The following is a 57,358-nucleotide window of genomic DNA, read 5'->3' on the forward strand; positions in this document are numbered from 1 at the left end:
TCGACCGGCGGACGCGAAGGCTACACGGTGATGCAGCGCTTTCCGGACGACTACGACGGCGTGATCGGCAATTCGCCCGCGCTCAATTTTTCCGGCGTCCGTCTGCTCGGCGTGAAACTCGGGCGGGCCGAATACGCCACGCGCGGCGGTTTCATTCCACCGCAGTTGCTCGAGCACGTGTATCAGCGGACGCTGGCGGTGTGCGACCGGCTCGACGGCGCGGTGGACGGTATCGTCAGCGACGTCGCCGCATGCCGCGAGCACGAAGCGGAAATCATCGCCTCATTGCGCTGCGCCGGACACCGGCCGTCGCACGATGAATGCTTCAGCGAGGCGCAGCTGTCCACCTTGCTGGTGATGCGCGACGGTCTGTCGTTGCCATACCGGCTGGCGTGGGACGTCAGCCGCTATCACGGCTACAACGTATTTCAGGGTACCCGTCTGACCAGCATGCTCGGGCTCGGGCGTCGACCCGACCGGCTGCCAGAGCCGACCTTCCTGGCCAACGGCTACCTGTTCGCGCAAGGCGACGGCTACGTCCGCTATTTCGTCGCGCGCGACGCGAGTTTCGATTCGCTCACATTCGACCCGCGGCATCCGGGGAAATATCGCGCTCAACTGTTCGCGCTATCACAGACGATCGGCGCGATGAACACCGACCTGACGCGCTATATCGCACGCGGAGGCAAGCTCATCACGCTGCAAGGCCTCGCCGACGAAGTCATCAGCCCGAATCAGACGATCGCCTACCATGAAGCGCTGATCGATCGCTTCGGCATCGACCAGGTCAATGCGTTCATGCGGCTTTATATGGTGCCGGGTTTTCAGCACGGCAGCGGCGTGTTCATTCCGTCGGTGGATCTGCTCGGCGCGCTCGACAACTGGGTGACGCGTGGCGCGGCGCCTGAAACACTGATCGCGACCGACATTGCCGCGGCGACCAACGGGCGCTCGCGTCCGTTGTGCCGCTATCCGCTGTTCCCACGTTATGTGGGCAAGGGCCATCTGAATCTCGCCAGCAGTTTCGTGTGCGCGCAACCGTGAGGGCGGGGTGAGCAGGGCCCGCGCGTTTTTAAAGTAAAACAACGACGCGCTGCACGTTTTCCCTCTTTCATTTACATTGCGGGTGCGGTCGCGCATTCGCACCGCCTCCTTCCAATCCAATACCGGTGTCTGCCATCGTCGAATCCATGCAGCCAATCGTCTCGGTTACGAATCTTTCAAAAACCTATGCCACGGGTTTTCACGCACTCAAAAACATCAATCTGGCGATTCGCCGCGGAGAAATCTTCGCTTTGCTCGGCCCGAACGGCGCGGGCAAAACCACGCTGATCAGCATCATCTGCGGTATCGTCAAGGCGAGCGAAGGCAGCGTGACGGTGGACGGCCGCGATATCGCGGCCGACTACCGTGGCGCGCGTTCGATGATCGGTCTGGTGCCGCAGGAACTTACCACCGACTCGTTCGAAACCGTCTGGGCGACCGTCTCGTTCAGCCGCGGATTGTTCGGCAAGCCGAAAAATCCCGCTTACGTTGAAAAGGTATTGCGCGATTTGTCGCTGTGGGAAAAGCGCAATAGCAAGATCATTACGTTGTCGGGCGGCATGAAGCGGCGCGTGCTGATTGCGAAGGCGCTCTCGCACGAGCCGCGCGTGCTGTTTCTCGACGAACCCACCGCCGGTGTCGATGTCGAATTGCGGCGCGATATGTGGAAGCTGGTGCGCTCGCTCGCCGCGAGCGGCGTGACGATCATCCTCACCACCCACTATATCGATGAAGCCGAGGAAATGGCCGACCGCATCGGCGTGATCAACGCGGGCGAGATCATGCTGGTCGAAGAGAAAACGGAGCTGATGCGCAAGCTCGGCAAGAAGCAGTTGACGTTGCAGCTGGATAGTCCGTTGGAGCTGGTACCGCCGACACTGAGCGGATATGGCCTGGATGTCGCGAAGGGCGGCAACGAACTGATTTACACGTATGAAGGCGACGGCGGCCGCACCGACATCATCGCGTTGCTCAAAGCGCTCGACGATGCCGGCATCCGTTTCAAGGACCTGCATACCACGCAAAGTTCGCTCGAAGACATCTTTGTCAGTCTGCTCCGAGGTGATCAATGAATCTTTACGCAATTCGCGCGATCTACAAGTTCGAAATGGCGCGCACGTGGCGCACGTTGATGCAAAGCATCATCGCGCCGGTGATTTCTACTTCGCTTTACTTCGTCGTGTTCGGGGCCGCAATCGGTTCGCGTATCAAGGAAGTGGACGGGATCAGTTACGGCGCGTTCATCGTGCCGGGATTGATCATGCTCTCGCTGCTGTCGCAAAGCATTTCGAACGCATCGTTCGGGATTTACTTTCCGCGCTTCACCGGGACGATCTATGAGTTGCTGTCGGCGCCGGTTTCGTATCTGGAGATCGTCGTGAGCTACGTGGGTGCCGCAGCGACAAAGTCGATTCTGCTTGGCCTGATCATTCTCGCGACCGCAGGACTATTCGTGCCGTTGCAAGTGCAGCACCCGTTCTGGATGATCCTGTTTCTCGTGCTGACCGCGGTGACCTTCAGTCTGTTCGGGTTCATCATCGGCATCTGGGCCGATAGCTTCGAGAAGCTGCAACTCGTGCCGCTGCTGATCATCACGCCGCTGACGTTTCTCGGCGGCAGTTTCTATGCAGTTAACATGTTGCCGCCGTTCTGGAAGGTCGTGACGCTGTTCAATCCGATCGTCTATCTGGTCAGCGGCTTTCGCTGGAGCTTCTACGGTATCGCCGATGTGAATGTCGGCGTGAGCCTTGGCATGACCGCGGTATTTCTCGCGGTGTTTCTGGCGATCGTCGCGTGGATCTTCAAGACGGGCTATCGTCTCAAGTCCTGATGGCCTGCCGTGCGCATTGCGTGCTGACCGGCGCCGCCGGTCGGCACTCGATGCGCACTCGGCCATCACGACACATATCCCTGCGCGACATTGATCAACTGCACGCGATTGCGCACGTTGAACAATTGCCGCAGCCGGCGCAGATGGTAGTCGACGTTGTGCGGCGACAGCCCGAGGAAGTAGGCGATTTCCTTGTCGCGCTGTCCTTGCACGACCGCCTTCAGCACCGCATGCTGCAAGTCGCTCAGCGTGACGCGCTGCTGCTGCGCGGGCGCAATGCCGATCACGCTTTTCGCATGCGTCCAGATGAATTCGTGGATCGTGTGCGCGAACATTAGCGTTTCGGCCACGATCGATTCGGTCATCCAGCGCGGGTTGGCGATCGCCGAGTTGAAGCACAGGCTCGCGCTCAGTTCCGGCTCGGGTAGCGGCATCTGCGTGAGAATCCCGCTTTTGCGGCCGGTCGCCTCCAGCAAGTCGATCAGCCCGCACAGCCGCTCGCTGCGCATTTGCGCACGCGGCAGGTCGGCGCGCATGTCGACCGTGTTCCACAAAAAAGGCAGGCCGGTCGGCGACGCGAGCGCGACGCGCGGATCGAGTTCGAAATAACGCTCGCGGAAATAACGCGTGAGCCACGTCTGCGACTCGTAGCTGGTCAGCACGAACATCGTCTTGTGATGCGCGGTGGTGCGCGTGGCCGAATAGCTGAACGAGTCGAAGCCGAGCTGTTTGATGCGCTGCCGGACGAATTCGATGCGGTCCCGCGCACTGCCAAAACGCACCAATGGACTGATGATGGGCATGGCCCGCCGCGCGGCAGGCGAGGGCGTGCCAATTTCCTCCTCGGTGAAGAGCGTGAGAAAGCCGGCCGGCACCATGCCTGACGATGCCGTGCGGGCTGGCGCCCTGGTTGCTTCAGCCGCGTGGGCTGAGTTCTCCGGTCGCCGCGCGTCGGCCGGGTAAGCCGATTGTGCGGTAACCGCTGAGTTGTAAGTTGCCGACGCCTGGCCGGCTTCGCCTTGCGGCGAACCGGTCAGCCAGTGCGGCAGCGTATCGCATTCGTGTTCCATGAAACGGTAGCTCCGGCGTTCGAAACGCGTGATGGACGACAACCAGGATGATTAACTATTTCCAAATATTACGGTAGCCGGTTCCTTGCTATCATTTTTGAGATCTTGCGCTGACAGCTTGTGAACGGCGCAGGACCCGTAGGGTTCTCTTTTGCGTGCGGCATATTCCAGGAGACGCGATGGCAAGAATTCCAAAGCTGACAACGCAGCCTGATCGACAGCGTGGCCGACCAGATGGAATTGGGCGGTTCACGCGAGTTGTCGCTGGGCGACGCCATGCAGCTTCACGATCCGCTGATCGCGGTGATGCTCGATGCATTGCATCGAGCTGCCAGCGAACCGGCCGACTCGCGTCTTTACGTCGACGCGCTGGCCCACGCGCTTGCCGCACATCTGGCGATCAGCGAACTGGCCGCGCATGCCGGACTCAGCAGTTTTCACTTTGCGCGCGTGTTCCGCCGCGAGACTGGCGAAACGCCACATCAATTCGTCACGCGCTTGCGGCTCGAGGAAGCAGCGAGGCTGCTGCGCGCTACCGATCAGACAGTGCTGCACATTGCGATAGCGGTGGGTTTCGAGAATGCCAGTCATTTCTCCGTGCAGTTCAAGCGTGGCTACGGTGTGACGCCGCTTGCTTACCGGTTGCGCGGCTGAGATCTACGGTTTGCGCGGCGGGCAGGGCTGGATGAGAACCCGCGACCGCCAGCCAGCAACACCGCTGCTGCTGACGTGGCCTGGATGCTCCTCGGCGTAAGCATTGTGCGGCGCGGGAAGATGTCGCAAGCCAAGGCGCGGAACGTATCGCCAGGGGCCGAGGGGATCATCGAGTGGAAAGCCCGATGAGCCGCCATGGCGGCAATCACACACTTTTCGAAGTGTGCTGCGCATTGCGTGGCTTGCAAACTACGAACTTTCGGGGAGGACGCGAGGGGAGAGTTGGCACCTGCTGGCCTCGATGCTGCTTACCCGTTCTTTTTTCAACTGGCCTGACCGGATGCGCGGCAAGTGTATCTGTCGAAGGCGCGCACCGGCCGACAGAATATCGCGCCAACGGCTTGGCCCCGCCGGCGTCTGACCGACCACTCCATTCAACCCGTTACACCGGATACCCAGCGATGACCCAACTTCGAATCACTTCATGCGGCCATGTGTTTACCGCCGAAACCCATCCGGACGCGCCGCAAACCGTGGCGGCCTTCCTGAAACTGCTGCCGTACCGCCAGCAGATCATCCACGTGCGCTGGAGCGGTGAGGGTTGCTGGGTGCCGCTCGGCGACTTCAAGCTGGAAAACGACGGCGCGGCGGTCGGCTTCGAGAATCACACGAGCCACCCGTCGGTCGGCGACATCCTGTTCTACCCGGGCGGCTATAGCGAAACGGAGATCATCCTCGCGTATGGCTCGTGCTGCTTTGCGAGCAAGCTGGGGCAGCTCGCGGGCAATCACTTCCTGACCATTGTCGAAGGTAAGGAGAAGCTGCGTGAACTCGGCACCAAGGTGCTGTGGGAAGGCGCGCAGGATGTGCTGTTCGAGAAGATCCAGGCGGTAGCCGCGCCGGGCTCGCGCGGCGATGTTCAAACACTTACCTGAACAGTTTCATCGCTTGCGAGAGGGTATTCACCACGCCCCATGCCAGCGGCATCGTCACATACAGCCAGAAGACGGCGAGTTTGACCTTGTTGGCCGGATGAACGGCTTGAGTGGTCGACATACGAGTCTCCTTAGGCGCCTTTAGCGAGTTGTGCATCGGTCATGTGGTGCTTGTCGGCCACACGCTGGACCAGCAGATTGCAGACGAAACCGATCACCAGCAGCACGACCATGATGTGAATCGTCATCGTGTAGGCATCTGCTTTTGCAACGCCGTGCGCCACTTGATACGCGCGGATGTAATTCACCAGCACCGGACCTGCCACGCCCGCCGCGGCCCATGCGGTCAACAGCCGGCCGTGAATGCCGCCGACAAACGCTGTGCCGAACATGTCCGCGAGATACGCGGGCACCGTCGAGAAGCCGCCGCCGTACATCGACAGGATCACGCAGTAAGCGAGCACGAACAGCGCGATCTGGCCCGAAGCGGCGAAGCCCGGCACGAGGTAGTACAACACTGCGCCGAGCGCGAAGAAGATAAAGTAGGTGTTCTTGCGGCCGATCCAGTCAGAAGCCGACGCCCACACAAAACGGCCGCCCATGTTGAACAACGACAGCAAGCCGACGAAACCGGCTGCCGCGGCTGCCGTCACGGTGTCCTTGAAACTCTCCTGAATCATCACCGACGCCTGGCCGAGAATGCCGATGCCGGCCGTCACGTTCAGGAACAGCACCAGCCAGATCAGATAGAACTGCGGCGTCTTCAGCGCCTGGTCGATATGCACGTGGTTGCGCGAAATCATCTTCTTCTGATTGGTCGCGGGCGGCGTCCAGCCGGCCGGTTTCCAGTCGGCGGGCGGCACGCGGATCGCCAGTGCGCCGATCGACATCGAGATGAAGTACGCGATGCCGAGCACGACGAAGGTCTCGGCTACGCCGCCGCTGGTTTCGCTGCGGAAGTGGTTCATCAGCGCCACGGAGAGCGGCGCGGCGATCATCGCGCCGCCGCCGAAGCCCATGATCGCCATGCCGGTCGCCATGCCGCGGCGGTCCGGGAACCAGCGGATCAGCGTCGACACCGGCGAGACATAGCCGAGGCCGAGTCCGATGCCGCCGATCACGCCGTAGCCGAGATACAGCAACGCGATCTGATGCAGATGCGCGCCGAGCGCGGACACCAGAAAGCCGCCGCCGAAGCAGCATGCAGCGGTGAACATCGTGCGGCGCGGACCGACGTGTTCAAGCCACTTGCCGGCAAACGCCGCCGACAAACCGAGAAACACGATCGCCAGCGAAAAGATCCAGCCAAGCGAAGTCAGCGACCAGTCGTTCGCGGTGGATTGCGTGATGCCGATGACTTTGGTCAGCGGACCGTTGAACACGGAAAAGGCGTACGCCTGGCCGATACAGAGGTGGACGGCGAGCGCCGCGGGCGGAACCATCCAGCGCGAAAACCCCGGTTGCGCGACGGTGGCCTGTTTGGAAAAGAATGGGGCAGAGCCTTGATTGCCGCTTGGCTCAGTGATGCTGCTCATGGTCGGTCTCCGCGGGCGAATACTTTGTTATCGGCGCCTAAAACAAATGCTTGAGGCGTCGTGGTGTAAAAGTTACGTGTGTCGACGCGGCCCAAAATATGTTTATTAATTTCATATGGCGCGTACATATTTGTGGTCGGCGCTTATCCGGACGAACGATAGGGCGCGCAATCCGGCTTTGCAATATGAGATGTAAATGCATAATGAATAACCTGCGTGACATGCAACCGTCATTCGGTTTGAGACAACGCAGCGCTAATTCACGATGGGGCGACTGCCGAACGGCGCGCAAATGGAAGACCGGAACCGGTAAGAAGGAGAGACAGGTAAAAGAAAAGGGCTCGACTACAAGAAATCCGGCGCCGGAAACAAAGCGGGCCGGCAGTGGCAACCTCGCCACGCCGGCCCGCTGCAACAGCCGAGGCCCGGATCAGACGACCGTGCGTCCGGTCTTCATCTTTGCCGCCACCAGTACCGAGACCAGGCAACCGATCGCCAGATAAGCCGCCACCGGATGCCACGAGCCACCGGCAAAGCTGACCAGCGCCACCGCGATAAACGGCGTGAAGCCGCCGCCGACCACGCTTGCCACCTGATAACCGACACCCGCGCCGCTGTAGCGATACTCGGTGCCGAACAGTTCGGTGAACATCGGTTGCTGCACGCTGACCACCATGTCGTGCGCGACATTGGCGAGCATCACGGCGAAGATCACGATCCACACCGTCGAACGCGCGTCCAGCGCGAGGAAGAACGGCACCGCGCTGAACATGCCGATCAGCGCGCCGACGATATACACGCGCCGCCGGCCGAAGCGGTCCGCGAGCCACGCAAAACAGGGAATCGTCACGCAGCTCACCGCGCCGACCAGCAGGCCGATCGACAGAAAGAACTCGCGCGGCATGTGCAGATTCGCCGTCGAGTAGTTCAGGGCGAATGCGGTCACGATATACATCGTAAACAGCTCGGCAAGACGCAGCGCAATGATCAGCAGGAACGCCTTCGGATGCTGCAGCAACGCTTCGACGATCGGCAGCCGCACGCTGCGTTCTCCGTGCGCGCCGACTTTCTCGACGAACTCCTGCGACTCCTCCATGCTCGAGCGGATCCACAGCGCGATCAGCACCAGCACGACGCTGAACAGAAACGGCAGACGCCAGCCCCAGCTCAGGAACAACGCGTTGTCCATCGAACGGCTGATGATCGTGACCAGTCCGGTCGAGAGCACGAGGCCCACGCCGTAGCCGACCTGCACACCGCTGCTGTAGAACGCCTTTTTCTTCTCCGGCGCGCTTTCGACGGCCATCAACGCCGCGCCGCCCCATTCGCCGCCCACTGCGAAGCCCTGGATCGCACGCAACGTCACGAGCAGCACCGGCGCCCACCAGCCGATGCTGGAGAAAGCCGGCAGCAGACCGATCGCCGCGGTGGACAGGCCCATCATCATCACGGTCAGCACCAGCATGCGCTTGCGGCCGAGCCGGTCGCCGTAATGGCCGAACACGAAGCCGCCGAGCGGGCGGAACAGGAAACCGACGCCAAAGGTGGCGAACGCGGCGAGCGTGCCCATCGCCGGACTGACCTTCGGGAAGAACTCAGCATTGAAGACGAGCGCGGCGACAATGCCGTACAGAAGAAAGTCGTACCAGTCGACGACCGCGCCGACAAAGCTGCCGAGCGCCGCTTTGCGGGCCCGGCTGCGCGCCGTGCGATTGTCGACCAATGCGGCTGTCGGGATGGCGGTAATCATGACGGTGTCTCCTTCGGAACGCTTTGGCTGTTTGTCTGGGGCGGCGCGGCTGATGCTGAGCGCCGGATTCTACCGACCCGTTGCAGGATGTCCGAAGGTTAATGACGTGCCGCTGATCCGACAATCCGCATTCGATGCGAATTGCGCGATCAGCGATCGCGTCTGCGCGAATAGCGCGCGTTTTGCGCGTTTACACCAAGCTTCCGCTGATCTGGATATGCAGTGAACCGTGAGCGGCCCGACCGTGCTACCGTGAGTGTGCAATCCTAAAACAACAGCTGCTGATATATTGAATACGAAATATTGATTTGTGCGGCGTTGCAGCATATGATTGGGGTATCTACTTACTCAATCATTCGGAGTTACAAATGGAACTTGTTCCTCTCCTGCTGCTTGCCGTTGCGTTTGTTGGTCTGGGCTCTGCCGCCACCGTTCTGCTGACCCGCTGGATTCCGCAGCCGGTTGCGCAGCTTGCAGCGCAACATGGCCGGTTCGTCGGTCTCGGCGAACAACGTGCGTTTGCATCGGCGGCGCCGTATCGTGCGCATGTTCAACAAGAGGCGATGAATGTCGTCAGAACTTCAAACTGAAGCAGTGGCCACACCGTTGACGTTGTCATTGCAGCCGATCGGCGCAAGCGCGAGCTTGCGCGATCAGGCGTACGCCATGCTCCGCCAGGCGATTGCCGACGCGGACATCTACCAGACACACGAAGAGATTCGCCTCGACGAACGCGTGCTGAGCGAGTCGCTCGGCGTGAGCCGCACGCCGGTACGCGAGGCGATGACGCTGCTCGAACAGGAAGGCTTTTTACGCATGGTGCCGCGCCGCGGTATCTATATCGTGCGCAAGAGCAAGCGCGAAATCGTCGAAATGATCCAGATGTGGGCCGCGCTGGAAAGCATGGCGGCGCGTCTTGCCACGCTGCACGCCACGGACGAGGAAATCGCCCGTCTGCGCCACATGTTCGACAATTTCCGCGACGCCACGCCGGCCGAGCACATCGCCGAATACTCGGACGCCAACATTGCGTTTCACCAGGCGATCGTGGAGTTGTCGAAGTCGCAGATCATTCTCGACACGATCAAGAACATCTTTATCCACGTGCGGGCGATTCGCCGCATGACCATTTCGCAGAGCGACCGCGCGTCGCGCTCGATCGTTGATCACCTGCGCATCATCGAGGCGCTGGAACAGCGCGATACCGAACTGGCTGAGCGGCTCGTGCGCCAGCATTCGCTCGATCTCGCGGCATTCGTCGAAGCGAATTGCGATTTTCTGGATTGACGCCTGCTCAGGTGCTCGATTCGGCGTTGCGGATATAAAAGGCCTGCGGTGATGAAACCACCGCGGGCCTTTCTGTTTTTGCTGGCTCAACCGCCCGGGCCGGAGCCTCCTCGCCAGGCTGGGCGGGTAAACCGTGCTTGACGGCCCGTGAAATATGGTATGTGATATATCAAATTCCACGAGGAGGCAACGACATGGGAAAAGCACTCGACGGTGTGCGCATTCTCGATTTCACGCATGTGCAGTCGGGTCCGACCTGCACACAACTGCTCGCATGGTTCGGAGCGGATGTGATCAAGGTGGAGCGGGCCGGAATGGGCGACATCACGCGCGAGCAACTGCGCGATATCCCTGAAGTGGACAGCTTGTACTTCACGATGCTCAATCACAACAAGCGCTCGGTCACTATCGATACGAAGAACCCGGAAGGCAAACAGGTTCTCGAAGCGCTGATCCAGACATGCGACGTGCTGGTGGAAAACTTCGCGCCGGGCGCGCTGGACCGGATGGGCTTCACGTGGGAGCGGATTCAGGCGTTGAATCCGCGCATGATCGTCGCGTCGGTGAAGGGCTTCGGCCCCGGGCCTTATGAGGACTGCAAGGTCTACGAGAATGTCGCGCAGTGCGTAGGCGGCGCGGCCTCGACCACTGGTTTCGACGACGGCCCACCGGTGGTGAGCGGCGCGCAGATCGGCGACAGCGGCACCGGATTGCATCTGGCGCTCGGCATCGTCACGGCGTTATATCAGCGTACCAGCACCGGACGCGGCCAGCGCGTGCTCGCCGCGATGCAGGACGGCGTGCTCAACCTGTGCCGCGTGAAGCTGCGCGACCAGCAGCGGCTCGAACGCACCGGCACGATGAAGGAGTATCCGCAATATCCGAACGGGACGTTCGGTGAAGCGGTGCCGCGCGCGGGCAACGCGTCGGGCGGTGGTCAGCCGGGCTGGATTCTGAAGTGCAAGGGCTGGGAAACGGACCCGAACGCGTATATCTACTTCATCACGCAGGCGCCGGTGTGGGCAAAAATCTGCAACGTGATCGGCAAGGAAGAGTGGGCCACCGATCCCGACTATGCGACACCCGCCGCGCGCTTGCCGCATCTGAAGGAGATCTTCGCGGAGATCGAGCGCTGGACCATGACCAAGACCAAGTTCGAGGCCATGGAGATTCTAAACAAGTATGACATTCCGTGCGGACCGATTCTGTCGATGAAGGAAATCGCCGACGAGCCGTCGCTGCGTAAAACCGGCACGATTGTCGAAGTGGATCATCCGTTGCGCGGCAAGTATCTGACGGTTGGCAATCCTATCAAAATGTCGGATAGCCCAACCGAAGTCAAGCGTTCGCCGCTGCTCGGCGAACATACTGACGAGGTGATGGCCGAACTCGGCTATTCGCCCGAGCAGATCAGCGCATTGCGCACGGCCGGCGCGATTTAGGCGCACAGAAACATCGTGGCCCGCCGCTAACCCGCAAAGCTTGGCGCGAAGCCGGGCGGCGCCTTTCGAATCCGTATTGGAGGCAGCAGGAGATGGCATACGAAGATTCCCTCCTGCTGAAAGAGCGCGGCATCGCGCATACGCCGGATAGCCACGCGCAGGCCACGCATTTGATTTGATGCATCACGCAAAATGACGGCGTGATTTCCCTCACGGCAATCGAGCGCGAAGAAGATCACGCCAAAGCGCTTAAGGAGCGATGTATGGATACATGGATGCGGTTCATGTCGAACGACGGCGGCGTTGTGTTCGGCCGGGTCGAAGGCGGCTATTTGCATGAGTACGCGAGTCTCGATCAGCCGGTGCCGACCGGTGCGGTGCTGTCGACTCGCGCGCTGACGCCGCTTGCGCCTTGCGCGCCGGGTAAGGTCGTCGCGCTCTGGAATAACTTTCACGCGCTGGCGGCGAAGCTCGACAAGCCGGTGCCGGCGCATCCGCTGTTTTTGCTGAAACCGGCGGGTTCGGTGATCGGCTCGGGCGAACCGATCCTGCGCCCGCTCAGCTATGCGGGCAAGATCGCCTACGAAGGCGAACTTGGAATCGTGATCGGGCGGCGCTGCCGCGATGCGAGCGTCGAACAGGCCGCCGAATCGATCTTCGGCTACACGCTTGTCAACGACGTGACCGCAGCCGAACTGTTGAACGAAAATCCGCACTTCCCGCAATGGTGCCGCGCAAAGGGCTTCGATACGTTTTGTTGTATCGGACCTTCGATCGTCTCGGGTTTCGACTGGCGCAAAGCGCATCTCGTGACGATGCTCGACGGTGTGGAACGGCAGAACTATCCGCTCGCCGATATGGTGTTTTCGCCGGCCGAGCAGGTCAGTCTGATATCGCAAGACCTGACGCTCGAGCCGGGTGATGTGATCGCATGCGGCACCTCGGTCGGTGTGGGCTCGATCAAGGATGGCTCGACGGTGACGATCACGGTCGACGGGATCGGCTCGCTCAGCAATACGCTGACTGCCGCGCGCGAGGTGGCGGTATCGGCTGCATCGGAGGCCGCCGCAACCGCTGTCTGAATTGAACGGAATCTGGTTCGGTCTGGTTCCTTTGCATCGCGACACGGAGGAGCACGTATGCCGCAAGTGTCTGACAGTATCGCGTGGATGGGCGTCGGCTTTCTGCTGGCAGCCGGCCTGGCGGTTGTGCTGACCGCTGTCGGGCAACTGCCGCTTGTGCGGCGCGCGGCGCGCCGGCCGTACTGGCACGCCGGTCTATTGGCTGCCGCGCTTGCCGGGCTGCTTGCGGCGGGCCTCGGCGCGAGCAGCGGCGTGGTGACTGCTGCCGTGGCGGGCGCCGGTTTCGGCGCCTGGCTGGTGCGGCGGCGCGATTGGATGACGCGACGGCCCATTTTTGTTGCACTGCTTGGCAGTTGCGTTGGGCTCGCGGCGATGGCTGGCGGTTTTACGCGCTACCTGCAATCGGCGCTGTCATCTGCAGCGCAGGCCAATGTCGAGCGTATCGAGTTGTATGGCACGGTATTCATCGGCGCGTTGATCTTCGCGACGTCGGCGATCGCCTTTTGCAAACTACGCGGCTTGCTGGACACGAAGGATGCGAGCACGTCGGCGCACCCGGGCCACCGCCTCGTCAATCTGCTGGCGCTGCTGCTGTGTGGATGGCTCGGCTACGGCTTCGTCACCGAACAGGCGCAGCCGTTCGGACTTGCTGCGCTGCTCGCGACGAGTGCGCTCGCTGCTGCGTTAGGCGCGCATCTGATGGTGAGCCGTGAGTATGCCAATGGACATGGCGTCCGCGCTTATGCATTTGCCGGGCGTTGCCACGGACTCGTACCGGCGCGCCCGGACCCGCTCGCGAACATCGAATGGCAAGATGGCGACGAGCAAGCGTGGATGCTGCGCGAGAAGACGCCCGGCATGGTGCGCGCGGCGGCATACCGGCATGGCCGCGGCTGGCGCCGCGGAAGTGACGGTGGTAGTGACAAAGGCGAGCATAAACGCGCCTGCGCCCGCTACCGCTCGACTCATCGCGCGGCGCGTCGTCAAACATGAAACGTTTTTTGGATTTTCATAGCTTACTTCTTATACACGCTCAATTCCTTCACACGCGTGATCTTCTCGATCAGGTTCGCGCCTTCCTCCATCAGGAAGCGTTTGAAGGCAACCGCAACGGGCGGCAGACGCTTGTTCTTCCGATGCACGACATACCAATTGAGCATGACCGGAAAACCCTCGACGTCGAGTACGACGAGATGGCCGACCTGCAGTTCGAGGCTGATGGTATGCGCGGACAGAAAGGCGATGCCCATGCCGGCGATCACGGCCTGCTTGATCGTTTCGGTGCTCTTGATCTCCATTGCGATGTTCAGATTGGTGAGCCGGCCGGCGAAGCCTTCTTCCATCGAATTCCATGTGTCCGAGCCGCGTTCGCGCACGATAAAGGCCTCGTTGGCCAACTGGCTCATCTTGATGTTGCGCTTGTTCGCGAGCGGATGCGTCGGCGCCGCCACGATCACGTAAGGGTGCGGCGCGAACGGTTCGTTGGTCGCGTCGGTTTCGTGCGGCGGGCGCACCATCACTGCGAGATCCGTCTGATTGGTGGCGAGTTGATGCAGCAGTTCCTCGCGATTGTGCACCGAGAGATTCAGCACCACGCCCGAGTAGCGTCGCGTGAATTCGGCCAGCAGGCGCGGAAAGAAGTAGTCGCCGGCGCTGATCACCGCGACGTTCAACTTGCCGCCGGAGACGCCCTTGAGCTGCCCCATCGCTTCGTCGACTTCGTGGAACTGCTGGATGATCGCGCGGCTGTAGTGGAGCATCTCGGTGCCGGCCGGGGTGAGATAGATTTTCTTGCCCAGTTGTTCGAACAGCGGCAGCCCCGCGTGCTCCTCGAGTTGCCGGACCTGAGTGGAGACGGCGGGCTGCGTCAGATGCAATTCTTCCGCCGCGCGCGAGAAGCTCAGGTGGCGCGCCACCGTTTCGAAAACCTTCAGTTGTCGCAGAGTCGCATTGCGCATCGTCATGGCCGATGTATAAGCAAACGTGAATCAACATAATAACAAACTTTAATTATTAGTAATTCAGCATTGACCCTAGCATGGGTCTGTATAAGAAAGCGGAATTGACGGCGTCGAGCCCGGGTTAACGCCTGGTTTTCCGGAACGGCTGGCGAGCCGGCCAGTCGCGGAAATGGTATCGATTCGTCATTGATCTGAATAAAGAACTGGTTGAGAAAAGCATGAGTTGAGTTAGTCAGTTTTTAAAGAATGGAATTAAAGGCGCAAATATTAAATATTCCCGAACTGCAAGGCTCTTCGGGTCGTAACCATAAGATGATCTGCATACAGCGCGGCGTTTTGGCCCGCTGCACTAAATAGATAGCGGAGACAAGGCACATGGACGATTTCACTCAGCAGACCAAGGCCCGCGTATTCTGGGCGAACCGTTGGTGGCAACTCGTCATCGGCATGATGTGCATGGCGTTGGTGGCCAATCTGCAATACGCATGGACGTTATTCGTCACGCCGATGAACGCGCGGCATCACTGGGGCGAAGCATCGATTCAACTCGCCTTCGCTATCTTCATCCTGACCGAAACGTGGCTTGTGCCGGTCGAGGGCTGGCTGGTCGACAGGTTCGGGCCGCGTCCGGTCGTCGCCGGCGGCGCGGTATGTGCCGGCCTTGCATGGGTCGTCAATTCGTATGCGACGACGTTGCCGATGCTGTATGTGTCGGCGGTCATCGCGGGGATCGGTGCGGGCGGTGTGTACGGCACTTGCGTCGGCAATGCATTGAAGTGGTTTCCCGATCGCCGAGGTCTCGCTGCGGGTTTGACCGCCGCCGGCTTCGGCGCCGGCGCGGCAGTGACGGTGATTCCAATCGCCAACATGATTACGCGCTCGGGTTATGAGCACACTTTCTTCTTCTTCGGCATCCTGCAAGGCGTATCCATTCTCCTGCTCGCGCTGTTGTTGAAGAAGCCGAATTTGCGCCAGGCTCCTGCGCCCAGGAAGAAATTCGCGGTGACCAAGGTCGATTACACGCCGGGCCAGATGATCAGGACGCCGGTGTTCTGGGTAATCTACGTGTCGTTCGTCGCAGTGGCGGCGGGCGGCCTGATGGCGACCGCGCAAATCGGACCGATCGCGAAAGACTGGGGGCTTGCGCGCATCCCGATGACGCTCTTCGGCATGACCTTGCCGCTGCTCACGATGACGCTCTCGATCGACAATATCTGCAACGGTTTTACGCGCCCGCTGTGCGGCTTTATCTCCGACAAGCTCGGCCGCGAAAACACCATGTTCGTGATCTTTATCGGCGAGGGCGTCGCGTTGCTCGGCCTGATGCAATACGGCACCAATCCGTATGCGTTCATGACTTTCGCCGCGCTGATCTTCCTGTTCTGGGGCGAAATCTTCTCGATCTTTCCCGCGATCTGCGCCGATACCTTCGGCAGCAAATATGCGGCGGCCAATGCGGGCACTTTGTACACCGCGAAGGGCACGGCTTCGTTACTGGTGCCGATTGCTTCGGTGTTGTCGGCCACCGGCGGCTGGAACCTAGTCTTTATCGTCTCAGCGGTCGTGACGATTGCGGCGGGCATCTCGGCGAAGTTCATTCTTGCGCCCATGCGTTCGCGCTGGATCGAATCGCGTAACGAGCCTCAAGGTGTGCTGGCTGTTGCGGGCAGCGCGAGCTCGCAGCTCGGTCACTGGCCGGAGCAGACGGGTGAATAGAGCGAGCCGCCCACGCGCGGCAGCTACGTTATGAACGTTTCGTTGCAGCAACTCAAGGTGTTTGTCGCCGTCGCGCGCGAACGGAGCTTCACGCGCGCGGCCCGAGAGTTCGATCTGACGCAATCGGCGGTGAGCCGCTGCGTGCGCGAACTCGAAGATGCCGTCGAGTTGAAACTGTTCGACCGCACCACACGCCAGGTAGAACTGACTCATGCGGGCGCCAGCCTCGAGCGGCGCATTGGCCGCTTGCTCGACGAAATCGAACTGACGCTGCGCGAAGAGCGCGCCGCGTACGACGGACACACCGGCGTGGTGGTCCTGGCGAGCAACCCGGTATTGTCGTCGAGCTGGGTGGCGGAAGGGCTCGCGCGTTGTACGGCGGCTTTTCCTGAGTTGATCGTCTTCGTCAGGGATCAACCGCAAGGCGGCGTGCTCGCAAGTGTCGAGCAAGGCGAAGTCGACTTCGGGGTGGTATCGGCGGCCGAACCTTTGGACGGTGATCTGTTGCACGCGCAAGTGGTTTTCACGACGCCGCTGCACGTGGTCATGCCGCATGCGCATCCGCTTGCGCGGCATGCGAGCGTCGCGTGGAGCGCGTTGCAGGAGTGGGGGCTCGTGACGTTGAACGCCGACGCGGGCGTGCGCGCCGCGCTCGACCTGGCCCTCAGCGCGCATGGCCTGAAACGGCGGCCGGTGCAGGAATTCGGCCATGTGGCGGCCGTGCTGCGCATGATCGAACTGGGCCTTGGCATCGGCGTGCTACCCATCGATGCACATTGGCCCGCGCTTCGCGCGCCGCTGGTGAGCCGGCCGCTGCTTCCCGAAATGAATCTGACGACGATGCTCGTACATCGTCGCAACCGCTCCCTCAGACCTAACGCCGCGGCGGCGTGGGCGCAGTTCGCCATCCCCGCCGGCACGGCTTCGAACGCCGCAGGCGCGGCGCCGTCCGCTACGCACGAATTCGCATGGGCGGCCGCGTCGCCTGGCGGCGCGGTACTGCACGAGCCTTAGGTCCCGGCTCTGGCCCCGGCGGGTCCGCTGCCGGTCGGTCCAGGCTACATCTCACGCAAGGAGCGTCATGATGGAAACTGAAACCGGTCTCAGGCGCCACGATCTGCTGATCGACGGCAAGCGCTTGCCGCCCGGCAACGGCGAATATTCCGTCGACATCAACCCGGCCACCGAAGAACCGATCGCACTGGTCGCGCAAGGCAGCGTTGCCGATGTCGATACCGCGGTGCATGCGGCGCGCGCCGCACTGAAAGTGTGGAACGCGCTACGAGCAGCCGAGCGCGGCCGCATTCTCGGCCGTATGGCCGGCCTGATGCGCGCGAATCTGGAAGAGCTCGCCGCGCTCGAAAGCCTCGACGCCGGCAAGCCGATCTCCGCGGTGATGCGCCAGGACATTCCGGCGGCGATCGATACGCTCGAATACTACGCAGGCTGGTGCGACAAGATCAACGGCCAGGTGGTGCCGGTGCGGCCCGATGCGCTGACCTACACGCTGCGCGAACCGGTCGGCGTAGTCGCCGCGATCGTGCCGTGGAATTTCCCGCTGATGATCGGCATGTGGAAGATCGCGCCCGCGCTCGCGTGCGGCTGCACGCTGATCGTCAAACCCGCGGAGATCACGCCGCTCACCGCGCTGCGCATCGGCGAACTCGCACTGGAAGCGGGTGTGCCGCCGGGCGTGCTGAATATCGTTACCGGCAAGGGGCGCGTGGTCGGCGATGCGCTGGTCGCGCATCCGGGCGTCGACAAGGTGACGTTCACCGGCTCGCCTTCGGTGGGACGCGGCATTCTGCAAGGCGCGGCGGGCAACTTCAAGCGCGTCACGCTGGAGCTCGGCGGCAAGTCGGCCAATCTGATCTTTGCGGATGCGAATCTCGACAACGCGGTGCGGGCGGCGGCGTCGGGGATTTTCTTCAACACCGGCCAGGTGTGTTCGGCGGGTTCGCGCATTCTCGCGCATCGCGATGTGTACGACGAGGTCGTCGAGCGCCTGGCGGCGCGAGCGAAGTCGATCAAGGTCGGCGATCCGGCGGCACGCGAGACCTCGATGGGGCCGCTCATTTCGGCCGCGCAGATGAAGACCGTGCTCGGTTATGTCGAAACCGGCCGGGCCGAAGGGGCGTCGCTGGTGACCGGCGGCGCGCGGGTAGGGGAGCGCGGCTTCTTCGTCGAACCGACGGTGTTCGCCGACGTCGAGCACGAAATGCGCATTTCGCAAGAGGAAATCTTCGGGCCGGTGGCGAGCGTGATCCGCTTTAATGACGAAGCCGACGCGGTGCGTATCGCCAACGGCACGCTGTACAGCCTCGCGGCGGGTGTCTGGAGCGCGGATATCGGCCGGGTGCATCGCGTCGCGCGTGACTTGCGGGCGGGGACGGTGTGGATCAACACCTACGGCTATACCGACGTGCGCTTGCCGTGGGGCGGCTCCGGCGACTCGGGTTTCGGTCGCGAGCACGGCGACATCGCCATTGAAAACTTCACCGAGCCGAAGGCTGTGTGGCTCGCGATCGATCAATAGCGACGTTAAAAAAGGATCGAACGCCTTGGCGTTCGATCCTTTCGTCCCGCGTATCCTGCATATCGTCGCAAAGAAGCGGTCAATCAATCTCAAGCGCCCTGCAATGCCATCCGCTCGCGCAGCTTGACCAGAGCGAGCACGACGTCGATGGACGGCGTCGGTTCGGCAACGAGGCGGCCCATTTCCTGCACCACCGTCAGCAACGGATCGATTTCCATCGGACGTTTGTTTTCCAGATCGACCAGCGTCGAGGTTTTATGCGCACCGACCGCGCCCGCACCGTCGATCCGTTTTTCCACATCGACGCGAAAGTGCACGCCGAATTGATCCGCGATGCGTTTGGCTTCCAGCATCATCGTGCGTGATACCGCGCGCGTGCCGGGATCGCTGGTGAGCACGTCGAGCGTGGCGTGCGTCAATGCGCTGATCGGATTGAAGCACAGGTTGCCCCACAGCTTGAGCCAGATTTCATCGCGGATATTGTCGCGAATCGGTGCATCGAAACCCGCCGCCTGCATGATTTCGTGCAACTGCTGAATACGCGGCGTGCGCTCGCCGCTCGGCTCGCCGATCGGGAATTTCTTGCCGTACACGTGTTTGATGACGCCCGGCTCGACGATTTCCGCGGCAGGATAGAGCACACAGCCGATCGCGCGTTCGGGGCCGAGTTTCGTCCATTGGCTGCCGTCCGGATCGATGCTGGCGAGACGCGTGCCGGCGAACTTGCCGCCATGCTGATAGAAGTACCAGTAGGGAATGCCGTTGACGCCCGTGACGATCGCCGTGTGCTTGCCGAGCAGCGGCTGCATGGCGTCGACCACGCCGGGCAGCGAGTGCGCCTTCAGCGTGACGATGACGAAGTCCTGCGCGCCGAGTTCGCGCGGGTCGGACGTGCAGCGCACCGGTGCGCTGAAAGTCTCGCCGTCCATCTGCAAGCGTGCGCCGTGTTCGCGCATCGCCGCGAGATGCGCGCCACGCGCGACGAAACTCACGTCCGCACCCGCGCGTGCCAGTTGCACGCCCATCAAACCACCAATCGCTCCCGCGCCGAAGATACAAATCTTCATGATGTCGCCCCTGTGACTATGAGAAGTCGCTTGCCCGTTGCCGCACATCGCCTGCCGCGGCGGCGGGTCACTGTTCGAGAATAGGGGTGGAGATCGATTGCGGATAGTTAAAGTTTCTCGGGTCGAGCATAAGCTATCGTTTATGCATGCACCGATGTGGCCGAATGACTCTGAATGACCGGACGTATTTCAGGAAGCGGCTGCATTGCATCGCAATGCAAGCCTCGCCGGGGTGTTACCGGACAGATCGTTTGGTAACCTGAATATTTTTCTTTTCGCACGTGCTATGTGCGTCGTACCAGCAGAAAGCTCAGCCCGATCGCTGCCAGAAACGCCCCGCAGCAGCGGTTGAACCAGCGGCGAACTTTCGCGCGAACCAGCCATTTCCCGAGGTGCATGCCAGCCCAGGAGTAAAGCGCGATAGCCACCCATTCGAGCACCAGAAAGCTCGCACCCAGCACCGCGAACTGCGGCAGCATCGGCTTGGCGATATCGACGAACTGCGGCAAAAACGCGGTGAAGACCAGAATTGCCTTTGGATTGCCTGCGGCCACCAGGCACTCCTGCCGGGCGATCCGCCATAGCGACGCATCGTCCTGCAGCGTCGTATCGATGGCGGGGGCGTCGCTGCGCCATAACTGGATCGCCAGCCAGATCAGATAGGCGGCGCCGGCCAGTTTGATTGCGAGAAAAAACCATTCGGATGCGTGCAGCACGACGGCGAGACCGGTTGCGGCCAGCACCAGCATCAGCGCGAACGCGACGAGCCGGCCGGTGCCGCCGACGAATGCCGTCATGAAACCATGCCGCGCGGCGACATTGATCGATAGCAGATTGTTCGGGCCGGGCGCGAGATTGATCGCGAAGCAGGCAGGCAGAAAGAACAGCCAGGCGGTGAGTGACATGACGGCTCGCACGAAAAGGGGACGATCGGACGTGCGAGGCGGCGGGCGCCCGGCGCACGTTTATCCTATTGTAGCGAAATGCCGGGCCGTACCGATTTGGCCTGTCGGTTCAATTCACCGATTTGACGAAACCCGGATCGCCGATCAAGGCATCGACGCTCAGCTTGACCGTATCCTCGATAGCGATGGTATTGCTGGTGAACTTGGGCGACTTTTGCCGGACCGTTTTAGTGGTTGAAAACACAACCTTCCGGGTAGTGGCATCGGTGACGACGTAACGCATTTTCAGTGTCCAGAACGCCGGCGAGCGTGCGTCGTCCACGGTGAAATCCTCGATGCTGCCGCTCAGGACCTTCGTGCCTTCGTTGAGGTGAAAGCCGGCGATCTGCAAACGGCTCACGATACTGTTGCGCACCGCTTCATTGATATCGTTTTTTAGCACGATGCCGGTCATCGCCGTGTTTTCGATCCGATTCGGTGATACGCGCCCGCTGCTCGCCGGCATGTAGGCGAAGTCGCGGGCCGGGGCGACGCTGAGCCAGCCTGTTGGGTGGACCGCCACCGCGCGTGGCGGGCTATTCAGGCCGAACCACGACCATGAACATGCAGACAACATCAACGGCAGTGCGACGGCGCCGCAGCCCTTGAGCACCTTGGCTCTCAGGGGCGGACGAACGGAGTCGAGCGGTTGCAGCAGAGATAGGCTCTGGTGCGGCGACTCAGACGCTGTGCGGGAAAAAGCGGCGGTCGATTTCAGAGGAAGTGCCTTTTAAATTGACGCATATTCGAAAACGGCGGCCGGTCACAGGGTGAGATAACGCACGCGGACCGGGTTCGCGAAGCCTCCTCGGCGCTTTCGTGGACCTATACGGACATGTGTCATCCCAGTACAGGACAGCATGGTAACAGTGAGGCGCTCTCGCGCATTTTCCTGGCGTGGCACAGGTCGAAGATTTTCAACGTGCCTTGCTTTGTTTGGCTGCACGGCCCCGCAGGCGCAACAACCAAAAGCGCCGCACAGGCACAAAATCAAAAAAACCCGGCTTTCCCCTGAGTCATATCCACCAACTCCCGCCGGGCATCGTCAACAGCGTTAACGGGCAACCGTACAGTCATCCGCACTAACATCCCATAGACACTTTCCACCAACCCATAGCCTTGAGCCTCGATCCATCTCCGCACCTTCGCCTCATCGGCATACACAACCTCGACGGTCAGCAATACCTGAGCAATCCGCTCCACCCTCGGTGCGTCTAGCAAAGCCGAAGCGATAGCGTCGGTATAAGCTCGCACTAACCCGCCAGCGCCTAGCTTCACCCCACCGTAATACCTCACGACGGCCGCCAGCACGCCGTCCAGATCATGGTGCCGCAATACCTCGAGAATCGGCCTGCCTGCCGTCCCGGACGGCTCGCCATCGTCGGACATGCCCGACTGGCCGCCCGCCAGCAACGCCCAGCACACATGCGTCGCGGCAGGATGCTCGTCGCGCAGGCGACGCAATTCGGCCATCGCGGCGCCGCGGTCGGCGACCGGTATCGCATGCGCAATAAAACGGCTCTTGCGAATTTCGAGTTCAGCGGTCAGCGCCGCGGGCAATGTATAAGTGGGCAAGGCAAAGACGTCGGTTGATGAAAAAATCCAGGACGCACGCGCTCCCGTGTCCGCAATGGTAACGGATAGGCAATACATCGCCGGCGTATTACCCGTGCAAGGCTGCCTCGCCGCGATTCCGGCTGATTCGGTAACGGTCTCTTGCGAAGTGACGCAGTGACGTAGAACACTGCTCGCAGCATAATCACGGACGTGGCGAATCGAGCTCCCGGCTGGGGCGAAACCAGATTCCTCATCTGGTGGTTCGTCACGCTTTCCCCCGCTTCTTTCACAGTGCGCATACACCGGCGCGCGTGACGGCGCGTGACGCTTTCCTCGCGGTATCTTCACGCGTTTCCACGCATAATCGTCAGAGACGTCCCAACACGTTCGCGTGCCGCGCAAATCCAGACTTCATGTATTCGTCTACAATCGTCGGCTGAACGCGCGTCCAGTTGTCATCCGAAGTCCTCTGAAGACAGCGCGTCACCAAGGAGACGACATGCTTGATCTTTCAACACTAGGGACGTTCGTTGCCGTCGTACTAGGGCTGTTTCTGATTCCCGGTCCAGCAGTACTGCTGGTTTTGACGCGTACCGTGCACGGCGGTCGAAAGGCGGGCATTCTCACCGGCCTTGGCGTTGCGGTTGGCGATTTCATTCATACGCTAGGTGCATCGGTCGGCCTGTCGGCGCTATTGATGACTTCCGCACTCGCCTTCAATGCCGTCAAATTCGTCGGCGCGGCGTACCTCGTCTATCTGGGCATTCGCGCGTTGCGCGAAAAGCAGGTGGGCGCGCATATGCCGGCTGTCGCACCCGTGTCGGCTTCCAAAGCCTTTTTTCAGGCGATTCCTGCCGAAGTGTTGAATCCCAAGACGGCGCTGTTTTTCCTCGCGTTCCTGCCGCAGTTCGTCCATCCCGAGCATGGTTCTTCATTCCTGCAGTTCGCGACGCTCGGACTGATCTTCGTCGGCATGAGCGCGCTTTATACAACACTTATCGTGCTGACCATTCGTCCGTTGGGCAAACTCGTCAAACGCTTGACGTGGCTTAGCCGCTGGCAGAACAAGATCATCGGCGTGCTGTTCATTTCGCTCGGGCTGCGCGTAGCGGCGCAAACGCGCTGACTCTGTCGTTCTGACCCTGCCGCGTGCCAGCCCGTTTTACGCGGCCGGCGAGCGCCGCCTCGCTGCGGCTAGATATTTCGGCGCTGCCGTCTCAAGCGGCCTTCTCGCGCGTACTCCATCTGGCCTTGCGTGCGGACGGCCAGCCGCTCATGCTCGGCACGGCTCATCTGCCGCGTATCGTCGATGTCGCCGACACGCAGCACTTCCTGTGCGATCCGTATGCGTAGCGTCATCAGCGGTTCGCCGCGTTCGACCAATGCGCGATCCGTTGCGCGCGCCTGCTGGACACCTGCGTCGATCAGGCCGCGCAACTCCAGCAGCGTGAGCCGCTGGCGTTGGATCTCGAGAATCAGCCGCTGGACGGCCTGCTGGTCGCGGGTGCGCCACCAGGTGCGCAGTTCGGCGAGCGTCGGCGGATCGAAAGGAGGAAGGCGCATTGGTCAGACGAAAAAATACTGTATATATGTACAGTATATCCCGTCTTTTTACGGAGATGCGTAGGCGGGTGTTCGAGCGCTTGCAATCCCTCAGGAAGAGCAGAGCGCGATGAGGGTTCAGGAAAGCGCGAGCATGATCGTCGTGGAGATGACGATGATGACAAGACACGCGGCAGTCAGGACGTCATACGGATAGCTCATGGCGCAACCATAAATGTGGTGGGCGGACTGGCCATCATAGGTAGAAATATTTCCTACGACTGTTAACCATTGCAAAAAGCGCATTGCGATACTTAATGACGAGCATCCCTAACTACTGAACGCGATATCGCGCTGCGTAGGAATCGTATCGCTGGCGTCCCTTTTTGCTGGGACCGATCTTCCGCGCCCTCGGTTTCGACAACTTGCCGTTCGTGTTGCAGAAGGAGAAGGGTGCCTACGTTTGGAAAGACGCCTTGGACCTGTGCCAGTTTGAAGCGCTTCTCGAAGGTCTGGTCACCGTGTTGAACTGGCGCCGTACGGCGGCATCGACCTGTCGCAATGGCTACAAGCGGGTGATGCAACGGCCGAGCGTCGCTAAAGCAGTGGCGGAGGAGTTCGCGCTGTATCGCGACGAACTGGCCAAACGCGCGAAAAGCTGAGTGGCTGAGTGCGAGGCTACTCGTCGCCTTGCTGGCAAAACCGGCGCCCCGGAATGTGCGAGACGACCGCCTGAGCGATTTCAAGTGGCGTGCTTTCCGCAGGCACCACGCGGCGACTCGATTCGGGAGTGTGCTTCATGGTCCATTCGACGAGCCTGTACGAGCGTCCCCAAGGGTGCTGCAATGGATCCGAGACCTTGCACGAGTGGATCTGACGCACCCAGTCGTTGCCGGGCATGGCGCGCAGATGCTCGAATACCGTGTCTTCTACCATCGTTTGACTCCTTCTTCGCAGGCATGCGATCTTTCGGCGCGTCGGCGACACCCCGGAGAAAAAAATGCCGCCGATGTTTTGGCGGCTCAACAGGGGATGTTGGGTGTCATAGTTACAGGTCAGAATTAAGCCAAACTTAAGATCGCATGTAAAAGCGCGGTGACGCTTCGAATGAAGCGATTGCTGAAACGCGTGGTCCACTGCGAGGACGTCGGCGGCGATCCTACCCTCAAGACCCGGCAAAATCAGCCGTTATTACAGTGGTTGGGGCCGCTGACCCCGCCTCGCCTACGGGCGCATCGTCGAAAACGTGACAAACCTCGCCCAAACGCCGCTTTCCGATCGCCTGCGCGCGCTCGTCGATACCGTTCAGCACAACGAGCGCACGCTGCGCCGCTTCCAGCGCGTCGAATTGCGTTTGATCGGCGCGCAGGATTTCGCGTCGTTTCTCGATACGCTGTTCAGCCATCTGCCGCAGGAATTCTCGCTGGCGAGCGTCACGCTATGGCTCGACGACCGCGCGCCGATGCTGCTCGAACTGCTCGAGCCGGGCGCCTTGGAGGCCCTCGGCCAGACTAGTCTGAAGACGTCGCGCGAGGGGGGACTCGCCGCGCAGCGTCTGTGCGACGCCGGCCGGCCATGGTTGGGTCAGGTGCGCGAGCTGGACGAACCCACGCGCAGCGCATTCTTCGGTGAAGATGACTTGCCGGCGAGCGCGATCGTGCTGCCGCTTGCCGCCGGCGACACGATCAGCGGCTATCTTTGCCTCGGTAGCGACGACCGCGCACGTTTCGGCGAGAGCATGGCCACGGACATTCTCGAACGCTTTGCCAGCATCGTCACGGCAAGTCTCGACAATGTCGCGCATCGCGAGCGTCTCAAGCAACTCGGCATGACCGATGCGCTGACCGGCCTCGCCAACCGCCGTTACTTCGACGAGCGGTTGCGCGAGGAGATCACGCGCGCAGCGCGCTATGCGGTGCCGGTCGCCTGCCTGTTCATCGATATCGATGCCTTCAAACGTATCAACGACACCTACGGCCACCAGACCGGCGACCGCGCGCTGGCGGCAGTGGCCGCTTGCGTGCGGCAGCAGGTGCGTCTTGGCGATACCGTGGCGCGCTACGGCGGCGAGGAGTTCGCGGCGCTGCTGCAAGGCGATCGAGGCGATGCACTGACGGTCGCCGAGCGGGTGCGGCTGGCGGTCGAAAACCTGGATTTGCAGGACGACCACGGCGAGCGGATCGCGTTGACTGTGTCGATTGGCGTGGCGGCGCGCACGATCGGCGGTGCGCCAGCGGATGCGGCCACGCTTGGCCGGGCGATGATGGATGAAGCCGATCGCGCGATGTACCAGGCCAAACGCAATGGTCGCAATCGCGTCGAGGCGATTGAGAACGCGGCCGGCGATAACGGGCAACGGTAATAGCTTCCGGACCGGCGCGGGACGGGTAGCTGGGTCAACGCGCCCCGCGTCTTCAAACGGTTGCGCGCGCAACCGGCAGGGCGCGTTGAAAAGCGCGTCGCTTAAGACTGTGCCGCTTCCGAAGCGGGCGCCGCCTTGGCGAGCGCTTGCTTCACGCCTTCGGCGTAACTCGGGTCGACCTTTTCGAACAGCGCCAATTGCCGCTCGACGATATCTTTCGGCACGCCAGCCATTGCTTCGGCGATGTTCCGGAAGAAGCGCTCGCGCTGGGCGGCATCGAACAACTTGTACAACGCGCGCGGATGGCTGTAGTAGTCGTCGTCCTCGCGATGGTTGTAGCGCTCGATCGCGCCTTCCACTGCCAGCGGCGGCTCGTTGACCGACGGGTCCTGCGGAAAAGCGCCGAAACGATTCGGCTCATAGTTCGGCGTACTGCCGAGATTGCCGTCCGCGCGCATCGCGCCGTCGCGGTGATAGATGTTCAGGTTCGCGGTACGCGGCGCATTCACCGGAATCTGATGGTGGTTTACGCCGAGCCGGTAGCGATGCGTGTCGCCGTACGAGAACAGCCGGCCTTGCAACAGGCGATCCGGCGAGAAGCCGATGCCCGGCACGATGTTGGCCGGCGTGAAAGCCGCTTGCTCGACGTCCGCGAAATAGTTTTCCGGGTTCCTGTTCAGTTCGAGCACGCCGACGTCGATCAGCGGAAACTCCTTGTGCGACCATACCTTCGTGATGTCGAACGGATTTTCCTGGCGCGCGCGGGTCTCGGCTTCCGTCATCACCTGAATGCAGAAGCGCCACTGCGGGAAATTCTTCTTTTCGATCTGTTCGAACAGATCGCGCTGCGCGCTTTCGCGATCGCGGCCAATCAATTCAGTCGCCTCGACATTCGTGTAGGTGGCGATGCCCTGTTTCGACTTGAAGTGGAACTTCACGTAGAAGCGTTCGTTCTGCGCGTTGATGAACGAGTACGTGTGCGAGCCGTAACCGTTCATCTGCCGGTAATTCTGCGGGATGCCGCGATCGCTCATCAGGATCGTGACCTGATGCAGCGATTCCGGATTGCGCGACCAGAAATCCCACACCATGGTGGCGTCGCGCAGATTGGTTTTCGGATTGCGCTTTTGCGTGTGAATGAAATCGGGGAATTTCAGCGGATCGCGAATGAAGAACACGGGTGTATTGTTGCCGACCACGTCCCAGTTGCCGTCTTCGGTATAGAACTTGATGGCGAAACCGCGCACGTCGCGCTCGGCGTCGGCCGCGCCGCGCTCGCCCGCGACGGTCGAAAAGCGCAGGAAAGCAGGCGTGACCTTGCCGACTTCGAAGACCTTGGCCTTGCTGTACCGCGTCATGTCGTGCGTGATGGTGAGCGTGCCGAATGCGCCCGAGCCTTTCGCGTGCACGCGGCGTTCGGGAATGACTTCGCGGTCGAAATGCGCGAGTTTTTCGATCAGCCAGAAGTCCTGCAGCGTGATCGGGCCGCGCGGGCCGACGGTTTCCGAGTTCTGGTTATCGCCGACCGGCGCACCTGCTGCGGTCGTCAAAGTACGATTCGTCATGGCTTGACTGTTCCTTAGCTTGCTTGCGGGGGAATGCATCGATCGCTCTGTTGGCGACCGATGCGCAACGGGGCGCCGGATGCCAGATCGTCCGACGCGAGGGCTAGTCTAGCAAGGCTTGCGCGGCGCTGCAGAATGAAACCGCCTTAAGATAACTTAAGGCGCCGCAGGAGAGCGGGCATGCGGCGTGCATTGCATCCGCGATGTCCGCCTCGACGTCCGCCAATTACGCATCCGGCGGCACCCCCAGCAACTGCAACGCGCCGCCCGTCACCGCGCCGAACACCGGCCCGGCTACGGTTCCGCCGTAGAACGCCTTGCCGGCCGGATCGTCGATCATCACGGCGACGATCAGCCGCGGGTCGCTCATCGGCGCCATGCCGACAAACAATGCACGGTAGCGGTTTTTCGCGTAGCTTGTGCCGACCTGTTTGCGTGCTGTGCCGGTTTTGCCGCCGATCCGGTAGCCTTCCACTGCGGCGGCGCGTCCCGTGCCGCCTGGGCCCGTGGCCATTTCCAGCATCGAGCGGATCGCGCGCGCGGTGGCGGGCGTCGTGACCGCCTGGCTCTTGCGCGTGGCCACCGGCGCATCGGCCGCCGCGCTACCGGCGGTGGCGCTGTTTGCACCGCTCGCCGGATCCCGCAACAAACTCACGTGGTGCATGGTGCCGTCGCCGGCGTATGCCGTGTAGACCTGGGCAATCTGCAGCAGCGACGTCGACAGGCCGTAGCCATACGCCATGGTCGCCTGTTCGATCGGACGCCAGCGTTTGTACGGGCGCACCTTGCCCGACGCGACGCCCGGAAAGGTCAGATCGGGTCTGATTCCGAGCCCGTATTCCTGATACTTGGTCCAGATCGTTTCGGCGGGCAGATTCAGCGCGAGCTTGGCGAGCGCGATATTGCTCGACTTCTGCACTGCTTCGGCGACGGTCATCGCGCCGTGATTCGAGGTGTCGTGAATCACCGCCGGGCCGATCTTGTACCAGCCCGGCGCCGTATCGACGATGCTTTGCGGCCGCACCTTGCCCTGATCGATCGACAGCGCGACCACCACCGGCTTGATCGTCGAGCCGGGCTCGAAGGTGTCGACCACCGCGCGATTGCGCAGTTGCCGCCCGGTCAGCAGGGCGCGGTCGTTCGGATCGAAGCTCGGATAATTGGCCAGCGCCAGGATCTCGCCATTGCGGGCATCGAGCACGACCACGCTGCCGGCTTCGGCGTGGTGTTTGGCGATCGCCGCCTTCAGTTGCGCATACGCGAGTTGCTGAATTCGCCGGTCGATTGTCAGGTGGATGGTTTCGCCGTTCTGCGCGGGCACCAGCGGCCCTGTCTCGGACACGACCCGGCCCAAACGGTCGCGGATCACTTCGCGCTGGCCGGGCACGCCGAGCAACTGCTCGTTGGCGGCGAGTTCGACGCCTTCCTGGCCGTTGTCCTCGATATCCGTGAAACCGACCACGTGGGCCGCCGATTCGCCCTCCGGATAAAAGCGCTTCGAATCGGCGATGTGCGTGATGCCGGCGAGCCCTAGTTTGCCGACGTGATCCGCGGTGTCCGCGTCCACCTGGCGTTTGAGCAGCACGAAGGTCTTGTCGGCCGTGAGCCGCCGGCGCAATTCCGCCAGCGGCACGTCGAGCAGCTTCGAGAGCGGTGGGAAGGCGGCTTCGTCGAGCAGCTTCGGCGTGGCCCAGATTTCGTAGGTCGCGAGGCTCACGGCAAGCATCGAGCCGTTGCGATCGACGATCCGCCCGCGTGTCGCGTCGAGTTCGATGGTGCGCTGATAGCGCTTTTGCCCCTGATCGACGTAGAAGTCCTGGTTCACCACCTGCACCCAGAACGCGCGGACCGCCAGTGACGCGAAGGCGCCGAACACCAGCAGGACGATGAGTTTCGAGCGCCACATCGGCAGGCGCGCGCTCAGCAAATGGTTCTTCGCGACGGGCACGTACGGATCGTGCGACTGCGATTTCTTCTTCTGGATCATGGGTGCGGATGCGAACAGCGGTGCGCCGCGAGGCAAACCGGCGAAGCCGGCGGCCCGTTACGCGTGACTGTCGAGCGTGCTCCTTGAGCGAAAGCCGCACGCGTGCGGCGTGCAGCGGGATTAGCCGGTACCGCCCGAATCGGCGGTAGTGGATACCTTGAGTTGCGCCCAATTGTAATAAAAACGTAATCTTGATGCGAGACCCATGCAAGCGGATAGTGGCCGAGCAATACATCGCGCACCGTGCCGCCGCCAGGCGCGGTGACGGTGCCCACCGAGCGTCGGCTGAAAAGCGGGCGCCTCATTGGGGCGCGAAAAACAAAAAAAAGCCGCGCGATTAAAAAATCCGCGCGGCTGGTTCGTTCGATTCATGCGTCGATTCCGACGCGGCGTGTTAAGAGGCGCTCGCTGCCTGTTGAGCGCCTTCTTTTTCGTGTGCTGCGCCCGCGCTCCGGAGATGAAGCCTCAGGCAGGCAGAGCGAAACTCGAAATCGCCTCGCGCAGCACGCCCACCTGATCCTTCAGCGAATGGGCCGCGGCGGCGGCTTGCTCGACGAGCGCCGCATTCTGCTGCGTGACCTGATCCATTTCGCCGACCGCGCGATTGACCTGCTCGATGCCCGCGCTTTGTTCGCGCGATGCGTTGCTGATCTCTTCGAGGATTTGATTGACGCGGCGCACCGATTGCACGATCTCGCTCATTGTCGAACCGGCGTTGGCGACCAGCGACGCGCCCGCTTCGACGGTGCCGGTGGACGTTTCGATCAACGCCTTGATTTCCTTGGCGGCCGTGGCCGAGCGTTGCGCGAGGCTGCGCACTTCAGCGGCGACGACGGCGAAGCCGCGCCCCTGTTCGCCCGCGCGGGCCGCTTCGACGGCGGCGTTAAGCGCGAGGATGTTGGTCTGGAACGCGATGCCGTCGATCACGCCGATGATGTCGCCGATCTGCCGCGAACTGGTGGTGATTTCGCCCATCGTGCGGACCACGTCGTCGACCACCCGGCTGCCGCGCGTGGCCACATCCGCGGCTTGACCGGCGAGTTGCGCTGCTTGTTGCGCGCTGTCCGCGTTCTGCTTCACGTTGACCGTCATCTGATCCATGCTCGATGCGGTTTCGACGAGCGCCACTGCCTGCTCCTCGGTGCGCTGCGACAGATCCGTGTTGCCGGCGGCGATTTCGGTCGCGCCGATATTGATGTTTTCGGTGCCCTGACGCACGCGCGAAACCGTATCGACGAGACCGGCCTGCATGGTGTGGAGTGCGTGCAGCAGACTGCCGGCGTCTTCCTGTCGAACCGGCACGCGTGTGGCGAGGTTGCCGCGCGCCATGAGTTGGGCTGCCTCGACCGCCACTTCCAGGTCGCCGCCGAGCGTGCGGCGGATGCTGCGCAGAACCAGCAGCATGACGATTGTGGCGATTGCGCCGAGCACCGCGGTGATGACTAGCCAGCGCAGCAGGCTGGCGTAGAACGCGCGCTGCACGTCGTCCATGTACATGCCGGTGACGAGATACCAGTCCCACGGCGCGAAGTGAAGTGAGTAGCTGGTCTTCGCGACGGGCTGGTCGCTGCCGGGCTTCGCCCATAGATAGTCGACGAAACCGCCGCCGTCGCGATTGCCTGCGTTGACGATGTCGACGAACAGATGGTTGCCAGCCGGGTCGGCGAACTGCGCCATGTTTTTGCCGACCAGTTCCTTCTTGATCGGATGCATCAGCATGACGGGCTGCGAGTCGTTGACGGAGATGTAGCCGTCTTTGCCGTAGCGCATGGCGGCCAGCGTTTCCAGCGCCTGTTTTTTGGCTTCTTCTTCGGTGATCGTGTGTTGCTGCGCGAACGTGTAATAGCGGTTGACGATGTGGTTCGCCTGGTCGATCAGCGAGGTGAGTTGATCGCGGCGATCGGCAATCATGGAAGCGCGGTTTTGCCATGCGCCGAAGCCGCCGATCAGGATCAGGCCGATCCAGAGGACGGCGATCATTGAGGTTAGTTTTTTGTTCAGAGTCATGGGCGGGGGCTCTTCCATGGGGTGGTCGGTCAGGTTTTTTCGCTTGCAGCGAGTGGCTTGTTGCTGACTGTGTTTACGGCTTGATGGTGGATGCTCTGTAGGAGGGGAAACCCGTCTTTTATTTGTCTGCTGAATTGGTTTTTGCCTTGTGTGGCGCTATTGGTTGTTCGCTTGCGGCGGTGGTTTTTTCCTTTCTTATTGTTTTATTGGCATTCCCTCAGCGCGGGGAATGCCAATAAGCCAATATCAAATCAAGGAAAGGCCAACGCCGCAGGCACACAGCAAAAAAAACGCCGGGCAGGCAAAACCTCGGGCGGCTGGCACGCGGCGTCATGCGCGTTACGCGACGCTCGCCGGGCAGGCGCACGCGGGTCTGTCGGCCGAACTGTTCCGCATTTCGACGATGGGCAACCTCCACGCCGCCGATATCGACCGCTTGTTGCAAGGTTTCACCGAACTCACTCGCTGATTTTCGCGTCGCCGCTCATGACGGTGGTCATGAACGCCCGGTCTCACACCGGATCCTTGTCCGGCGGCCCCTCTGGCCGCTGCGGCTCTTCGTTGTGATGGCCGGGCGACGGCGGCACGAGCGGATCGCCTTCCGGGTCGCGGGTCGGATCGGCGTGCGGATCGGGAATCGGACTGGTATGCATGTCGTAGCTCATTGCATCACCTTGTTGCGAAGAAGTGGACCGGTACGGCCGGCGGCGGCTGAGCACACCTGCCATTCCCTTCAAGCGTAGGCGATTCGACACGCTCCAGGCGCTTACTTTTTCGCGCGACGGCCCACGCTGAGTTGCCAGTAACGTTCGGGGGCGAAAACGTCGTCGTAATCTCCCGCGCCGAAAGCGCGCAGCCGGCTTTCGTACGCGTTGACGGCTTCGCGTTTGAGCAGCGCCTGGCGCGCCAGATCGATCGTGTGATGCGCGCTCGGGTGGGCCGGCGTCGCAACGATGCCGCGCCGCGCCAGATCGGCGAAGCGCGCCTGCACGACGCCGGGCGTGCGCCGGTGGATCGCTTCCTCGTAACCGAACCACGTGAGATGCGACAGGCGCGGCAGGATTTCGCAGCAGGCTTCGAACGCCCGTTCGTGGTCGGCGTGATCCAGGCCGAGCGGCATCAGCAGCGTGTTGGCGGTCGAGCGGTAAATGGTTTCTTCGAGCGCTGCCGCCAACGTGGCGATCGACGGCGAGTCGAGGTACTGGCCGTCGCGAAACGGCATGCGCAGCGGAATCGCGTCGAGCACCTCTAGCGCGCGGTTGTCTTCGAGCGTGCGTGTGTGGACTGCCTGACGAGCGTCCTTGAACCCCGACTGTTCATCTCGCTCCGTGTGCATCTGATGCTCGGGCGGTGCGGCGAATACCGTGCAGACCGCGGCATCGGGATGCGCGGCGAGCAGCGCGCCGCAACTGAACACGGCGTCGTCGAAATGGGGGGACACGATGAACAGGCGCGGGCTGGTTTCGCTCATGGATAGTATGGTGGTGTGGGATACGCGCAGGCCGCATTCGACGCTCGTTCGCCGCTCGTTTGCCGCTCGTTCGCCGGTCATTTTCCGTTTCACGCGTTGCGCCCGGAATCGCGGCATCACATCAGCTTAGGCGGAATCGGCGCGGCTTGCGTGACAGTCTTGGCACGCGCAAGCGGCGTACCCGGCTGCGGCGATCCGGCACGTGCCTGGCACCTGGCTTAGTACTGGCCTCCCGCAGATGCTCACCGTTGCGGTTTTGGCGTTTCCCGTACTTCCTCACCTTCAAACAGCATGTTGCGTTCGGCAAATTGTTGCCCGGGGCGCAATGCTGATGGGTCCGCTTTTGGTCGTTAGTGCGGTTTAACGCAGCTTTTACACTGCTCGCAAGGTTGGCCCGGCGCGGGCATGCGGCGCGTATGCTGGCGCGGGTCGGCGCTGCTCAGCCCGCCACCAGCTTCGCTGCGCGGCTGAACGCCGTCGCGATTGTCGCCTCGATACCGTTGCGTAAGCGGGCGTCGGCGGTTCGCAGCGCATACGACGGATGGTAGGTCGGCACGATCAGGCGCCCGTCGTGGGCGATCGTCTGACCGAGGTATTCGGACAGATTGACGTGCGGGCCGGTCAGCGCTTTCAGCGCGGTCGGGCCGAGCGTGACGACGACGCGCGGTGCGATCCGCGTGAGTTCTTCTTCGAGCCAGTACTGGCAAGCTTCGACCTCGCGCTGCGCGGGCGTGCGGTGGACGCGCTGCTGGTCGAGCCATTCCCATTTGTAATGCTTGACCGCATAGGTCAGGTACAGCGCCGCGCGCTCGACGCCCGCGCGCGCGAGCACGGCATCCAGCAGCTGGCCGGCCGGTCCGGTGAATGGCTCGCCTTGCCGGTCTTCCTGCTCTCCGGGCTGTTCGCCGACCACCATGATCGCCGCATGTGCCGGCCCGGCGCCCGCGACCGCGTGCGTCGCGTTGCGCCATAACGCGCACCGTCTGCAGGTGGCAAGCGGCCCGGTAGGTTCGCGAAACGGCGGTGTCAGCGCCGAATACTCGACCGGTGGCGCATCCGGCACGGTGACGGGGGCGCTTTGTGCGCCAAGCCGGGTGCGCGCGAGCGCGAGCTGCGCAGGCAATGGCGGACCGGCAGGCGGCGTTCTCCAGTAGCGCAGCGGCACGGATGACTGCGCCGCATTGAAGGCGCTGGCGTAATACGCGAGCCAGAGCGCTTCAGTGGGCTCGCTGGTGATGGCTTCGCCGGTCATGGCGTTGGCGGCTGACGCCTGAGCGGAATGAGCGGCTTCGTCTGGAAGCGGTTGGCCGATGCGCAGCAGCATCCCGTTCCAGAATGCCGCGCCGTGCGGGGTGGTCAGCATCCACGTGGATTCGCCTGTGCGGGGTGCGAGTCGCGCGGCGGCGCGCGCCAGCAGGTCATGATGCGGTTCGTACCAGCCGACGAATTCAGGCGGGCCCATCGACGGATCGCGCCGCCTGAATAGCGTCAGCGCGAGCAGATCGTCCGTTTCGCGCTCGACGGCCTGAATGCGCTGATCGAGCAACGCGCTGTCGGCGTCGTCGGGATCGAGGACGTTGCGCTCGCCGTGCGTCCAACGCCACAGGACGCGATACAACAGAGCCCAGCGGTCCGGCGCCCGAAAGCAGCCAGCCGTTTTCAGCCGGGTGAGCAGTTCGCGGGGAATCGCAGGGACCGCAAAGGCGGTGGCAGTGGTGGTGGTGTCCGAAGCGTTCGATGCGCCTGAAGTACCGGAAGTGGCCTCAGTGCCGGTCGCCGCCAAAGCGTGCGTATCTTGCCGGGCGGGGTCACTAATGCCGTTTTCTCCGTGAGCCGCCGCATCGTCGGACTCGATCCACTCGATCTGTCCTGGTTCGACACCTTGCCGCAGCAGCGCTCGCGCGGCGCGCCGCCATGCGGCAAAAGACGGTTCGATTGGAATGCGTTGCATGCTGACGCGCCGCGGATGCGCGCGCAGCGTCACGCGTCAATCCATGTGGCCAAAATACTGTATGAATGTACAGTATGCGCCTGAACACGGACCCGGATCAAGCGTGCCGGACTGGAATCGCCCCCGATCGCGCCGGCGCTAGCCGGCGCTAGACATTGCGCAAATCTTCCGGCGTATCCACGTCGCGCAGAATCCCGGCGTCGTCGACATTCAGTTGCATCACAGGCTGCGAAGTCAGCAGCGAGCGCGCGCCGGTGTCGCCGTCGAGCGTCAACAATGCGTCGCGGTGTTCGATGCCGAAGCCGACCGGATGGCCGCGCTGCCCCTGGTAAAACGGCGCGACCAGCGAAGCGCCGCCATCGAGCGCGTGCGCCACGGCTTCGATCGTCGTGACGGCGATACGCGGCATATCGGCGAGCGCGACGATCCAGCCCTCGGCGTCTTCGCTGGCCTCGATGCCGGCGGCGAGGCTCGCGCCCATGCCGCGCACCGCGTCGGCGGTAAACACCACGTCGCAACCGGCGTCGTTCAGCAAGCGCGCGAGTGCGTCCGAACCCGGCCGCACCACGGCCAGCACCCGCGTGACAACCTGCAGCAGCCGATGCGCGGCTTCGTGAGCGACCGGCGTGCCGTCGGGCATACGCGCAAGCAGTTTGTTGTGCAGGCCGTCCGGATCGAAGCGCGACCCGTAGCCGGCGGCGAGCAGCACGCCAGTGGCGAGCGAGGCATAGGCCATGGGCGGGCACCGGTAGAAAGGATGAGGACGATTGTGCGATGCAACGCAGTTGCAGGCAAGCGCCAATGCACGCCACCATGCAACGCCCAGGCACATGTTCAGGCACATGTTCAGGCACACGCCCAGGCACACGCTCAGGCACACGCCCGTGCATACACTCGCCGCCTCACACCCGCACCGTGCTCATCACCTTATCGAGCGTCACCGGCAGGTCGCGCACGCGCACACCGGTCGCGTGATACACCGCATTCGCGATCGCCGCCGGCACGCCCGTGATGCCGATCTCGCCGATCCCGCGTACGCCGAGCGAGTTGATATGCGGATCGGGCCGATCGAGGAAGGTGATATCGAGCGAGCCGATATCGGCATTCACCGGCACGTGATACTCAGCAAGATTCGCGTTGGTGAAGCGCCCATAGCGCACGTCGAGCGAGGTCTCTTCCTGCAGCGCCGCGCCCACGCCCCACACGATGCCGCCCATCAGCTGACTGCGCGCGGTCTTCTGATTCAGCACGCGCCCCACGTCGTACACGGCGACCACGCGCGGCACGCGGATCGTGCCGAGGTCCGCATCGACATGCACTTCGACGAACACCGCACCGAACGAGTGGAGCGAGTACTTCTGCTCCTCGTCGCCTGGTTTGGCCGTCGCGGTCGCTTCGATCGGCTTGCCGCCGGCGCGCGCGATGATCGCCGCGGCCGGATCGCGCCGCGCCGGTTGCGAGCGGCTCACGACCCAGCCGTTTTCTACCGTGATGTCGTCGGGCGCGATGCCGTGCACGGGCGACGCGGTATCGGCGAGCGCCAGCGCGATCAGTTGATTGCGCGCCTGGGTCGCGGCATCGTGTACTGCCGGAGAGACGCTCGCCGCCGATCGCGAGCCGCCCGACCCCGGTGCTCTCGGCAGCGATGAATCGCCGAGCGCGAAGTGGATGTTTTCCGGCGCGAAGCCGAGCGCATCGGCGGCGACCTGGGTCATCACCGTGTAAGTGCCGGTGCCGAGGTCCTGCGTGCCGGAGGCGACCATCGCGGAGCCGTCCGGCAGAATCCGCGCGATGGCCGAGGCTTCGCTGCGATTGGCCGGGTAGGTCGCGCTCGCCATGCCCATGCCGATCAGCGTGCTGCCGTTGCGCATCGAACGCGGTGCGGGCGTACGCCGCGACCAGCCGAATTTCTCGGCGCCGAGCTGATAGCACTCGCGCAAGGCCTTGCTCGACCACGGCTTGTTCTCCTGCGGATCGGCGTCGGCGTAGTTCTTCATGCGCAGCGCGAGCGGGTCCATCTTCAACGCGGCCGCGAGTTCGTCCATTGCCGATTCGAGCGCGAACGAGCCGGTCGTTTCGCCGGGCGCGCGCATGAAGGTCGGCGTGCCGACATTGAGCGGCACGAGCCGGTGCGTGGTCACCTGATTCGGCACCGCGTACAGCATGCGCGTGACCATGCAGCAGGTCTCGGTCCAGTCTTCGATCATCGACGTGTTCGAGATGCTGTCGTGGCGTATCGCGGTCAAGGTGCCGTCGTGGCGCGCACCGAGCACTAGATGCTGCTCGGTACGCGGACGTCCGCCGACCGGGCCGAACATCTGCGGCCGCTCCAATACGAGCCGCACTGGACGCCCGGTCTGTTTCGCCGCCATCGCGCACAACGACACATGCGACCACGACGAGCCCTTGCAACCAAAACCGCCGCCCACGAACGGCGAGATCACGCGCACGTCGCCGGGTGAAATGCCGAGCGTCCTGGCGACCACCGTCGCGGCGCCGCTGACGGCTTGTGTCGAGTCGTAGAGCGTCAGTTGCGGGCCGTCCCAGCGCGCCATCGTCGCGTGCGGCTCCATCGGATTGTGGTGCTCCATCGGCGTCGTGTAAGTCACGTCGACGTGCACCGCGCTGCTGCGCATGCCGTCGTCGAAGCTGCCGCGTTGTGTATCGGTTTGCCGGCCTTGCGGTCTATCCGGCGCGTGTCCGTTCGGCTTGGCCTGCGCGAAATCGAGCGTCGCCGCCGTGCCTCGATAGGTGATGCGCAGTTGGCGGGCCGCGTCGGTTGCGTGTTCCAGCGTATCGGCGACCACCACCGCGACCGGTTCGTTGTTGTAGTGAACCTGGTTGTCCTGCAATAGCGACAAGCGGCGGCCGCTCGGCGGCGCAAACGCGGCCTGGCCGCCGTTCGGCAGGCGCGGCGCGTTCTGATACGTCATCACCAGCAGCACGCCGGGCAGCGCTTGCGCGCGGTTCGCATCGATCGACGTAATGGTGCCGCGCGCAATCGTGCTGGTGACGAGTACCGCATGCGCAAGCCGCGCTTCGGGAAACTCGGCGGCATAGCGCGCTTCACCGGTGACTTTCAGCAGTCCGTCGGTGCGGTCCAGCGGTTGACCGATCAGATTCATGCGACACCTCCTGCGCGGCCAGCGGCCTGATTGGCGGCGCGCACGATCGCGCGTTGCGCGAGTTGCACCTTGAAGCGGTTGTCGTGCTGCGGCCTTGCATCGCGTAACGCGGCCGCGGCAGCGTTTTGCAACGTTGCCTGCGTAAGCGGCCGGCCCTCGAGCATCTGCTCCGCGACGCTCGCGCGCCACGGTTTATGGGCGACGCCGCCTAGCGCGATGCGCGCGGTCTTCACGCGCTCGCCGTCGAGTTGCAAGGCGGCAGCGACCGACACCAACGCGAATGCGTAACTGGCGCGGTCACGCACTTTCAGGTAGTGGGAATGCGCGCTGAACAGCGGGGGCGGCAGATCGACCGCGGTAATCAGTTCACCGGGCTGCAACGTGGTATCGACGTCCGGCCGATCTCCCGGCAAGCGATGAAATTCCGCGAACGGAATCGTCCGCTCGCCGCTGGGGCCGCTCACGCGCACGACGGCATCGAGCGCGGCCAGCGCCACGCTCATGTCCGACGGGTTGACGGCGATGCACTGCGCACTCGCGCCGAGAATCGCGTGAGTGCGATTGTGGCCCTCGAGCGCCGCGCAGCCGCTGCCAGGCAGGCGCTTGTTGCATTGCGTGAAAGCCGTGTCGTAAAAGTAACCACAACGAGTGCGCTGCAACAGATTGCCGCCCACGGTCGCCATATTGCGCAGTTGCGGCGACGCACCTGACAAAAATGCTTGCGACAACAACGGGTATGGCTCGCGCACCAGCGCGTGATTGGCCGCATCGCTATTGCGCACCAGCGCGCCGATACGCACGCCGCCGTCGGGCAGCGTGGTGATCGCATCGAGCCCGCCGATGTGCGTGATATCGATCAGCCGCATCGGCCGCGCTACGCCGCCCTTCATCAGATCGAGCAGATTGGTGCCGCCGCCGATGAACACGGCGCCGGGTTGCTGCGCGGCGCGCAGCGCGCCGGCGATATCGCCGGCGCGTTCGTAAGAGATCGCATCCATGTTGGTTGCTCCGTCAGGCGTTGCCGTTGTTCTGTCCGCCGCTTTCGTGAACGGCACGCACCGCTGCGACGATGTTCGCGTACGCGCCGCAACGGCAAATATTGCCGCTCATGCGCTCGCGGATCTCAGCGTCGGAAAGTTGTGGCGGGCGGCTGCGGACATCGGCGGTCGCGGTGCTGGCCGTGCCATTGCGAAACTCGCCCAGGAGGGCAGTCGCGGAACACAACTGCCCGGGCGTACAGTAGCCGCACTGGAACGCGTCGTGTTCGATGAATGCGCGCTGCATCGGACTCAACGCGCCGTTGGCGGCGAGTCCTTCGACCGTCGTGATCGTCTCGCCTTCATGCATGACTGCAAGCGTCAGACACGCGTTGACGCGCCGGCCATCGATCAGCACCGTGCACGCGCCACATTGCCCGCGGTCGCAGCCTTTCTTTGTGCCCATCAGGCCGGCGTATTCACGCAGCGCGTCGAGCAAGGTCACGCGCGGTTCGAGTTGCAGCGTATAAGCGCGACCGTTGACGTTCAATGTGACCGGATGCTGCGGCACCGGTGCATGAACTTCGGCGGGCGGCGCAGAAGGGGTTTGCGCCTGCGCCCGCAGATGCGGTGCGGCGCCGACGGTGGCCGCGGCGGCAGCCGATTGCAGAAAGCGGCGGCGCGATGGTTGGCGTAGGGCGGCGGCGGACTCGTCGCCTGAACCCTGACGATCGTTGTTCGTGGACATGACGTTCTGCTTGCTCCATGAAAGGTCAATGCAGGCGGCGACGTGCGGGTAACCGACGTGCGGGTATCCGGCGTGCGGGCATCCGATGTGTCGGTATCCGAAGCGTCGCGGCTTAGCAAATCAATCTCAGCAATTTCGATGCCGCTGCGAGCGCAACGACATGTGAACGCAGCGCGCATGACTCGACAGTGAGTCGGCGGCGAGTCACCGACAAGTCAGGTTAAAGCGGGGAAGCGCAACCCATAGCGAGCGATACCGAAGCGGCGCACATCAACAACGGACGTTGCGCTTAACGAACTGGAAAGTAAATATGCTGGAGGGGCGTCTTTCTGGGTGCAAAAAGAAAGACTGTTTTGCGCGAGATGAGTAGTCCGCCGATTCAGGCGTCGGCCCAGCGGCGCAGCAGATTGTGATAAATGCCGGTGAGACTGACCACGGTTGCATCGTTTGAACCTTTCTCGGCGGCAACGCGCTGCACGTCGTTGTCGAGTTGAAACAGCAGCGCGCGCTCGCCGTCGTCGCGCACCATGCTCTGAATCCAGAAGAACGTTGCAACCCGTACACCGCGCGTCACCGGACTCACGTGATGCAGGCTAGAAGCAGGGTAGAGCACCATGTCGCCGGCGGGCAGCTTTGCGCGATGCATGCCGTAGGTGTCTTCGATGCAAAGTTCTCCGCCGTCGTAGGTGTCCGGCTCGGTGAGAAACAGCGTGGCCGACAGATCGCTGCGAATGCGGAAGTCGGTGCCGCGCAGGTGGCGGATCGCGTTGTCGACATGGATGCCGAAACCGTCGCCGCCCGCATAGCGGTTAAACAGCGGCGGAAACACCTTGAGCGGCAACGCGGCGGAAAAGAAGCGCGGATGGCGGCCGAGCGCGTCCTGAATCGCATCGCCCACCGCGCGCGCGGCCGGCGATCCTTCGGGCAACTGCTGGTTGCGCTTGGCCTGCGCCGACTGTTCGCCGGAGGTCGCATTGCCGTCGATCCATTGCGCCGCGTCGAGCACTTCACGGCATTGCGCGACCTGCCGTTTGCTGAGCACAGCCTGGAGATGCAGCATCATGCGCGCGACTCCTGTGCCAGGTTCATCGCAGCGCGTACGTCCTCGGCCAGCGCGCGAAACGCAGTCACCGGCGAAGCGGCGAGCCATGCTTGCATCTTCGCGACGAACGCCGTGGTCGCCGTATGCGGCACGCGCCGCAACCATCCGAGCGCCGCATCGATCTCGCCGCGCTCGGCGAGGAGCCGCGCATAGTTGAACTGACCGCGAAAGTCGCCGCCTTGCGCCGCACGCCGGTAATAGTCGAACGCGATGCTTGTGTCCGCATCGACTTCCCAACCGTCCTCGTAAAAACTGCCGATGAAATTGATCGACTTCACGTGACCCAGATCGGCGGCGCGCCGGAACCACTGCAACGCCTGCGCGCGATCGCACGCGATACCGTTGCCGAGCGCGAGTGCCGATGCGTAGTTGTACATGCCCCAGTCGAGCCCCGCCTGGGCGGCGAGCCGGTACCAGTAGACGGCCACCGGCGCGCATGCGGCGGTTCCCCAGCCGTGTTCGTAGCAGCGGCCCAGCATGTTCATTGCCATCGGATGATCCCGTCGCGCCGCGTGCCTGAACCACGTCAGCGCTTGCTCCGCATTGCGTTCGACACCGTGGCCGTCGAGCAGATACTGCCCATACACGGCCTGCGCCTCGACAATGCCGTGATGCGCGGCCGCCGCCACCCATGCGGCCGCTTTGGCCGGCGGCCCGGAGAGAATCGTGGCGAGTTCGTCATGCGACACGCTTGCCAGTGCCTTCAACGTCACGTGTTTCATCGGACCATGACTTAGTAGCGCGCGTTGAGCGTCAGGAACGCGGAACGTCCCGGAGCGATCGACGCGTAGTGAGCCGGATAGGCCTGGTCGTAATACGTCCGGTTGAAGATGTTCTGCACGTTCAGTTGCAGATCGACCTTCTTGTTGATCCGGTACCTTGCCATGCCGTCGAAGCGCCAGTACGACGGCACCGCGCGCAGATTCGCCGTATCGCCGTACACCTGCGACATGTAGAACGCGCCGCCGCCGATCGTGAACTTCGGCAGCACGTCGTAGCTGGTCCACAGGCTGATGCTGTTCTTCGGCGTGTTCGGGAACTGGTGGCCGTTGTCCGAGGTGATTTTGCCGTTGTCGCGCAACGCGCTCTTCATATATGTGTAGCCGCCGAACACCTGCCACTTGCTGGTCAGCTGGCCGGCCACGCCGAATTCGAAACCCTGCACGCGCTTGTTGCCGGCCATCGCATATTCGTTATTCGGCAGCGTGACGCGCGCGTTCGTCGTGTCGATCTGGAACAGCGCGCCCGTCAGCGACAGGTGGTTGTTCAGCACGTTCCACTTGGTGCCGATTTCGTAGCTGCGGTTCTTTTCCGGCGCGAGTTGATCGGCGTTCGCACCGACGCCGCCGCGGCCGGGTGTCAGCGATTGCGTTTCGCTGCCCTGGCCGAGCAGCGCGCCGGCCGGCGTCGACGAGGTCGCAATCGACGCATAGATGCTGCCGTTCGAAGCCGGTTTGAAGACGAGCCCGAGCTGGTAGTTGAACAGCGTGTCGTCGCGCGAGGTGCGCTTGCCGCCGTTGGCGACCGTATTGCGAAAATCCGTCGAATAATCGTCGACGCGCAAACCGACGTTGGCTTGCCAGCGCCTGGTGAATTCGATCGTATCGAACGCGTATAGCGATTTGGTGACCGTGCGCTGCTCGCTCGGATCGTTCGCCTTGCTAACCGATCCGGCCCACGGGTCGTTCGGATTCGGCGACCACAGGCTCGTGCAGTTATAGCCCGACGCCGCGCCGATGCCCTTGGTCTTGCAGATCGCGCCGCTCGCCGCCGCCACGCTGTACGAATCGTTCACGCTGGTCTCGCGCGACAGTTCGAGGCCGGTGGTGAAGCTGTGCTTCATGAAACCGGTCTTGAACTCGCCGAACAGCTCGGTCTGGTTCGCGAGGCTGTAGACGTCGCTCGCACGCGTATTCGCGCGGCGCCACACCATGCCGTTGACGACGTTGCCCTGGCTGTCGTCCGGCTGGGTCCAGATGTAGTCCTGGGTGGACTTCGTATAACGCGTGGTGTTGCGGATCGTCAGGTTGCTGTTGATGTCGTGCTCGATGCGCACGGTGCCGACGTCCGAGGTCGTGTTGCGGAAGTCACGATCGAGCAGGCCGTAAAAATTGTGGCGGTCCACGTTGGCCGGATAGATCGTGCCGACGTTGGCCGGCTTGTTGGTGGTCGTGTAGAAGTACGGAATGCCGCTGTCGGGCAAATCGTCGGTCGACAGGTGGTAGTAGCTGGCCGTCACGCGGGTCGGCGTGCCGAGGCCGTACGTGAACGACGGCGCGATGCCCCAGCGCTCGTTGTTGACTGCGTCGCGGCCGGCGACGTCGTTGTTGTGGCTCATCACGTTCAGGCGGAATGCGGCGTGGTCGGTCATCTGCCAGTTGCCGTCGGCGGTGAAGCGGCGATAGCGGTCAGTGCCAAGCCCCGCGCTGCCGGCGGCGGCGTTGCCCAGATGCGGGGTCTTGCTGATCAGATCGATGCTGCCGCCCGCGCCGCCTCGGCCGCCGTATGCGCCGTCGGCGCCCTTGGTCACTTCGATGCTTTCGATGTTGAACACTTCACGGGTGGTCGCGCCGATGTCGCGCAAGCCGTCGACGAACGTGCTGCCCTGCGCGTCGTAGCCGCGGATGAACGGCCGGTCGCCGAGCGGATTGCCGCCTTCGCCGGCGCCGAAGGTGATGCCCGGCACCGTGCGCAGCGCTTCGGTCAGCGTCGCGGCGCCGGTGCTCTGGATCAACTCCTGCGGAATGACCGTCACCGATTTCGGCGTATCGACCAGCGGTGCGGTGAATTTGACCGACGCCGAATGGTCGGTCTTGAAGCCGTCGCCTGCCTGGCCCTGCACGGCGATCGGTGCGAGCTGGCCTTCCTGGTCGGGCGGCGGCGTGCCGGCGGTGCCTTGCGCGAGGGCGGGGCCGGCAGCCAACATGCTGCACAGCGTCGTGCTGATTTTGCCGAACTTCGGCTCGTCGGACCGCAACTTCATCTTTATCCCCGTCGTGAGTGTGATGACCGGGCAGGCATCGTCATCCTTACCCGGATATTCCACATTTATTACAAAGAGTTTGCGGTGTGCATTCTATGCAATATACTTGCGAATGAGAAGCGTTCTCAACAAAAAGAGTTGATATGGGGAGGGGTGGGCGGGGGTATGGGATCAAGTTGGCGTTAAATCGCCGGCGCGCGATGCCCGACAGACCGGGTTGTTCTGACGCGACGGCCCCGGTTGCCACGCAACGCGCCGCTCGCTATGCTCCAAGCCTTCAACAAATCTGTGGGTGATGAAGTGCGGCGCATTACGGTCAGAAAATCATCGGTTCATGGACGAGGCGTGTTCGCGCTGCAAGCGATTCCTGCCGGCCAGCGGATCTTCGAATATCGCGGCGAGCTCACTTCGTGGCGGCGGGCCTCTGCAAGGCACCGGCGGTCCGGAATGCGCGGCCACACGTTCATTTTCGGACTGGCTGACGGGCGCGTGATCGACGGCAGCGTCGGGGGCAACAGCGCCCGCTGGCTGAACCACTCCTGCCAGCCGAACTGCGAGGCGATCGAGGACGAGCGGGGGCGGGTTTTCATCGAGACGCTCAGCGACGTGATGCCGGGCGACGAGCTTTCTATCGCCTATGGACTCACTATCGATGAAGCGATTACTCCCGAATTGATCGCCGACTATTCTTGCCGCTGCGGGACGGAGAGGTGTACCGGTTCGATGCTGGCCTCGGCGAGCGGTTAACGTGCGTCGACCCGTCAACCGCAGCCGGGCGCTGGTCGCAGCCGGTCCTGATACATATGCATCGGAAAGCGATCATTCCTGCCGGTGGCAGATGGTGCGTGATCGTCTCCCGGCGGGTGAGCAAGCCCTCCGCCTCGCTGCTGGCGATGCCTGGCGACGGTGCGGAAATCCATCTCCTCAGCGGTTCGGCGCGCCGTACAGGATGGGACCCAGAGCATTAGGGAATGGACATGGCGACCATCTGGGCGGGCAACGTCGACTGGTTGAGCCCAGGCTGCTTCTACTTCCAAAACGCTTCTACTTTCGCCTCGCGAAGGCTTCTCCCTCAGACGCAATCGCTACTCGCTAAAAAAACGGGCAACAGAAAAGGCAACCGGACAGTTGCAGAAGAGATGTTGCTTTATCTGGAATTACCTCTATTTTTGTAGAGGAGTTCTGCACGCCTGACTCGACGCTTTGCGGCAAATTCGCGGCACGGCTTTGGCCGCCCTCCGACCATGGCGGCTCAGTGCGCGCGCGGCGCGACCTGTTTGCACTACACGATGGTGTACGCAGCCCTCAAGCGCAAGACGGCACGACGGACGTGATGCCGCCGACGCCGTCATCGGCAAAACCGTTGCTATACGACTGATTCAATGCTCATAGCCGTTACCACCGGCGGAGCAGTCCAGCCCCAAGAATTTTTTGCGAAGCGGGCGCGCCTTTCGTGCCGTGTCTGCGGTTATCCCCGAGCGCCGCCTCCGCTTCGCTAAAAATCCTCTGCACGAGAGAACGGGAGATGAGGGGCAGCCAGCGATTGTTATGACAATTCGTCGTATTTTGAATGCCGTTTAGTGCACCTCTACGATGGCTCGAAGGGGTTGCGGCTTACCTGAGATCAGAACTTCAGGAGGTCATTCGATGGAAATCAAGTCAATCGTCGCTTATCAAGGACCTAATATTCATGCACATTTCCCGGTCATTCGGTACACCGTCGATCTGGGGAAGCTTGAGGAATGGCCAACCATGCGGCTTGGCCACGACTTCATCGATCGTCTGCTGGGCTATCTCCCCGGCCTTCAACAGCATGGCTGTTCCTACAATACCGCCGGCGGGTTCGTGCGACGCATGTGGGAAGGCGAGGGAACCTGGCTGGGTCACGTGATGGAACACGTAGCCATCGAACTGCAGAAGGTCGCGGGTTCGGACGTGAGCTTTGGCAAGACGCGTGCAGCCGGGCCGCGGGGACACTACGACGTAGTCTATGAGTACCACGATGAAGATGTCGGTCGGCAGGCCGGAAACCTGTCTCTTGCCTTGATCGAGCATCTTCTTCCTGACGAACTGAAGCCGGAGCAGAATCCTGAACAAGATTTCGACTTTGAGCATGAACTGGATGATTTCATCCGTTATGCGCGGAGTCGCGACGTGGGGCCAAGCACTGCTGCGTTGGTGAGCGCCGCTGAGAAGCGTGCAATCCCTTGTACGCGCCTGAACGGCGAGAGCCTGATACTGCTCGGCTACGGGCGTTTCCAGAAACGGATCAAGGCGACGCTCACCAGCGAGACGCGTCAGATCGCCGTAGACCAGGCGTCGGACAAGGAGGAGACCAATCGCACCCTGCATGACGCGGGACTTCCGGTGCCGCGGCAACGAAGGGTCTATAACGCCGGCGACGCCGTCGATTGCGCCGAGCGCATCGGCTACCCGGTTGTGGTCAAGCCCTTGGACAGCAATCACGGGCAAGGCATATCAATCAAACTTACAAGCCCGGAGCAGGTGGAGCTCGCCTTTGAGAGGGCGCAAGAGTATAGCGGCGGCGTGCTCGTCGAAAGCTATATCCCGGGGGCAGATCACCGCATGCTGGTGGTCAATGGCGAATTGCTGGCGGTTGCCAGGCGCATCCCCGCTCATGTGATGGGCGATGGGGTTCACACCATAGAGGCGTTGGTGGAAGAGGTGAATAGGGATCCACGCCGGGGTGTGGGGCATGAAAACGTGCTTACCCGCGTGGAGCTCGACGGCGCAGCAAAACGCCTGCTGGAAGACGAGGGTTTGAGTCCGGAGACGGTACCCAAGCCGGGCGAGACCGTCTATTTGTGTGCTACCGCAAACCTCTCCACCGGTGGCACCGCCGTCGACGTCACCGATAGCGTGCACCCGGACAACCGGGAAATGGCCGTCCGGGCGATCAGGGCCATTGGGCTGGACGTCGGTGGTGTTGATTTCATCACCACCGATATCTCCAGGTCGTATCGTGAGACTGGCGGCGCCATTTGCGAGGTGAATGCGTGCCCGGGTCTACGGATGCATCTGGCGCCGAGCGACGGCACGCCCAGGGACGTGGCCGGGCCCATCATCGACATGCTGTTTCCACCCGGCGCTCCAACGACCGTCCCCATTGCAAGCATTACCGGCACCAACGGCAAGACCACCACGTCGCGCATGTTGGCCCATATCATGAAGCTGGCGGGCTATACGGTTGGTCTGGGTACAACCGACGGCGTCTACATCGACGGACGGCTGACTGTGGAAGGCGACATGACCGGGGCGACATCCGCGCGCATGATTCTCGCGGATTCCGCTGTCGACGCCGCCGTACTGGAGACGGCCCGGGGCGGCTTGCTGCGATGTGGTTTGGGCTATCCGGAGTGCAACGTGGCGGGCTGCCTCAACGTGACCGCCGATCACCTGGGCCTGCGTGGGGTCGAGACCGTGGAGCAGATGGCCGAGGTCAAGCGCATCGTCATCGAAGTGGCGAAGGACATGGCTGTCGTCAACGCTGACGATCCCTTATGTCTGAAGATGGCGGATCATAGCCGCGCAAACCGCCTGGGCTACGTGACCATGAACCCTGCCCACCCCCTGGTCAATGAGCATATACGGGCGGGCGGGGTGGCGGTCATTCTGGAGGAGGAGATAAACGGCCACATGATCACCCTGTGGGACGGTGGTCACCGTTTTCCGTTGTTGTGGACGCACCTGATTCCGGCCACGGTGCAAGGACTCGCTCTGCACAATGTGCAGAACGCGATGTTCGCCGCGACGCTTGCTCGCGGTCTCGGGATCGATCTCGAGGGCATCCGCCTCGGCCTGCGCACCTTCGAAAACACCTTCCAGCAGACCCCCGGTCGAACGAACATCTATGATCAGCATCCGTTCAGGGTGATTCTGGACTATGCGCACAATCCGGCGGCCGTGAGGACCATGTGCGCTCTTGTAGACCGGCTGGGCGCCGCGCGCGCGAAGATCGTTTCGCTGACGGTTCCGGGCGACCGCCGTGACCAGGACGTCCTGGAGATCGCGCGTATCGCGGCCGGACACTTCGAGCATTACATCTGCCACCGGGACTGCGACTCGCGTGGGCGGGCTCACCTCGAAGTGCCGGAAATGCTGTGCTACGCGCTGCGCGAGAACGGGGTCGGGGCAGAGCAGATCGAGGTCATCGCCGATGAGCAGGCAGCGAATCAATCGGCGCTCGAGATGGCCGGCCCTGGCGATCTGCTCCTCCTGTTGAGCGAAGACTACACGCGTGCCTGGGAGCAGATTGTGCACTTCCGGCCCAATGGGCAAGCAGGGCATGCGGCCGAGAGAAGACCCGGGCCCGTCAAGATCCGTCTGGACGATCTGGGCGGATTCGAATGGGACAGTAGCATGGAGATCATCCGTGACGAGCGCGGCGTGCGGCTAGCGCGGGAGATCGAGGACTGAATGAGTTTTCGCCGTGGCAACGGCGACGTCCCAGGCGGTCGCAAGCCGACCTGGTAGCAGGACCCCAAGGCGGGTGAAGCATCCGATGCACACCCTTCATGAGCGTCAAGACTTAGGAGAGCCAAAATGGACGAGAGACAGAAATTTCTTCTCTACAACGATAACGAAGCCGAGCTCGATGCGTCCTCGAAACGGAGGATAGCCGTCGAAGTCGCGCTGGACCTGATACGTCACGAAGCGATGAGCGGGTCGTCGCGCAATTCTCTGGATTCCAATTTGAGGCACCTCTCGGACTATGCCGATTTTATTCAGGAAGCCTTGAGAGGCAGTGAGCAGGAGGCCTTGGGAGGCAATGAGCAGGAGGCCTTGAGGGGCAGGGACCGGGACGCCTCGAGGGATCGGGACCGGGAAGCATCGAGGGGCAGGGAGCATTAGCGGACTTGCTGCGCCTGCTTGAGCGTAGCAGGCGCAGCGCGCACGCTCGATTGAGCCCTGTTGCGGTCTCGGGCGCCGCATCCCGCCCGACTTGACGAGGCACCGGTCCCGCCCGTGCCTCGTCAATCAGAACGATACGGGGGACTTGTGGTCACGCCGATAAAACCTCTCTTTGCGAGGCATATCGTCTCTGTCGATAGCAACGAGGAAGAAGCGCTGTTCGTCGTCGATCCGGACCTTGGGGCGCTCGGCAAAATTGACGTTCGCACTGGATTCTTTTACGGGATTGTCAATTTCAGGAGCGTCAACGCGTTCAAAGGATCGGCTGCACTCTGTATGCGGCCGGATGGTATCGTCAATTATTCGCGTTCCAATCGGATCTACGCGGTCGGGATAGAGGATGGAACGGTCCGTGACGCGATGGACATCATTACGATCGATCAGGCAGGGGAGCTGGTTGGGCTGTGCTGGAAAAACGATCGGTATTATGCGGTCGACAGGCGTGGCGCCCTGTTCATTCTGGATGAGGATGGTTTAATACAGGCGGCCGAGGTAGGTCACGGTGCCAACGATATTACCTTGCATGGAGATCGCCTGTTTATACTGAACGGCGCCAGCCAGGCCATCTATATCTACAGCCTTGATGGGATTCATCTGGCGTCGCTGACCATACCGTATGAAGGGGCCTCGGGAATCGCTTCCATTAAAACGTTAGATAAAGAAGAGCCCGGCATCTATATATATTACAACCAGGATAGCTGGGACGTTTTCGACGATGCGAGTTCTGAATCGGGGAAACGTGGCAGCCCGAGCATAAAACTCAACGACCATGTCTCCGATGGCTTTATCGAAAGACTTGACTACAAAATAATAGAGCTTGGTGAGATGGGGAATTTCGGCCTTTCGACGGGGTATGAAGTGAAATTGACTTATGCTGAAATGCTCAAACCCGCCCGTGAAGTTTTGAACAGAATCGGTGGTGTCGAGATGTGCGTCAGGCTGTCGATTCCAGTCGAGACGCGAAGACAGAAGATCAAGTCAATCAGGATTATTGGCGACGTTCCGGGTGTTTTAAAAAAAGACGAAAATGGCAACGAGATCGTGGAATTTGATCTGACCGGCGTCGAGCTTGATAAAGAGCGCCGTTCCTTTGGCTATAGTGCTGTAATCGAGGTGTACGGCATACGATACAAACTGAATGTCACGGATGCGCCCTATCCCGACGATATCAAGACGCGCTTTCTTAAAGAAGAGTCCAGGTATGATATGGACCGGCTGGAATTAAAAGACATTGCAGCCGAACTGATTTCGGCTCTGCCCGAAAACGAGCGCGGCAATGTGGTCAAAATTGCGAAAGCCGTGCGCGAATATGTTTATAGCAGGTTGGCGTACCGATACAACAACCAGTACACAAGTCCCGTCGAGACCTTGAGAGGCGGCGAAGGGACCTGCGGAAAGTACATGGAGCTGTTAATAGGATTAATGCGGCTTTGCGGGGTCGCATGCAGGCCCGTCGGAGATTTCAAGGTGCCCGAGTATAAGCTGAGATATGCGCGAGTCAACTCGGTCTGTACGCCGGATTACGATCATGCGTGGGTGGAGTTCTATGTGCCGGGGCTAGGGTGGGTGCCGATGGAAAGCTCATCGGACAATGCGCCGGAACGACATGAAAGGTTTTTTGGCGCGCTGTCGTGGATCTATATAGAAAACAGCAGAACAGAAAAGATGTGCGAAATAGGCAAGCCCGGTTGCTGGGAGCAGGTCGATAACGATCCGATGTATTCGGACTTGTTTGTACCTGACATCCAGATCGAGGTCCTTCGGGAGGCCTCGCTGGATGAAGTGTTTCCCGACTGACGTCCGGCGGTCCGCGCCGCACGAGCACTCGGCGGTTGGGGGAAGCCCGGCGCTTGATCGCGAGAGGTCGCCCAGGCGGCTCACGTGATGACTTGAGAAAACCCAGGCTTACCGGCGCGAATCCGAATGAGCGCTGATGGTCGCCCTATGCGCCGCCAAATCATACAGGTCGCCCTCAACAAGGATGTCCAGGTGCAAGCCGATCACGCTGACCGGCGCATGGCGACGATCTGGATGGATCGCGGAGTGCTGGAGTTGGGACGGGTTCACAATGGTGATGCCGCCGCTACCCACCACCTGCAGCCCGTGGTCCGGACCAATAAACGCAGCGGTGTCTTCATCCAGGCCGATACCAACGGCTAGCGGGTTGTAAGTCAGGGCCATCAGTAGACGCCCGAGCCGGTCCTGGTGACGATAGTGCTGATCGATGATCAAGTGCCCGATCAGGCCCAGGCCCGGCGCCAATTCGACAATGTCCGCGCGGGGCGTCGTGCCGCTCTGTCCGGCCGCAATCATCTGCTCCGGCAGGAACGCGGCTCCCGTCGAGGTGCCGGCCACGTGGATACCCTGTGCATTCCGGTTGCGGATCTTCTGGGCCACCGAAGTGCTGCCCAGGGTCTCGGAAAGATGGGCTGTCTCGCTCCCTATAAGGAAAATCCCGTCGACGCTATCGAGCACTTCCAGGTCCCGCTCCGACTCGCAGTCGGCTCGGGTCCCAAATCGCAGGAGGCTGACCCGATCAACCCGCAGATCGCGGAACGCTCGTTCGTAACGATAGCCAGCGTCGGACATTTCGGAGACCGTGGCGACGATGGCGATATGCGCACGGGAGCCGCCGCAAAGCTGCACGAAGCGGCGCAGGATGGCGGCCTTTCGTATGCGTCTTCCATCGCCGCCGATGGGGACGATAAAACCGCGTGTGCCGCCCGTGGACGCCTTTGCACGACTCAACGTTCACTCCGGGTAGAGTGCAAAATCGCGAAGTAGCCCAGGTCTCGTGCAGCCACCACGTGATCCGCCTGTTTCGCCGGCAGCACTGCTGCTGGCGCGCTCGCATCAGCTGGCGTCTATGGTTTCTGCCGTCCCAGTCGCTGGTCGCTGGTGCCTCGTACGATTATATCGGCAAGCGGATCGCGGCAGACGCGCGCTGTCCGGTTCGTGAATGAAGCGGATTCCGCTTCTAACCGGTCAGGTCAAGGCAGCGGCGGTCAATTCGCAGGCGGCGTTGCTTTTCGCGGACAAGATACCGCCTGAGAGGGTGTGTGTTGCGAGATCGTACGTATTGCCTTCGACGAGAATATGCAGACGTACTCCTGTCAGCCCTACCGGGTCGTCGTGGCGAACCGGCTTTGCAGCCGAATTGCGCAGATTCGATCCGTCGATAATGGTGACGCTACCGGTGCCGACCACCTCCAGCGTGTTGTCCGGACCGATGAACGCGGCCGTATCCTCATCCAGCCCGATGCCCGCCCCGAATGGGATAGAGGCCACCGCCGCGAGCAGGCGCCCGAGTCGATCGCGCTGGCTGAAGTGCTGGTCGATCACAAAGCGGCTGATGAAACCCAGGCCCGGCGCCAGATCGACCATCCCGGCGCGAGGCGTGGCACCGCTCTTGCCGCCGGCGATCATCGCGGCGGACATGGCGGAGGCCCCAGCGGAGGTGCCCGCTACGTGCATACCGTGTGCGTTGCGGCGCCGCAGCTTGTCCGCGGCCGACGTGTCGATCAGCATCTCGGCGAGGCGTACCTGGTCGCCCCCGGTCATGAAGACACCGTCAGCGTGATCGAGCACTTTCAGATATTTGTCGAACTCGCAGTCGGCGCGGGACTTGAATGGCAGGATACTGACCCGGTCAGCCCCGAGGTCGCGGAACACAGTCTCGTAGAGATCCCCCGTATCGTCCAGTGAAGAGGCCGTCGGGATGACTGCAATGTGCGAGCGTGACCCACCACAAAGCTTGACGAAACGTCGCAGGATAACCGGGTTCTGGACCCGATTTTCCTTGCCGCCGATGGGGATAATGAATCCTCGCGTGGCACCGTTCAGCGATTTTCCGGGGCGCATCATTCACTCCTTCCAGATTTGTACTTTCCTTCTGTAGCCATCGTAACAGCAAAAAACGCGCCAATGTTTCCTTGACAAGGGCTCGCGCGCGCAGTGCCGGCCGCAATGGGAAGAAACTCGCCGAGACTTCCGACCGGCAACGCGCGGGAAGGGTGCGTGCACCCATTGTGCGCATATTCGAACCGATGTGGTGCAAAAATGACGTGCAACTCGACGCCGATCCGCCGAGGATCGTGAACCTCGAGACCAGGTTCCGGACGTCGAGGATCGTGCCACTGCACCCCGGGTCTATAGTTCAACCACCGAAACGAACCGAGGGAGCCGCAAGATGAAAGCCTGGATGCTCGACGAGCCCGGCAAGCCGCTGGCACTGCGCGACGTCGCGCAACCGCAGCCGCGCCGCAGTGCAGTGCTGGTGCGGATGGAGGCGGTGCCGTTGCTGAGTTACACGCGGGACTATGTCGAAGGGAAGTTGCCGTATGCGTATCCGCCGGGACCATTCTCACCCGGCACCAACGGCGTGGGCCGGATCGTCGCTATCTCGCGCTGGTTTCGCTGGTGACGTCAGGACAGATCGCGCTCGATGCGGTCGAGTTGAAGTCGTATCCGTTTGCCGAACTGGAGGTGGCAATCGACGCAGCCGGCCGCATGTCGGGCTTGCAGTGCACGGTGGTGGAGGGCAAGTCGCCGCAAGCGTGGGGCTGATCGCGCAGCGGTTCAATGACGGCAGCATAAAAAAACGGCCTTGCGGATCAACAGCAAGGCCGTTTTACGTCGGCTGAATTCCGATCGATCAATCGATGCCGTGAAACACCGCATCGTCCGGACCGAGATAGGCGGGCGGGCGCCACACGGCGTCGCGCATCGAATGCTGGACCAGCTTTTCCACGCCCAGCAGCACCGCGAAAATCGCCATTCGTACCGGAATGCCGTTGTCGGTTTGCCGGAAAATCGCCAGCCGCGAATCGTGATTCAGATCGACGCTCAAATCGTTCGCGCCGGGCCGGCTGTCGCGCGGCAGCGGATGCATGATCAAGGTGTCGGCGCCGCACACGCTATCCACCAGCGCCTGATTGATCTGGAAGTCCGGCGTATAGCCTTCGAACGATTCGTCGGTGAAGCGCTCTTTCTGGATGCGCGTGGCGTACACCACGTCCGCGCCGCGCAGGCCGGCGGTGAGATCGTGGGTTTGCTCGATCACGTGGCCGTTGCGCGAGATCTGCTCGATGATGTAGCCCGGCATTTCGAGCATCGGCGGCGAGATCAGCGTGAATTTGATGCCGCGATACAGCGCCAGCAGCTTGACCAGCGAATGCACGGTGCGCCCGTACTTCAGGTCGCCGACCAGCGCGATGTGCGCGCCGTCGACGATTTTGCCCAGCCGCGAGAACTCGCGCTGGATCGTGTACAGGTCGAGCAGCGCCTGGCTCGGATGTTCGCCGGGACCGTCGCCGCCGTTGATCACCGGCACGTTGGTCGCGCGCGCGAATTCGGCCACCGAGCCTTGCTCCGGATGGCGGATCACCAGCGCATCCACGTAGCCGCTCATCACGCGGCTGGTGTCGTAGATCGACTCGCCCTTGGCCATCGACGAAAATGTGAAGCCGGTGGTGTCGCACACCGAGCCGCCGAGCCGGCAGAACGCCGCGCCGAAGCTGACGCGCGTTCGTGTACTGGCTTCGAAAAACAGATTGCCGAGCACCGCGCCTTCGAGCACGCGAGAGATTTTCCGACGCCGCGCGATCGGCTGCATGATGTCGGCGACGCGAAAGAGCGCCTCGACCGAATCGCGCGAGAACTGGTCGACCGACAGCAGTTGCGGCTTGCCCTCGAACAGCATCTGGCTCGCCAGCGAGTGCGAGTCTACGCTTTGCGTATACGTCTCTCCCGGCTCGCCGCGCACGACGATTTCCGACACGAAACGCTCGACGATCTCCGGCATGGCGCGCGATTCCTGTGAATCGTCCGGCAGCAGCCACGTGTCGAGCGCCCGGCGCGAGACGCCGATGCGGCTGGCGAAGGTGTCGCGGGTCATGTTCAGGCGACGCATCGCATCGCGTAGGAAGGCTTGTTGCGGGACGCTCATGCGCTCACCTGTCGAGAGTAGATTTCGTACTGGTTTATGTACGCGGTGCGTATATTAGTTTGCCCGGCGTAGAAGTCAAGCAATTTTGCGATGGGCTTTGTCAAGTTGCACCCAAGCCGGTTACACTGCGCTTCATGCATACCGGCCAAACGCTCCGACTCCGCTCGTCACGCACTACACGTCTCGTTCTTGCGAACGTCGCCGTGGTTGCGCACGCGGGTTGCGTGAACAGTCCGAAAGTTAGCGCCAAAGCCAAAAAACAGCCGCTCATCTGACCGGAGCACGCTGTTCCGTCAGATGTGCGACGGAACAGCCCGGTCAACGCCCGCCTTCGGCATTTCCTGTCTTTCCTCCCTCGCACGCTGTACGGAATCGATACGGTCGCATTCGAGGTAAAGACATGTCTATTTTTTCCGGTATCTGGATCCCGCTCATCACACCGTTCACCGACGGCGAGGTCGATCACGCCGCGCTGCGCGCGCTGGTGCGCCGTTACGCCGAGGCAGGCGTTGCCGGTCTGGTCGCGCTCGGCACGACCGGCGAACCGGCCGCGCTCGATGCCGACGAACAGGACGCCGTGCTCGCGACGATTCTCGATGAAGCGCGAACCGTCGCCGACAGCAGCGCGGATGCAGAACCGCTACCGGTGCTGGTCGGCGTATCCGGCAATCACACGGCGAGCATGCGCGAGCGCATCGTGGAACTGAACCGGCTGCCGATAGCCGGCGTGCTGATGGCCGCGCCGTACTACATCCGGCCTTCGCAAGCGGGTATCGTCGGCCATTTCACGGCGCTCGCCGACGCCAGCGAAAAGCCGGTCGTGCTGTACGACATTCCCTATCGAACCGGCGTGCGACTCGAACTCGACACGCTGCTGACGCTCGCCGCGCATCCGCGGATTCAGGCGGTGAAGGATTGCGCCGGTTCGCTCGACACCACGCTCGCGCTGATTCGCGACGGCCGCTTGCAGGTGCTCACCGGCGAGGACATCAACATCTTCAACACCTTGTGTCTCGGTGGCAGTGGCGCGATCGCGGCGTCGGCGCATCTGCGGCCCGAACGGTTTGTCGCGTTGTATCGCGCGCTCGCTGCGGGCCGGCTCGAAGAAGGACGGCGCATTTTTCTTACGCTCACGCCGCTGATCCAGGCGTTGTTCGCCGAACCGAATCCGGGGCCGGTGAAGGCGCTTCTGGCTGCTCAGGGCCTGATTCGCGATGAACTGCGCATGCCGATGATGCGGGCGAGCGATGCGCTGGCCGAGCGGCTCAAGGCGCTGGAAGGGCTGGCAAGTGCGCCGCGTTGCGCATCCCGCGAGACGCTCTGTATTTGAGATGATGCTTCGTGCTACCAGGCGATAATCGGCGCCCTTGTCCACGAACACCGCCGGTATGTAGCCGGTGCACGCCGCATGCAGTTAGTTCCGTTCTCCGCTGTCCCGTCCCGTTCGATGGCGTGGTGCGCCGCCCGCACGCGGCCTGGCGCACCACGCGCCGCGAGTCGCTGATGGCGTTCCTGTTTCGCGTCGGCAGTCAGCTCAGCAGCGGCTCGGTCAGCTTCGTCACGCGGCGTACCGCGCTGACGATCGCGCTCGCCTCCGCTGGCGGCGCGGCAGCGCTGGCGCTCGCCGCGGGCGTCGCGATCGGCATGCACTGGCCGGCGCGGGATGCGTCCGGCGAACGGGCGGCGAACCGCGTGGAGCGCGATTATGCGATCGACCAACTCGGCAAGCTGAACGCATCGGTGGCGCAAATCGAACCGCGCATCGCGCGTTTGACCAAGCAGGTCGGCGCATTGCGCGATTTCGAAGCGCGTCTGAACACGCCGAAGCCGGCGCCGCGCGCACCGGCCGCGCCCGGTGCTCCCGCCGCCCCCGACACTTCCGACACTTCCGCCACCGACAGCGGCGAGGGCGGCCCCTCGTTGCCGCCGCGGCGTTGCGCCGAACTGACGCCGCAACGCGCCGGTCGAGCTAATCCGCAGAGCACGCAGCAACAGCTGGATTGCATCTCTTCGACGCTGTCCACGCTCGAACAGCAGACCGCCGACCACACGATCGCTTACGCCGCGTTCCCAGGCCGCATGCCTGCCGACGGCGCGCGCTTCGGTTCGCCGTTCGGCAACCGCGCCGATCCGTTCACGCAGCGTTTGAGTTTTCATCCCGGCATCGATCTGGTCGCCAAAACCGGCACACCGATTCTCGCCGCGGCGGGCGGCCGGGTGATCTTCGCCGGCGAGAAATCGGGCTACG

The 57,358-nt window shown here is 62.3% G+C and carries 51 protein-coding genes and 4 pseudogenes (2 of these 55 cut by a window edge); 27 read left to right on the forward strand and 28 right to left on the reverse strand.

Annotation, left to right across the window (positions count from 1 at the left end):
- The 3 genes from SB772_RS19095 to SB772_RS19105 all read left to right on the forward strand — a co-directional run.
- A protein-coding gene (locus tag SB772_RS19095) for a tannase/feruloyl esterase family alpha/beta hydrolase (protein WP_410834857.1) crosses the window boundary here: on the forward strand, window positions 1–1,044 show its 3' portion. 558 nt of this gene lie to the left of the window's left edge; only the last 1,044 of its 1,602 coding nucleotides appear in the window; the start codon falls outside the window, past its left edge; its stop codon occupies window positions 1,042–1,044.
- 146 nt (window positions 1,045–1,190) lie between these two features.
- Window positions 1,191–2,117: an ABC transporter ATP-binding protein gene (locus SB772_RS19100; protein ID WP_410834777.1), complete on the forward strand. Its 927-nt coding sequence runs from the start codon at window positions 1,191–1,193 to the stop codon at window positions 2,115–2,117.
- Window positions 2,114–2,875 carry an ABC transporter permease gene (locus tag SB772_RS19105; RefSeq protein ID WP_341316213.1) on the forward strand — a complete coding sequence of 254 codons (762 nt, stop codon included), beginning with the start codon at window positions 2,114–2,116 and terminating at the stop codon, window positions 2,873–2,875. Before SB772_RS19100 ends, SB772_RS19105 begins: the two co-directional genes overlap by 4 nt.
- Before the next feature lie 65 nt (window positions 2,876–2,940).
- On the opposite strand, the gene SB772_RS19110 is transcribed toward SB772_RS19105, so the two are convergent.
- Window positions 2,941–3,945: an autoinducer binding domain-containing protein gene (locus SB772_RS19110; protein WP_410834778.1), complete on the reverse strand. Its 1,005-nt coding sequence runs from the start codon at window positions 3,943–3,945 to the stop codon at window positions 2,941–2,943.
- A gap of 201 nt (window positions 3,946–4,146) precedes the next feature.
- Here SB772_RS19110 and SB772_RS19115 point away from each other — a divergent pair.
- Together SB772_RS19115 and SB772_RS19120 are read left to right on the forward strand one after the other, a co-directional pair.
- Window positions 4,147–4,599: pseudogene (locus SB772_RS19115) on the forward strand (helix-turn-helix transcriptional regulator); the annotation flags it as partial.
- Window positions 4,600–5,060: 461 nt separating this feature from the next.
- Window positions 5,061–5,534: a DUF3830 family protein gene (locus tag SB772_RS19120; protein WP_410834779.1), complete on the forward strand. Its 474-nt coding sequence runs from the start codon at window positions 5,061–5,063 to the stop codon at window positions 5,532–5,534.
- On the opposite strand, the gene SB772_RS19125 is transcribed toward SB772_RS19120, so the two are convergent.
- From SB772_RS19125 to shiA, 3 genes are all read right to left on the reverse strand, one after another.
- Window positions 5,527–5,655, reverse strand: a complete 129-nt coding sequence (locus SB772_RS19125; protein WP_410834780.1) for an oxalate:formate antiporter — start codon at window positions 5,653–5,655, stop codon at window positions 5,527–5,529. The two genes, SB772_RS19120 and SB772_RS19125, sit on opposite strands and share 8 nt — an antisense overlap.
- 10 nt (window positions 5,656–5,665) lie before the next feature.
- Window positions 5,666–7,069 (reverse strand): OFA family MFS transporter, encoded by a 1,404-nt coding sequence (locus SB772_RS19130; protein WP_410834781.1) that lies wholly within the window; start codon window positions 7,067–7,069, stop codon window positions 5,666–5,668.
- Window positions 7,070–7,499: 430 nt separating this feature from the next.
- Window positions 7,500–8,819, reverse strand: a complete 1,320-nt coding sequence (shiA, locus tag SB772_RS19135; RefSeq protein ID WP_410834782.1) for a shikimate transporter — start codon at window positions 8,817–8,819, stop codon at window positions 7,500–7,502.
- Here shiA and SB772_RS19140 point away from each other — a divergent pair.
- The 6 genes from SB772_RS19140 (at window position 8,818) to SB772_RS19165 (ending at window position 13,623) form a co-directional block, all read left to right on the forward strand.
- On the forward strand, window positions 8,818–9,045 hold the full coding sequence (locus SB772_RS19140) for a hypothetical protein (protein WP_410834783.1): 228 nt from the start codon (window positions 8,818–8,820) through the stop codon (window positions 9,043–9,045). The two genes, shiA and SB772_RS19140, sit on opposite strands and share 2 nt — an antisense overlap.
- Before the next feature lie 142 nt (window positions 9,046–9,187).
- Entirely contained in the window at window positions 9,188–9,409 is a 222-nt protein-coding gene (locus tag SB772_RS19145) for a hypothetical protein (protein ID WP_410834858.1), read from the forward strand.
- On the forward strand, window positions 9,387–10,106 hold the full coding sequence (locus SB772_RS19150; protein WP_410834784.1) for a GntR family transcriptional regulator: 720 nt from the start codon (window positions 9,387–9,389) through the stop codon (window positions 10,104–10,106). Before SB772_RS19145 ends, SB772_RS19150 begins: the two co-directional genes overlap by 23 nt.
- Before the next feature lie 194 nt (window positions 10,107–10,300).
- A complete protein-coding gene (frc, locus tag SB772_RS19155; protein ID WP_410834785.1) occupies window positions 10,301–11,548 on the forward strand; it encodes a formyl-CoA transferase in 1,248 nt (415 codons plus the stop codon).
- Between the two features lie 263 nt (window positions 11,549–11,811).
- Window positions 11,812–12,630: a fumarylacetoacetate hydrolase family protein gene (locus tag SB772_RS19160; RefSeq protein WP_410834786.1), complete on the forward strand. Its 819-nt coding sequence runs from the start codon at window positions 11,812–11,814 to the stop codon at window positions 12,628–12,630.
- A gap of 57 nt (window positions 12,631–12,687) precedes the next feature.
- The gene (locus tag SB772_RS19165) at window positions 12,688–13,623 is read left to right on the forward strand and encodes an NAD(P)(+) transhydrogenase (Re/Si-specific) subunit beta (protein WP_410834787.1); all 936 of its coding nucleotides are present in this window, start codon (window positions 12,688–12,690) and stop codon (window positions 13,621–13,623) included.
- A gap of 23 nt (window positions 13,624–13,646) precedes the next feature.
- Here SB772_RS19165 and SB772_RS19170 read toward each other — a convergent pair whose 3' ends face one another.
- Complete coding sequence (locus tag SB772_RS19170; protein WP_410834788.1) at window positions 13,647–14,594, reverse strand: LysR family transcriptional regulator; 948 nt, start codon at window positions 14,592–14,594, stop codon at window positions 13,647–13,649.
- 372 nt (window positions 14,595–14,966) lie between these two features.
- On the opposite strand from SB772_RS19170, the gene oxlT reads away from it, so the two are divergent.
- From oxlT to SB772_RS19185, 3 genes are all read left to right on the forward strand, one after another.
- On the forward strand, window positions 14,967–16,307 hold the full coding sequence (gene oxlT / locus SB772_RS19175) for an oxalate/formate MFS antiporter (protein WP_410834789.1): 1,341 nt from the start codon (window positions 14,967–14,969) through the stop codon (window positions 16,305–16,307).
- Between the two features lie 30 nt (window positions 16,308–16,337).
- Window positions 16,338–17,321 carry a LysR family transcriptional regulator gene (locus tag SB772_RS19180; RefSeq protein WP_410834790.1) on the forward strand — a complete coding sequence of 328 codons (984 nt, stop codon included), beginning with the start codon at window positions 16,338–16,340 and terminating at the stop codon, window positions 17,319–17,321.
- Window positions 17,322–17,391: 70 nt separating this feature from the next.
- Window positions 17,392–18,843 (forward strand): aldehyde dehydrogenase family protein, encoded by a 1,452-nt coding sequence (locus tag SB772_RS19185; RefSeq protein WP_410834859.1) that lies wholly within the window; start codon window positions 17,392–17,394, stop codon window positions 18,841–18,843.
- 89 nt (window positions 18,844–18,932) lie between these two features.
- Here SB772_RS19185 and SB772_RS19190 read toward each other — a convergent pair whose 3' ends face one another.
- From SB772_RS19190 to SB772_RS19205, 4 genes are all read right to left on the reverse strand, one after another.
- Window positions 18,933–19,910: a 2-dehydropantoate 2-reductase gene (locus SB772_RS19190; RefSeq protein WP_410834791.1), complete on the reverse strand. Its 978-nt coding sequence runs from the start codon at window positions 19,908–19,910 to the stop codon at window positions 18,933–18,935.
- Between the two features lie 284 nt (window positions 19,911–20,194).
- Complete coding sequence (locus SB772_RS19195) at window positions 20,195–20,815, reverse strand: LysE family translocator (protein ID WP_410834792.1); 621 nt, start codon at window positions 20,813–20,815, stop codon at window positions 20,195–20,197.
- Between the two features lie 109 nt (window positions 20,816–20,924).
- The gene (locus SB772_RS19200; protein ID WP_410834793.1) at window positions 20,925–21,467 is read right to left on the reverse strand and encodes a hypothetical protein; all 543 of its coding nucleotides are present in this window, start codon (window positions 21,465–21,467) and stop codon (window positions 20,925–20,927) included.
- 377 nt (window positions 21,468–21,844) lie between these two features.
- Window positions 21,845–22,507: an IMPACT family protein gene (locus SB772_RS19205; RefSeq protein ID WP_410834794.1), complete on the reverse strand. Its 663-nt coding sequence runs from the start codon at window positions 22,505–22,507 to the stop codon at window positions 21,845–21,847.
- Window positions 22,508–22,910: 403 nt separating this feature from the next.
- Here SB772_RS19205 and SB772_RS19210 point away from each other — a divergent pair, with 403 nt between their 5' ends.
- Entirely contained in the window at window positions 22,911–23,537 is a 627-nt protein-coding gene (locus SB772_RS19210; RefSeq protein WP_410834795.1) for a LysE family translocator, read from the forward strand.
- A gap of 68 nt (window positions 23,538–23,605) precedes the next feature.
- Here the strand turns inward: SB772_RS19210 and SB772_RS19215 are convergent, their stop codons facing one another.
- Window positions 23,606–23,974, reverse strand: coding sequence for a hypothetical protein (locus tag SB772_RS19215; RefSeq protein ID WP_410834796.1), 369 nt, complete (start codon window positions 23,972–23,974; stop codon window positions 23,606–23,608).
- Window positions 23,975–24,327: 353 nt separating this feature from the next.
- On the opposite strand from SB772_RS19215, the pseudogene SB772_RS19220 reads away from it, so the two are divergent.
- A pseudogene (locus SB772_RS19220) lies at window positions 24,328–24,444 on the forward strand (2-hydroxychromene-2-carboxylate isomerase); the annotation flags it as partial.
- Between the two features lie 187 nt (window positions 24,445–24,631).
- On the opposite strand, the gene SB772_RS19225 reads toward SB772_RS19220, so the two are convergent.
- Window positions 24,632–24,889: a DUF2866 domain-containing protein gene (locus SB772_RS19225; protein ID WP_341316191.1), complete on the reverse strand. Its 258-nt coding sequence runs from the start codon at window positions 24,887–24,889 to the stop codon at window positions 24,632–24,634.
- 310 nt (window positions 24,890–25,199) lie between these two features.
- Between SB772_RS19225 and SB772_RS19230 the strand changes: the two genes are divergently transcribed.
- Window positions 25,200–26,315 carry a diguanylate cyclase gene (locus tag SB772_RS19230; protein ID WP_410834797.1) on the forward strand — a complete coding sequence of 372 codons (1,116 nt, stop codon included), beginning with the start codon at window positions 25,200–25,202 and terminating at the stop codon, window positions 26,313–26,315.
- 101 nt (window positions 26,316–26,416) lie between these two features.
- Here SB772_RS19230 and SB772_RS19235 read toward each other — a convergent pair whose 3' ends face one another.
- The 4 genes and pseudogenes from SB772_RS19235 to SB772_RS19250 form a co-directional block, all read right to left on the reverse strand.
- On the reverse strand, window positions 26,417–27,880 hold the full coding sequence (locus SB772_RS19235) for a catalase (protein WP_410834798.1): 1,464 nt from the start codon (window positions 27,878–27,880) through the stop codon (window positions 26,417–26,419).
- A gap of 226 nt (window positions 27,881–28,106) precedes the next feature.
- On the reverse strand, window positions 28,107–29,867 hold the full coding sequence (locus SB772_RS19240; protein ID WP_410834799.1) for a peptidoglycan D,D-transpeptidase FtsI family protein: 1,761 nt from the start codon (window positions 29,865–29,867) through the stop codon (window positions 28,107–28,109).
- 170 nt (window positions 29,868–30,037) lie between these two features.
- Window positions 30,038–30,172, reverse strand: a pseudogene (locus SB772_RS19245) (TRIC cation channel family protein); the annotation flags it as partial.
- Window positions 30,173–30,332: 160 nt separating this feature from the next.
- Window positions 30,333–31,874 (reverse strand): methyl-accepting chemotaxis protein, encoded by a 1,542-nt coding sequence (locus tag SB772_RS19250; RefSeq protein ID WP_410834800.1) that lies wholly within the window; start codon window positions 31,872–31,874, stop codon window positions 30,333–30,335.
- A 340-nt stretch (window positions 31,875–32,214) separates the two neighbouring features.
- Here SB772_RS19250 and SB772_RS19255 point away from each other — a divergent pair.
- Window positions 32,215–32,343, forward strand: a pseudogene (locus tag SB772_RS19255) (2-aminoethylphosphonate aminotransferase); the annotation flags it as partial.
- A 43-nt stretch (window positions 32,344–32,386) separates the two neighbouring features.
- On the opposite strand, the gene SB772_RS19260 reads toward SB772_RS19255, so the two are convergent.
- From SB772_RS19260 to SB772_RS19305, 10 genes are all read right to left on the reverse strand, one after another.
- Window positions 32,387–32,539: a hypothetical protein gene (locus tag SB772_RS19260; protein WP_341316182.1), complete on the reverse strand. Its 153-nt coding sequence runs from the start codon at window positions 32,537–32,539 to the stop codon at window positions 32,387–32,389.
- Between the two features lie 101 nt (window positions 32,540–32,640).
- Entirely contained in the window at window positions 32,641–33,345 is a 705-nt protein-coding gene (locus tag SB772_RS19265) for a PIG-L deacetylase family protein (protein ID WP_410834801.1), read from the reverse strand.
- 439 nt (window positions 33,346–33,784) lie between these two features.
- Window positions 33,785–35,296: a UdgX family uracil-DNA binding protein gene (locus tag SB772_RS19270; RefSeq protein WP_410834802.1), complete on the reverse strand. Its 1,512-nt coding sequence runs from the start codon at window positions 35,294–35,296 to the stop codon at window positions 33,785–33,787.
- 148 nt (window positions 35,297–35,444) lie between these two features.
- Window positions 35,445–36,032, reverse strand: coding sequence for an NTP transferase domain-containing protein (locus SB772_RS19275; protein WP_410834803.1), 588 nt, complete (start codon window positions 36,030–36,032; stop codon window positions 35,445–35,447).
- Between the two features lie 166 nt (window positions 36,033–36,198).
- Entirely contained in the window at window positions 36,199–38,421 is a 2,223-nt protein-coding gene (locus SB772_RS19280; protein ID WP_410834804.1) for a xanthine dehydrogenase family protein molybdopterin-binding subunit, read from the reverse strand.
- The gene (locus SB772_RS19285; RefSeq protein WP_410834805.1) at window positions 38,418–39,419 is read right to left on the reverse strand and encodes an FAD binding domain-containing protein; all 1,002 of its coding nucleotides are present in this window, start codon (window positions 39,417–39,419) and stop codon (window positions 38,418–38,420) included. The genes SB772_RS19280 and SB772_RS19285 overlap by 4 nt, the downstream gene beginning before the upstream one ends.
- A 13-nt stretch (window positions 39,420–39,432) precedes the next feature.
- Window positions 39,433–40,146, reverse strand: a complete 714-nt coding sequence (locus SB772_RS19290) for a 2Fe-2S iron-sulfur cluster-binding protein (protein WP_410834806.1) — start codon at window positions 40,144–40,146, stop codon at window positions 39,433–39,435.
- A gap of 379 nt (window positions 40,147–40,525) precedes the next feature.
- Window positions 40,526–41,209 carry a Fe2+-dependent dioxygenase gene (locus SB772_RS19295; protein WP_410834807.1) on the reverse strand — a complete coding sequence of 228 codons (684 nt, stop codon included), beginning with the start codon at window positions 41,207–41,209 and terminating at the stop codon, window positions 40,526–40,528.
- Window positions 41,206–41,970 (reverse strand): tetratricopeptide repeat protein, encoded by a 765-nt coding sequence (locus SB772_RS19300; protein WP_410834808.1) that lies wholly within the window; start codon window positions 41,968–41,970, stop codon window positions 41,206–41,208. Before SB772_RS19300 ends, SB772_RS19295 begins: the two co-directional genes overlap by 4 nt.
- An 11-nt stretch (window positions 41,971–41,981) precedes the next feature.
- The gene (locus tag SB772_RS19305; RefSeq protein WP_410834809.1) at window positions 41,982–44,231 is read right to left on the reverse strand and encodes a TonB-dependent receptor; all 2,250 of its coding nucleotides are present in this window, start codon (window positions 44,229–44,231) and stop codon (window positions 41,982–41,984) included.
- A 264-nt stretch (window positions 44,232–44,495) separates the two neighbouring features.
- Here SB772_RS19305 and SB772_RS19310 point away from each other — a divergent pair, with 264 nt between their 5' ends.
- The 5 genes from SB772_RS19310 (at window position 44,496) to SB772_RS19330 (ending at window position 50,960) form a co-directional block, all read left to right on the forward strand.
- Window positions 44,496–44,978 (forward strand): SET domain-containing protein, encoded by a 483-nt coding sequence (locus tag SB772_RS19310; RefSeq protein WP_410834810.1) that lies wholly within the window; start codon window positions 44,496–44,498, stop codon window positions 44,976–44,978.
- Between the two features lie 230 nt (window positions 44,979–45,208).
- Window positions 45,209–45,406 carry a hypothetical protein gene (locus SB772_RS19315; RefSeq protein WP_410834811.1) on the forward strand — a complete coding sequence of 66 codons (198 nt, stop codon included), beginning with the start codon at window positions 45,209–45,211 and terminating at the stop codon, window positions 45,404–45,406.
- Between the two features lie 472 nt (window positions 45,407–45,878).
- On the forward strand, window positions 45,879–48,668 hold the full coding sequence (cphA, locus tag SB772_RS19320; protein ID WP_410834812.1) for a cyanophycin synthetase: 2,790 nt from the start codon (window positions 45,879–45,881) through the stop codon (window positions 48,666–48,668).
- Between the two features lie 126 nt (window positions 48,669–48,794).
- Window positions 48,795–49,103, forward strand: a complete 309-nt coding sequence (locus tag SB772_RS19325; protein WP_410834813.1) for a hypothetical protein — start codon at window positions 48,795–48,797, stop codon at window positions 49,101–49,103.
- 147 nt (window positions 49,104–49,250) lie between these two features.
- On the forward strand, window positions 49,251–50,960 hold the full coding sequence (locus SB772_RS19330) for a transglutaminase-like domain-containing protein (protein WP_410834814.1): 1,710 nt from the start codon (window positions 49,251–49,253) through the stop codon (window positions 50,958–50,960).
- Between the two features lie 108 nt (window positions 50,961–51,068).
- Here the strand turns inward: SB772_RS19330 and SB772_RS19335 are convergent, their stop codons facing one another.
- Together SB772_RS19335 and SB772_RS19340 are read right to left on the reverse strand one after the other, a co-directional pair.
- On the reverse strand, window positions 51,069–51,911 hold the full coding sequence (locus SB772_RS19335; protein WP_410834815.1) for a cyanophycinase: 843 nt from the start codon (window positions 51,909–51,911) through the stop codon (window positions 51,069–51,071).
- Window positions 51,912–52,148: 237 nt separating this feature from the next.
- The gene (locus tag SB772_RS19340; RefSeq protein WP_410834816.1) at window positions 52,149–53,027 is read right to left on the reverse strand and encodes a cyanophycinase; all 879 of its coding nucleotides are present in this window, start codon (window positions 53,025–53,027) and stop codon (window positions 52,149–52,151) included.
- Between the two features lie 325 nt (window positions 53,028–53,352).
- On the opposite strand from SB772_RS19340, the gene SB772_RS19345 reads away from it, so the two are divergent.
- Together SB772_RS19345 and SB772_RS19350 are read left to right on the forward strand one after the other, a co-directional pair.
- Window positions 53,353–53,586, forward strand: a complete 234-nt coding sequence (locus SB772_RS19345; RefSeq protein ID WP_410834817.1) for a hypothetical protein — start codon at window positions 53,353–53,355, stop codon at window positions 53,584–53,586.
- Complete coding sequence (locus tag SB772_RS19350; protein WP_410834818.1) at window positions 53,583–53,729, forward strand: hypothetical protein; 147 nt, start codon at window positions 53,583–53,585, stop codon at window positions 53,727–53,729. Before SB772_RS19345 ends, SB772_RS19350 begins: the two co-directional genes overlap by 4 nt.
- A gap of 88 nt (window positions 53,730–53,817) precedes the next feature.
- On the opposite strand, the gene SB772_RS19355 is transcribed toward SB772_RS19350, so the two are convergent.
- Window positions 53,818–55,110, reverse strand: a complete 1,293-nt coding sequence (locus tag SB772_RS19355; protein WP_410834819.1) for an aspartate carbamoyltransferase — start codon at window positions 55,108–55,110, stop codon at window positions 53,818–53,820.
- A gap of 400 nt (window positions 55,111–55,510) precedes the next feature.
- On the opposite strand from SB772_RS19355, the gene dapA reads away from it, so the two are divergent.
- Entirely contained in the window at window positions 55,511–56,440 is a 930-nt protein-coding gene (gene dapA / locus SB772_RS19360; protein WP_410834820.1) for a 4-hydroxy-tetrahydrodipicolinate synthase, read from the forward strand.
- Window positions 56,441–56,613: 173 nt separating this feature from the next.
- Window positions 56,614–57,358, forward strand: the 5' portion of a protein-coding gene (locus tag SB772_RS19365) for a M23 family metallopeptidase (RefSeq protein WP_410834860.1). Its footprint extends 230 nt past the window's final position; the window shows 745 of its 975 coding nt (coding positions 1–745); it begins with the start codon at window positions 56,614–56,616; the stop codon falls past the right edge of the window.

The sequence above is a fragment of the Paraburkholderia sp. SIMBA_030 genome (genome assembly GCF_046535245.1).
Classification (GTDB): Bacteria; Pseudomonadota; Gammaproteobacteria; order Burkholderiales; family Burkholderiaceae; genus Paraburkholderia.

Coding starts and splice junctions, on each gene's coding strand:
- SB772_RS19280 (WP_410834804.1), bottom strand. CDS start 38,421: ATGAATCTGATCGGTCAACCGCTGGACCGCACCGACGGACTGCTGAAA.
- SB772_RS19250 (WP_410834800.1), bottom strand. CDS start 31,874: ATGACTCTGAACAAAAAACTAACCTCAATGATCGCCGTCCTCTGGATC.
- dapA (WP_410834820.1), top strand. CDS start 55,511: ATGTCTATTTTTTCCGGTATCTGGATCCCGCTCATCACACCGTTCACC.
- SB772_RS19315 (WP_410834811.1), top strand. CDS start 45,209: ATGGCGACCATCTGGGCGGGCAACGTCGACTGGTTGAGCCCAGGCTGC.
- SB772_RS19260 (WP_341316182.1), bottom strand. CDS start 32,539: ATGAGCTACGACATGCATACCAGTCCGATTCCCGATCCGCACGCCGAT.
- SB772_RS19170 (WP_410834788.1), bottom strand. CDS start 14,594: ATGACGATGCGCAATGCGACTCTGCGACAACTGAAGGTTTTCGAAACG.
- SB772_RS19185 (WP_410834859.1), top strand. CDS start 17,392: ATGGAAACTGAAACCGGTCTCAGGCGCCACGATCTGCTGATCGACGGC.
- SB772_RS19130 (WP_410834781.1), bottom strand. CDS start 7,069: ATGAGCAGCATCACTGAGCCAAGCGGCAATCAAGGCTCTGCCCCATTC.
- SB772_RS19165 (WP_410834787.1), top strand. CDS start 12,688: ATGCCGCAAGTGTCTGACAGTATCGCGTGGATGGGCGTCGGCTTTCTG.
- SB772_RS19100 (WP_410834777.1), top strand. CDS start 1,191: ATGCAGCCAATCGTCTCGGTTACGAATCTTTCAAAAACCTATGCCACG.
- SB772_RS19300 (WP_410834808.1), bottom strand. CDS start 41,970: ATGAAACACGTGACGTTGAAGGCACTGGCAAGCGTGTCGCATGACGAA.
- SB772_RS19355 (WP_410834819.1), bottom strand. CDS start 55,110: ATGAGCGTCCCGCAACAAGCCTTCCTACGCGATGCGATGCGTCGCCTG.
- SB772_RS19110 (WP_410834778.1), bottom strand. CDS start 3,945: ATGGAACACGAATGCGATACGCTGCCGCACTGGCTGACCGGTTCGCCG.
- SB772_RS19240 (WP_410834799.1), bottom strand. CDS start 29,867: ATGATCCAGAAGAAGAAATCGCAGTCGCACGATCCGTACGTGCCCGTC.
- shiA (WP_410834782.1), bottom strand. CDS start 8,819: ATGATTACCGCCATCCCGACAGCCGCATTGGTCGACAATCGCACGGCG.
- SB772_RS19310 (WP_410834810.1), top strand. CDS start 44,496: ATGCTCCAAGCCTTCAACAAATCTGTGGGTGATGAAGTGCGGCGCATT.
- SB772_RS19190 (WP_410834791.1), bottom strand. CDS start 19,910: ATGAAGATTTGTATCTTCGGCGCGGGAGCGATTGGTGGTTTGATGGGC.
- SB772_RS19235 (WP_410834798.1), bottom strand. CDS start 27,880: ATGACGAATCGTACTTTGACGACCGCAGCAGGTGCGCCGGTCGGCGAT.
- SB772_RS19180 (WP_410834790.1), top strand. CDS start 16,338: ATGAACGTTTCGTTGCAGCAACTCAAGGTGTTTGTCGCCGTCGCGCGC.
- SB772_RS19205 (WP_410834794.1), bottom strand. CDS start 22,507: ATGTATTGCCTATCCGTTACCATTGCGGACACGGGAGCGCGTGCGTCC.
- SB772_RS19145 (WP_410834858.1), top strand. CDS start 9,188: ATGGAACTTGTTCCTCTCCTGCTGCTTGCCGTTGCGTTTGTTGGTCTG.
- SB772_RS19195 (WP_410834792.1), bottom strand. CDS start 20,815: ATGTCACTCACCGCCTGGCTGTTCTTTCTGCCTGCCTGCTTCGCGATC.
- SB772_RS19285 (WP_410834805.1), bottom strand. CDS start 39,419: ATGGATGCGATCTCTTACGAACGCGCCGGCGATATCGCCGGCGCGCTG.
- SB772_RS19160 (WP_410834786.1), top strand. CDS start 11,812: ATGGATACATGGATGCGGTTCATGTCGAACGACGGCGGCGTTGTGTTC.
- SB772_RS19125 (WP_410834780.1), bottom strand. CDS start 5,655: ATGTCGACCACTCAAGCCGTTCATCCGGCCAACAAGGTCAAACTCGCC.
- SB772_RS19225 (WP_341316191.1), bottom strand. CDS start 24,889: ATGGTAGAAGACACGGTATTCGAGCATCTGCGCGCCATGCCCGGCAAC.
- SB772_RS19325 (WP_410834813.1), top strand. CDS start 48,795: ATGGACGAGAGACAGAAATTTCTTCTCTACAACGATAACGAAGCCGAG.
- SB772_RS19290 (WP_410834806.1), bottom strand. CDS start 40,146: ATGTCCACGAACAACGATCGTCAGGGTTCAGGCGACGAGTCCGCCGCC.
- SB772_RS19140 (WP_410834783.1), top strand. CDS start 8,818: ATGACGGTGTCTCCTTCGGAACGCTTTGGCTGTTTGTCTGGGGCGGCG.
- SB772_RS19305 (WP_410834809.1), bottom strand. CDS start 44,231: ATGAAGTTGCGGTCCGACGAGCCGAAGTTCGGCAAAATCAGCACGACG.
- SB772_RS19275 (WP_410834803.1), bottom strand. CDS start 36,032: ATGGCCTATGCCTCGCTCGCCACTGGCGTGCTGCTCGCCGCCGGCTAC.
- SB772_RS19265 (WP_410834801.1), bottom strand. CDS start 33,345: ATGAGCGAAACCAGCCCGCGCCTGTTCATCGTGTCCCCCCATTTCGAC.
- oxlT (WP_410834789.1), top strand. CDS start 14,967: ATGGACGATTTCACTCAGCAGACCAAGGCCCGCGTATTCTGGGCGAAC.
- SB772_RS19105 (WP_341316213.1), top strand. CDS start 2,114: ATGAATCTTTACGCAATTCGCGCGATCTACAAGTTCGAAATGGCGCGC.
- SB772_RS19215 (WP_410834796.1), bottom strand. CDS start 23,974: ATGCGCCTTCCTCCTTTCGATCCGCCGACGCTCGCCGAACTGCGCACC.
- cphA (WP_410834812.1), top strand. CDS start 45,879: ATGGAAATCAAGTCAATCGTCGCTTATCAAGGACCTAATATTCATGCA.
- SB772_RS19345 (WP_410834817.1), top strand. CDS start 53,353: ATGAAAGCCTGGATGCTCGACGAGCCCGGCAAGCCGCTGGCACTGCGC.
- SB772_RS19295 (WP_410834807.1), bottom strand. CDS start 41,209: ATGATGCTGCATCTCCAGGCTGTGCTCAGCAAACGGCAGGTCGCGCAA.
- SB772_RS19340 (WP_410834816.1), bottom strand. CDS start 53,027: ATGATGCGCCCCGGAAAATCGCTGAACGGTGCCACGCGAGGATTCATT.
- SB772_RS19120 (WP_410834779.1), top strand. CDS start 5,061: ATGACCCAACTTCGAATCACTTCATGCGGCCATGTGTTTACCGCCGAA.
- frc (WP_410834785.1), top strand. CDS start 10,301: ATGGGAAAAGCACTCGACGGTGTGCGCATTCTCGATTTCACGCATGTG.
- SB772_RS19150 (WP_410834784.1), top strand. CDS start 9,387: ATGTCGTCAGAACTTCAAACTGAAGCAGTGGCCACACCGTTGACGTTG.
- SB772_RS19210 (WP_410834795.1), top strand. CDS start 22,911: ATGCTTGATCTTTCAACACTAGGGACGTTCGTTGCCGTCGTACTAGGG.
- SB772_RS19270 (WP_410834802.1), bottom strand. CDS start 35,296: ATGCAACGCATTCCAATCGAACCGTCTTTTGCCGCATGGCGGCGCGCC.